Consider the following 57,671-nt stretch of genomic DNA (forward strand, 5'->3'; position numbering starts at 1 on the left):
TCCCAGAACTCGCTGCCGCCTAAACTAAACCAACTGACCCGCACGGTGTTGAGAAACTCCACCACTCAGCGGGACGTGACCCTCACGGAGCTCGGGTCACGGGAGGTCGCTTGCCTCCACGCGGAGCGCCACGTCGCATCCGCCAGGCCCCGGGTGGATGGGTACCCAGGCCGCAAATCGATGCCTCCCTCCGACATTGTCCATTTAGCGGTGGATCGGTCTTCCTGAGGGTGCGGACTCGATGGGAGGCGGGGAATGTCTTCGACGAACGTCCCGCGACCTGGATAGCTCAGGAGAAAGCCCTCCCCAACGAGTGTGTCGTAGGCAGTCACAACTGTCCCTCGCGCGATCTTCAAGGTGATGGCAAGTTCGCGTGATGACGGGAGAGCATCGCCCGCTCTGAGGAACTGGTCGACAACCGCAGACCGTATCTGACGCGCGAGTTGCTCGGAGAGTGGCGTGTCCGTGCCAGGGCAAAGAGGCTCGAGGAGGATCATGGCTCTATTTTCCTACTGGTCCAGTAGAAACCTATGAAACTGGTCTATTACATGGTCCGCTTCGTCAGTTTTGATGATGGAATGGAAACTAAAGCTGAAGGTGCCCTGCCCTTGACTGAACAGACACAGGTGCGTCGTCTGGCTCACTACCAAACCACTGAACGTTCCGCCTTGTATTCGGTGCTCGACGAGGGCTTGGCCGCGAACGTCGCGATTGTGCGTGATTCTTTGCCAGTAGCACTGCCGGTCGGGTTCGCACGCGACGGCGATTCAATTCTCCTCCACGGGTCGACGGGTAGCGACTTCTTCCGACGACTGGCCGCGGGTGTGCCGCTATGCATCACCGTGACTCATCTCGATGGGCTCGTCTATGCTCGCTCGCTCTTCGATAGCTCAATGCGGTATCGCGCGGCCGTTATTCACGGGGTTGCGACCGCCCTTCCGGACGCCGAGAAAGAAGCCGCACTCGTGATGCTGGCTGAACACCTGATGCCTGGTCGGGCAGGGGAAGTACGGCCAATTCTTCAGCGTGAGCTGGCCGCAACGATGGTCCTTCGGGTGCCGCTCACGACGGCAAGCGTGAAAGACAACAGTTCGTCATTAATTGAGGAGCCAGGAGATGGAGAGGATCGCTCTGTGTGGGCTGGCCTACTCCCTCTACGCATCGTGGCAGGGGAACCAGAACCCTCCGCTGAAACGGCAAATGCCCCAGTCGATTACTCTGTCCTCGCCACTCGCAACCACCTCAACCAACTCTAAAACCCACGATGGTTCGCCACCGTTCAACGGGAAAGTACCCACAACGAAGAGCGATCCAACATTCACGGTGACTCCGAGGGCATCCAAGAGTGACACGAACCGAGCCGGATGCGAATGCCACTGCGGGCGCCAGCACAGGCCCGTAAGCCGAACCTCTTGCGGGACGCTCTACGGTTGCTGGGATTCCCAGCGAGTTTCACCGTCCTTCTTCGATGAGGTCGCGTGTAGGGCTTGATTTTGCGCCACCTTCATGGAGGCCTGATGGTCGGGATGAATGTGCGCTGTGAGGCGATGGACTCCGTGTGATCGCAACCAGGCGACCATCGCTTGAGCTGCCTCAGAAGCGATCCCTTGCCCTTGCCAGTTCGGTGAGATCACCCAAGCGATGTCAGCCACGAGACTTACCCCGTCGTCTTCGACGGTTGCCTGTACGAATCCCACCGGTGTCCCTACGTCTCGTTTTGTGACAACCCAGTTCAACCACCACTGCGAACCATCATCAGAGTGCCCAACGGCCTGCGTGGCATATCGTTTTTCCAACACCGTCAGAGACGGTATTTCTCCGCCGGTGTAGTCATAGAGCGAAGGATCGGCCAAAACCTCGATCATCGCAGCGGCGTGCTCCACCGACAGCGGTTCCAACAAGAGTCGCAGAGAAATAATGGGTTCAGTTGTGGGCCAGTCCATTCTTTGACAATGGCAGAGTCCTGAGATCTTCTTAAGCCGAACCCTGTCCGGGACCGGATCGTCGGCGCTGCCGCCGCGACGGCGTTTGTAGCAATTGTTGAATGAATTGATCAAGACATTGATTTGCCAGCGCTCAGGCCGTGACCTCGGCTGGTCGCAGGGCGCGACCTGGCGCGACTTTTGGTCGGCAGTACGTGAACCGATGTCGCAGAGCGTTCCGCCCCGAATGGGGCGGCGCGGCCTAACGATTAACCACAGTAGTGTCCAAGCAGCCACACGAACACACTGGGGGAAACTGTGCGTCTTAGCTGGAAGCGGAACACTGCTGCGTTTGCAGTCATTGCAATGGCGCTGGGTGGCCAGGTGGCGGTGTCCACCGCTGAGGCATCTGGTGGAGCAGTGATCGACTCCATGGATTGTATGCAGCATGAGCTGACCGGTAACGACGACTCGTCCACTAACCAGGTTGCGTTGCCGTTCGGGGTCAACTTCTACGGAACCTCCTTTGAGCACTTGTGGGTGAACAATAACGGCAACGTGACCTTTGACAGGTCCTTGTCGACCTACACCCCCTTCGGCCTGGCCGGCACGAGCGCGCAGATCATCGCGCCATTCTTCGCTGACGTCGACACCAGAGCCGCTGGCTCGCAAACTGTTCGATACGGGTGGGGGAACACTACCTACGAGGGCCATCGAGCGTTTTGTGTGAACTGGGTCGACGTTGGCTACTACAGCGGACACACCGACAAACTGAACAGCTTCCAGTTGCTGTTGGTCAATCGTGAAGACTCCGCGTCCGCTGGCGATTTCGACATTGTTTTCAATTACGACAAGGTGCAATGGGAGTCTGGTGATGCCAGCGGCGGTTCGGCTGGGTTGGGTGGCAACTCCGCCGTTGCGGGGTTCTCCAACGGAAGTGGCCTCGATGGCACCTCCTACGAACTGCGCGGCTCCGCAGTCAACGGCGCATTCCTGGACTCAAATACTTCGGGCCTGACGGCTACCAGCACCGATAGCACCGTCAGTGGACGGCACGTCTTTCGCGTTCGCGACGGTAACGCACCGTTAACCCAGTACGTCGCGCTGGGAGACTCGTTCCAGTCTGGTGAAGGTGCCGGAGCCTACCTGCCGCTCACTGACGTCAACGGCAATAAATGCCACCGTTCGGCCTACGCATATCCGCGTCGGCTTGTCGATGCGGGCGTCGTCACTCTCAATTTGGACTTCGGGGCCTGCAGTGGCGCCGTCATCAACGATTTGGCCGTCAGTTACAACCCAAATCAGCCGCCGTACACTGATGGTATTGCGCAGCTGGACCGGCTTAGTAGCAGCACTAAGCTAGTCACCCTGGGCATCGGCGGCAACGACATGAAGTTCGCCGAAGTGCTCGAATCGTGCGTAAAGGGCACATCTATATGATGTTCTCAATCCATTCCACGAAGCCAGTTGCGAGGGGGACTTCGCTGCGGGGATCGACCAGAGTTATATCAACTTGGTTGAGGGTGGTCGACTGGAGAGCGTCTACAAGGAGGTTCGCAGACGGGCGCCGTTCGCTCGTATTGTCGTCCTGGGCTATCCCCGGTTCTACGTCGACGGGGGTGCGCACAACCGCTTCAGCGACGACTACTGCGGCGGTGTGCGCATCACAGACCAGCGATGGATCAACAGCGAGATCCGCCGCCTCAACAACGCCATCCGTGACAAGGCCCGCGGCCTGGGTCTACAGTTTGTCGACATCTACGACACGCCGAGCGGGCATGAGCTGTGCGGGCCGAGCGACCAACACTTCATGAACGGAATCAAGCTGCCGCGAGAAGAGTCGTATCATCCGAACGCGTTCGGACACGAATTGATTGCCGACGACGTGGCCGCGGCGCTGCAAAACTTTCTGTACAGCAATCTGTTCAACGTGCTTCCGTTCGAGACGACCCAGTACTCGTTCAACTCCACCGGTGGGCCACTCGACGTGTCCACACAATGGCCGGGCAGCGACGTTGTCCTGACCTTAACTTCACCATCAGGGCGCACGATCACCCGCAGTACGAGCGCTTCGGACGTGGAGCATGAGGTTGGGCCAACGTTCGAGAGCTACCACATCGCTGCTGCTGAGGCGGGCGAGTGGACGGCAAGCCTCTACGGTGCACAGGTAGCCGCCCAAGGAGAACAGACCAGCCTAGACATCTGGCAGGCTCCCACCCCTAACCAGGATCCGAAAGCGCAGATGTCTTTGGCCACCGTCGGGCGGACCATCACGGTCGATGGCGGCGCGAGCGCTGACGCCGACGGGACCGTGGTCGAATACCTCTGGGAATTCGGAGATGGCAGCATCGCTACCGGCAGTCGGGTGAGCCACACATACACGACCGCTGGCACATACCTGACGACCTTGGCAATCCGCGACGATCAGGGCGGCGAGGCATTTACGTCGGCAGACCACATCGTCGACATCCCGAAGTACCAGTTCGAGGGCTTTCTGGCACCCGTTGACGCAGCCCCTGTCGTCAACGCCATGACAGCAGGTCGTGCCGTACCGATGAAGTTCCGCCTCGGCGGCAACTTCGGCCTCGGAATTGTCTCGGCGGGCTCCCCAACGTCGGTTCGGGTTGACTGCACGACCGGCGCGAACGTTGATGAAGTCGAAACCACTACTACTGCCGGGGCCAGCAGCCTGTCATACGATCAAGTTACGGACACCTACAGCTATGTGTGGAAAACGGCGTCCGATTGGGCGGGAACCTGCCGAACATTCCACCTGAAACTCGACGACGGCAGCATTCATGAAGCGCAATTCAGCTTCCGCACCTGACGACTACCAAGATAAGTGGAGCTATGACAGTCAGGTGGGTACGTCTTTTACTCTGGGTTACCGCCCTGGTTGCATGGTCCGCACTCATTGTCGTCGGACTTCTCTTGTTCGGCACGGGTCTCGACAAAACATTCTTGTTCGAGCCGACCGGGGAGGCTCTTGAACGCGATCGTGTTGGGAAGATTCTCATCTTTCTTGGTTCGGTCGCCCTCTTCCTGGCTGCGGTCTGGGCTCGACTGATGCATACCCCGATCTGGGCATGCGCCCTCGTTGCAACCCCGGCAATCCTCGTCGGCGGCCTCACCCTATTTTTCGGAAGTTCTTTGCTCCCGCACCTCAGCGCTCTGGTGGCATTCCCAGTTGCCCTCGCTGGCCTAATTTGCGGTCTTGTCCTCGCCCGACCACTGCTGCGCCTTGGGTCAACGGGCCCTAGCGGGGCGGTTCAAGGTCAGGAATCGGACTGAGCTGCCGCCCGCCGGCGACGATTTCCCAGGACTATCAATCTGAAGACGGCAGCAGCATTGATCACAGCCACGAGGAAGAACCCCAGGTAATTCAGTGCCGCGCTCACGGCCAGCACCGCAACTGCAAATCCTCCTTGGCCCGACCCTTGCGAAGAACCCATTGAACCGAAGACAGAGTAAGCAGTTGACAGTGGCGACGTCAGAATGACGATGACAAGAACCAGCACTTCGGATGCTCCCGGCCCGCGCTTCATCTCAAAGGCGCGCATCACGGACACCGCAGCCACGAGCCCGGCGACTACCGCCACCTAGGCACCGATCGTTTCCAGTGCCCACGAGGGCAGGCGACTTTCCCCCGTTGGCGCTCCGCTCCCACCCATCATGTCCGGAAGCTACACGCGATACACCAACGGGCAGGGACAGCGGTCAAACGTGTCCTGCGTGGATCGAGTCGCCGGAGATCTTCACGAGTGCCCGTTAGCCGGACGACCACCGGGACACCCCGCGTGCAAGGAGTGCCGACGACGACCCACATGGTTCCGTGGGCGCCCGATTCCCGTAAGACCCGCCCGAGAAAATGCCCGGTCAACGGGTGCTAAACGCTACAGCTTAAACCATGACCGCAATGCTCATAGGCCACGACCGCGTCTGCACTAATGGACAAGACCTCACCGGACAAAAGACCGCACTAGCCAACAGACATATCCGTTATGCCCACCGGCTCACCGAAGGTGTCGAGACAACGGCGTAGGTCGCGCGCGCTTTCGGAATATCCCGCGCGCGCTTTCGGAATATCCCGCGCCGCCTTTTAGGGCCGGGCACGCTCCCTAGGGCTAACGCCAGACCGATCCGGTGTCGAGACGGGCGACGGCGCCAGCTAGCGATGGCAGAACGTGCGCACAGAATCAACGCAACCTTGCAAATTTCCTAGTTCGATCCGCTCGCGCGCGGGCTTGCCGACGCACAACTCCCCAGCCTGACAACGGAGTATAGGCGTCGCGTCAGGGGACAAGAATATGGCCAGCTGCTCATATCAGAAGACTAAAGCTGCGGCTTGTCCGAGCTAGGTGGCAGAAGTCCGAATTAGCGTGGCACGTGACACCGAGTATTGCGGGTAGTTTCCAAGCCCACCCGAAGCGCCGCGCATAGGGAAAGCGTATGGGTCTGAAACGATCAGAGCCTAAGAACAAAGGAGGTCCGCACACCAGTGCTGCGCCAGCTCGAGCACTATTCCGACAGGCTTACCACCGAGATTATGGTCGGTTTTGCTCAATTCGCTTTCGCGAACAGAGTCACCGTGGCTTGGCCGGACATCGAACTGATGCTGCTGCATCATGTCCCGCCACGCCCGATCGTGAAACTGATGGTCGACCACCTCGATGATCTGCCGGCCGCCGAGTTGCTGACTGTTCTCCAGAAGCTCGGCAATGAGTACGCCCGCGTGCCTGGCCGCCAACGTCAGGCGACCCTGCCCGCTGACGATGCACACGCGGCGTTGGTGCAGCGCCTACAAAACGTCAGACTGGTCGGCAGGTGTGTGCCGGACAAGCAACCCGGCTACGTCAGGGTGTTCATCAAGTATGGGGCGTAGGCCGCCCCACACCTCCTGGTCCCGACACGCTGAAACGCGGCTTCCGCGCCCATGGAGGGAGACAGTTTTCTCGGCCTAAGATGGTCCGCCTCTTCTCGTCCTCGCGGCTTCGCAGGAGACAGGGCGAAGTGCCCTACCGGGGGAGACACCCCTCGTTCCCGGTAGAAGCGGTAATCGCCCCATGCGCATCGTCTCTGGCCCCGCACCTGTCGGGGCCAGAGGCGTCTGTGCACGCAAGCGGCCGACGAACTGGCCAGCCGCGCTAGCTAACATGAGCCGCGCGGCAGCCGATGGTACACAATGACGCCTCCCTCGAGTCGTTCGAGACAGGATGAGCACATGATCGTACTTACGCGGCTGAATGACAGTCACTTTGCGATTAACCCGGATCTGATCGAACGCATCCACGCCAACCCGGACACCACCCTGGTCATGGTCGACGGCGCCAACTTCATCGTCACCGAATCCATGGAAGATGTGATCGAGAAAATCGCCCGCTACCGTGCCCACGTCATTGCGCTCGCCTACGACCCGAGCGCCGGGGACCTGCCACGAGGCCCCAGGAAGATCTAGTGGATCCCGCAACTCTGATCGGCCTGGTACTCGCCTTCGGTGCCCTCGTTGCCATGATCACCCTCGAACATTCTTCTGTCATGTCCATCCTGCTGCCAGCGCCCATGGTTTTGGTCTTCGGTGCGACCATCGCGGTCGGCCTTGCGGGCGGCACGATCAAGGACTTCACGTCTGCCTTCAAGGCAGTACCCGGAGCGTTCCTCGGCAAGACCACGCCGCCGCAGTCCGTTATCGACCAGGTCGTCGGACTCGCCGAAACCGCCCGCAGTTCCGGCCTGCTCGCACTCGATCAGGCGGCCGACGAGATCAAGGACCCGTTTCTGCGCGGCGCCCTGCAGAACATCGCCGACGGTACCGACGGAGATGAATTGAGGATGCTCCTCGAGGACGAGATCGCGACAGCGGCTCGATCGAATCGGAACGCCGCCAAATTCTTCACCGGTCTTGGCGGGTACGCCCCAACGGTTGGCATCATCGGTACGGTCGTATCGTTGACCCACGTTCTCGAAAACCTGGACACGCCCGCGACACTGGGACCGATGATCGCGGCCGCCTTCGTCGCAACTCTGTGGGGCCTGCTCTCGGCCAACTTCATCTGGCTGCCGCTCGGCTCGCGCCTGCGTCGCCTGGCCGACCTCGAGGCCGACCGCATGACTCTCGTCATGGAAGGCGCCCTGGCCGTGCAGGCTGGCAGTCAGCCACGCCTTCTCGGAGAACGCCTGCGCGCCATGGTGCCCGCTGAGCTGCTGCCGAAAGTCGGCGCCAAGGGCAAAGACGGCGCTGCGGATGCTGCTGGGGTAGCCGCCAAGACCAAGACGAAGACCAGAGGTAAGGGTAAGGATAAAGACCTTCCCGAAGCAGCATGAGTGTGCGGGCCAAGCGCCGCAAAATGGTTGAAGAGGAGGACGTCCACCCCGACGAACGGTGGATGGCCTCCTACATGGACATGGTCACCGTGTTGATGTGTATGTTCATCGTGCTATTCGCCATGTCGACCGTCGATCAAGACAAGTACGAGCAGCTGGCTAATTCCCTGGCCACCGGGTTCGGAGCGGTGGATGCGGGTATGGTCGACACCGCTGAGGGAGTCGTTGTTCCGGCTGACCTTGTCGACAACAAGGGCGAATCACCCACAGAAGTCACTCACTCCGCCGATGCTCTCGATCCGGCCGAGGCGACGGCCCAGGCACTGGCAAACGCCGAAGCCGCCAGACAGGAGGTCATGAAGCTTGATCAGCTCAAGATTGCCGTCACCGCTAACCTGACCAAAGCCGGGGTAGCCGACCTCGTGGAATTTCACATCACCGACCGTGGACTGACCCTGGGGCTGGTGGGGAGTGAAACATTCTTCGCACCGGACAGCGCTCAACTCACGGCAGCCGCGATCACGGTGCTCGATGCCGCAGCACCGGCCTTCGTAGCCACCGCGCAGAAAATTTCGGTTGAAGGGCACGCCGACAAACACGGCCAATCCGCCACCTTCGCCAGCGACTGGGAATTGTCGGCAAGCCGGGCTACCCAGGTGTTGCGTCGACTTGTGGAGCAGGGCGGCATCACCGGAGGGTTGATATCCGCCGTCGCCTTTGGATCGGCCCAGCCGGCGAACACCGGTTCCACACTCGCTGACATGGCACAGAACCGCCGGGTCGATATCGTGTTGCTCTCAGATCAGCCGGACAGCGTGCGGGCACTCATTCCCGGCGTGGCCGCCGAGGACTGATCATAAACCGGCGCGGCGCTTCGGCTAGCTGAGATTTCTTACCTTTCGACGGGGCCGGTCGATAGTCCCAACGTGACAGTCCAGGATCAGGTCGGCAACAGTGCGCTCGTCAAAGCGGCACGAAGCGTTGAGCTGTACGACTTTCGGCGGCCCACCACCCTGGCACGTGAACACGCCCGTGTTTTAGAACTGGCCTTTGAGACTTTTGCGCGGCAGTGGGGCACCCAGCTGACCGCCCGCGTGCGCGTGCTCTGCATGGTGACCTGCGAGCAAGTGCTCATGGCCACCTACGACGAGTACGCGGGTTCGCTACCGCCGAAAACCGCCATGGTGCTGTGCACGGTTGCGGGCCTGGAAGCCCGCGCGGTCATACAGTTTCCGACCACGTCGGCCCTCACCTGGGTGAACCATATGCTCGGCGGCAACAGCAGCAACCCAGTGCTCGCTGAACGCAACTTCACCCAGATCGAGCTGGCCCTGATTCGCAAGCTCATTTCGGAAAGCCTCGAAGACCTGCGTTATTCCTTTGGGCCGTTGATCGTCGACGAAATGGGGGTCGAGGCCATTCAGTACAACTCCCAGTTCGCGCAAGCGGCGGCAACCGGCGACCTCATGGTGGTCGCGACGTTCGCAATTCGAGTGGAAAAGGTCACGGCCACGGCAACGGTGGCGATTCCCGCCACGGCACTGATGCCGCAACTCGGCGAAGCGAACCCCACGAGCACCACATCGAACGCTGCCGAATTTCTGCAGGCACAGATCGCGGCCGTACCGGTTGACGTATCGCTTCGACTCGAGACCGCCCATGTGCTGCCCAGTCGCATTCTGTCGCTGGCGGTCGGCGATGTTCTACACATTCCGCATCCCCAGCATCGTCCGCTCAATCTGACCGTTGACGGCCAGTCGCTGGCCCGCGCCGCCGTCGGGGCCAACGGTTCACGGCTGGCCTGCATCGTCACTGATACCGAGGAAACTGCCCAATGATTTCTACCCGATCTATTCCCGAAGTCGCCGTCGACGCGCTCATACGTGTGTTGCCCACGACGGTACCGCTGCAGGCATTGCCACACGTCGTCAGCGCCGAATTGGCATCGCGCGTCGGTTCGGCCGTGGTGGCCTCGTTCGTGGGTACGACATCCGCTGACCTGGCCGTTGTGCTCACCGACTCTGCGTCACTCGACGCCGCTGCCGGAGCGGACTCACAGCTCGTTTCCAGCCGGGACGTTCTCCGTCCGGCCCTGGAGAGCGCGTCGGCAGTGCTCGGAATCGGCGTGCTCGGCGATTCCCGGGTCGAAGACGCCTCAGCACTGTTCGCCGCCACAGAGACCGAGGTTTTCGAACTGAGCGCGGGCGGGGTGGTGACCGGTTGGTTTGCCATTCGCGTTCGCCAGAACGGAGTTGTTGGCGGGCCAGGATCGGCGCCAGAGCGCACACCCCTGGGCAACCTGGGGCGTATCAGCAACGTTGAAATGTCGTTGACGGTTGAAATCGGGCGGACCCGCATGTCCGTGCGTGACGTCTTATCACTCACGCCGGGCGCCGTTATCGAGCTGGATCGCTCCGCGGGAGCGCCGGCCGATATTCTGCTCAATGGTCGCCTGATTGCCCACGGTGAAATCGTCGTCGTCGACCAAGACTACGCCGTGCGCATCACCCAGATTCTCGATGTAGCGGATGGCCTGTCGTAAGTGGACACCCTTATTGTTGCGGTGCGTGTCGCCCTGTCACTGGGCGTGGTTCTCGCACTGCTGTGGTACCTGCAGCGACGCCTGTCGCGCGGAGCGCGCGCGTTGGGTGTCGCCAACCCGGTGACCGTCGTTGGACGTCAGCCCATTGGGCAGAAGGCCTCCGTTGTCGTCGTCGAGGTCGACGGAACGCGCCTCGTTCTCGGCGTCACCGAGCAGGCCGTGACCGTGCTGCACGAGAAATACCTTGTGCCCGCAACCGTCTCGACCCTCGACGCCGCCATTTCAGTGCTGGGCGGGTCGCAATCGGCGCCAGCGACGGCGTTCGCCCGTTCCCTGGCCGCAGCTGAAGCGGATGATGCCGCTCGCGTAGCGCCGCCCGCCGCCTCCGCTCCGCTGGCCGGATCGATCCTGTCGCCGTCGACGTGGCGCCAAACCGCCGCACTACTTCGGCAGGGACGGTGAATACCGCCCCATCTCGAATCGGCTCCCGGGCCTTTTTCGCGCGCATGGGCCTGTTCATCATCCTCATCGTGGTGACCACGACGGCGCTGCTCTGGCTCGGAGCGACGGCGGGCCATGCCATGCCGATCGACCCGACGCCTCCGACCGACCCGACCGACCCGACTGACCCCGGTGGCGGCGGGCTCACCGTCGATATCAATGGTCCCAACGGCGCGCCCTCATCGGCGATCGTCACCCTGCTGGGCATTACCCTGCTGTCGGTCGCACCGGCACTGCTGCTGATGATGACGAGCTTCACCAAGATCTTCGTGGTGCTTGCTATGACCCGCAACGCCCTCGCGCTGCCGTCGATCCCGCCGAACCAGGTGCTCGCCGGACTAGCCCTTTTCCTGTCCCTGTTCATCATGGCGCCCGTGCTGACCGATATCAACAACATCGCACTGCAGCCCTACCTCGACGGTTCACTGAACTTCACCGATGCGCTGAATCTGGGTTCGGAACCCCTGCGGCAATTCATGCTCGCCAACACGCGCGGCGAAGACCTGGCGCTGATGACCCGGGCTGCCGATCAACCGAACCCGGACAGTCCCGATGACGTCACCCTGCTGACGCTCATTCCCGCGTTCATGATCTCGGAATTGCGTGCCGCGTTCATCATCGGATTTGTCATCTTCATCCCCTTCCTGGTGATCGACATCGTCGTCTCCGCGGCGCTGATGTCGATGGGCATGATGATGCTGCCACCGGTCATGATCTCGCTACCGTTCAAGATCCTTCTGTTCGTGCTCGTCGACGGCTGGGGGCTCATCATCACGAGCCTCATCGGCAGTTACCAGATGGCCGCATGAACACCAACGCCGTGCTCGACATCGGCCTGCAGGCCCTCATCCTCGCGGCCAAACTCTCGGCCCCCGTACTTATCACCGCCCTCGTAGTGGGCTTTGCCATCTCGCTGCTGCAGTCGATCACGCAGATTCAAGAAGTCACGCTGTCTTTCGTGCCCAAGGCCGTGGCCGTGGCACTGGTCCTGCTTATTTGCGGCCACTGGATGATCGCTGAGTCGATCACATTCACCAACCAGATGTTTGAAAAGATTCCCTCCCTGCTCGGCGGAGGCTGACGTGGAGTTCACCCTCAATTTCACCTGGATCGAAGCGGTCATGCTCGCGGGTGTGCGCATAATCGCCTTCTTGGTCATCGCGCCGCCGTTCTCCTATCGCGCATTCCCCGCACGCATCAAAGCCATGCTCGCCATCGGACTGGCCCTGGCCGTGTCGCCGCGGGTCACCGCCGACTACGTCTCCCAGGACACCGCCGGCTTCGTCGGCGCCCTGATTCTGGAGATTCTGGTCGGTGCCACCCTGGGCTTTTTGGTTTATCTGGTCTTTGCCGCCGTGCAGTCGGCCGGTGGTCTCATCGACATGTTCAGCGGATTCCAGATGGCGCAGGGCTTCGACCCCCAGTCCATGATCAACGGTGCCCAGTTCACCCGCTTGTTTCACATGACCGCCCTCGCGCTGATGTTCGCCTCGGGCGCCTACCAGCTCGTGCTCGGCGGCCTGTTTCGTAGCTACACCGCCATCCCGCTCGGCGCTGGCCTGAACCTGGCCGCGCCGGCGCAGGCCATTATCGCCGGTACGACCCAGATGTTCCTCGCTGCCGTGCAGATCGCCGGCCCCCTGCTCGTCGTACTGTTTCTAGCGGATGCCGGCCTCGGCCTCCTCACCCGGGTCGCCCCCGCGCTCAACGCATTCGCCCTCGGTTTTCCGCTGAAGATTCTCATCACGCTGATCCTCGCCGGAACGGTCTTCATGGCCCTGCCGCGCATCGTGTCCTCACTCACTGGGCAAGCCCTCGATGCCCTCATGGGGGTGAGGTAATTGTCCCAAACTGATTCCGGTGAAAAGTCTGAACCGGCCACCCAGAAACGCATGAAGAGGGTGCGCGAAAAAGGTGAGCTGTCCAAATCGCAGGATGTCACCGCCTGGCTCGGCGTTGGCGCCGCCGGCCTCATGCTGCCGGCCACTATCGCAGCGGCCAGCAATGCGGGTACCGACCAGATGTATCTCATTGGTACCCTCGCCAACAGTCCTGACCCGAGCGTGGCAGTGGAAGCCCTCGCCAACGGGTTGGCGTCGCTCGCCGATATTCTGACTCCGTTTTTTGTCGTGGTGCTCGTGGTCGTGCTGGGCGGTGCTGCGTTGCAGGGCGGCATCCACTTTAAAAAATTCACCGGAAAGTACGAGCAGTTCAACCTCGTCACCGGCATGAAACGCGTATTCGGCACCCAGGCACTGTGGGAGGGCGTCAAGGTGCTCGCCAAGACGGCCGCCGTCGGGATCGTACTGTGGTGGGTGATTCAGGGACTGATGCCCGTGTTGCTCACGGCGGGGGGGCTGCCGGTCTCGGAGTTGCTCAATGCCGCCAGCAGCGGCACGGTCGCACTGCTGCAGGCAGCCGTTGCGGCCGGCCTGGTGCTCGCCGTCGCCGACATCTTCGTCATCATGAAACGTAACCGCAAGAAAACCATGATGACGAAGAAGGAGGTCACAGACGAGAACAAGGCCGCAGAGGGTGACCCGCTGATCAAATCGCAGCGCCGCTCCCGCCAGCTGATGATGAGTCGCAATCGCATGATCGCTTCGGTCGCCGATGCCAACGTCGTGCTGGTCAACCCCACGCACGTGGCCGTGGCGCTCAAATACGAGCCGGGCAAATCCGCGCCGCGCGTGGTGGCCAAGGGAGTCGGGCACGTGGCCGCCCGTATCCGCGTGCAGGCCGAGACCGACCAGGTGCCCATTGTGCAGGATGTCCCGCTCGCGCGGGCGCTGCACGCGGCCTGCGAGATCGGCGACGAGATTCCCACGGAACTCTATAACGCCGTTGCCAGGGTGCTCGCCTTCGTCATGGCCCTGCAGAAACGGGGCAGTACGGCGGGAACCCACACCATGAGCGCGCTGGCGACCGCGCCATCATCAACACCCACATCAACACTGCAGACTGCCGGAGGCCGTTCGTGAATCGCAATCTCATCAAGCTCGCCGTTCCGGTCGGCGTAGTCGGCATCATCCTGCTGTTGGTCGTGCCCATTCCAGCGGGCCTGCTCGACGTTTTGATCATTCTGAACATCATGCTGGGTCTGGTCACCCTGCTCACCACGATGTTCGTGAAGAAACCGCTCGACTTCTCGGTTTTCCCATCACTGCTCCTGGTCGCGACCTTGTTTCGCCTCGGCCTCAATGTGGCCTCCACTCGCCTGGTACTCGGCGAAGGTTATGCCGGCCAGGTTATCGAGGCTTTCGGGCATGTCGCCGTTGGCGGCTCGATCATCATCGGGGCGGTCATCTTCATGATTCTCGTCGTCATTCAGTTCGTCGTCGTCACCAAGGGCGCCGAGCGTGTCGCCGAGGTCGGGGCCCGATTCACCCTCGACGCCATGCCGGGTAAGCAGATGGCCATCGACGCCGACCTCAACGCCGGCCTGATCACCGACGCTGAAGCCAAGGACCGTCGCGCCGAGGTATCGGCCGAAGCAGACTTCTATGGCGCCATGGACGGTGCGTCCAAGTTCGTCAAGGGTGACGCGATCGCCGGCCTGATCATCATCATCATCAACCTGGTCGGCGGCATCGCCATCGGCATGCTGCAGCGGGGCCTGGAGCTCGGCGAGGCGGTCAACACCTATGCGCTGCTGACAATCGGCGACGGCCTCGTCACCCAGATTCCGGCACTGCTCATGGCTGTCTCCACCGGAATGATCGTCACGCGCTCGAACGCGGAGACCGATATCGGTTCGACGGCATCCGCTCAGTTGACGCAGTCGCGCAATGCGCTGACTATCGCCGGCGCGGCCGCTGTGCTGATGGGGCTCATTCCGGGAATGCCGGTGCTGCCTTTCCTCATTGTCGGGATGGCGCTGATGCTGATCGCCCAACGTATCAAGGCCGGCGAGGTCACCAAACAGGCGAGTATCGCTGCCACCACTGCCGCGGAGAGGAGCGCTCCCAAGACCGACACGACCGAAGACCTGATCGAGCAGATGCGCGTGCATGCGCTGGAGATCATGCTCTCGCCCGACCTCGTCGACCTCGTCTCCGGTGCCTCTGACGATCTGCTGGCCCGGGTGCGCGGTCTCCGTCGCAAAATCGCCATGGATCTCGGCGTGGTCGTGCCGCCGGTGCGCACCCGCGACAGCGTCGATCTGCCACCAGCGACCTACGTCATCCGCATTGCCGGTGTCGAATACGGGCGTGGTCTGGCCCCCGCCGGCAAGGTGCTGGCCCTCGGCGACGCGCTCGATACCCTGCCAGGACAGGTCACGATCGAACCGGTGTTCGGACTGGCCGGAAAGTGGGTGCCGAGCGAAATGCGGCACAGCGCCGAAATGACCGGAGCCACCGTGATCGATCGGGTTTCGGTCGTGGTCACCCACCTCTCCTCGATCATCACCACCAACGCCGCCCGGCTGCTCACCCGGGAAGACGTGCGGGTGTTGACGGATGGCGTCAAACAGGTCAATCCTTCGGCCGTCGATGATCTCATTCCCGGCTTGCTCTCCCTCGCCGAGGTTCAGCGGGTGCTCCAGGGGCTGCTGGTCGAGCAGATCCCGATCAACGACCTGCCGCGCATCTACGAGGCACTCTCCTTGCGCGCTAAGGCTTCCAACGATGCCGAGGGCCTGGTCGAGGCCGCTCGCCAGGCCCTCGGTCCGGCACTGACAGCTCAATACCTCGATGGCACGCTGCTGCGTGTGATCATGATCGACCCCACGCTCGAGCAATCCATGCTCGAGGGCCTGCGCCCCTCTGATCAGGGAACGCAGATTCTGATGGATCCGGCGCGCCTGGAGAACGTACTCGCCTCGGTACGCACCTCGGTGGCCAGGGTCGAGGCGAGCGGTCAGACCGCGGTGCTGGTATGTGCACCGGCGCTTCGACCGGCTATCCGTCGCCTCATTTCGACGCAGACCGGTGGCCTGCCGGTATTGTCGTATCAGGAAGTAACATCGGCGAACGTGACCATTGAGACTGTGGGTGTGGTGCGTGGAGCCGAAACGATTTCTGCTTGAGGGTCCGACACTGCGGGAGCTGAAGGAGCGCGCCGTCGCCGAGCACGGTGCCAATGTCACCATCATCGCCGCTGAACGGGTCACCGTCGGCGGCATCCACGGATTCTTCGCACGCCAGCACTATGAAATCACGGTCGAGGTGACGGAACCGGCAGAGCGCAAGCGATCGGCGCACTCCGGCCTCGATATTTCGGCCCGGCTGGGCATAGCGGCGCTGCTCGACGACGCCGACGAGGCTGAATCAAGGCTGCACCGCACGCAGGCGTCACCGCAGCTATCGACGACGTCTGAGGGGTTCGCGAGGCTCATGGACGAACTCACCTTCGCCACCGGCCGCGGTGCTGTGGCGGGTTCGAATCCTGAGCCGGTCACGGGAGCACCAGCAGCTCCGAATCCGGCACCCGCTTCGGCACCCGTTGTTACCCCGGTTTTCCTACCAGCGCCGACGCTCGCTCGCCCGCCGGTACCGGCGCCGCTGACGAGGCCGGGGGACCTGGTCTTGATTGTCGGGCTGGAGGACGACCCCCTTACGATTGCGCTCCTGATGCTGCGCGTGGCCGGTGCTGGCGACCTTCGCACCTCAGGGACGCTGCGGCAGGACGGCACTGAGCGGGTCGACGACCGGCGCGGCGCCATGTTGGCCAGAGCCCAGGGCGTAGAAATCGGCCACAGCACGTTTATCGCGTACGGGCTCGAACCCGCCTCTGACGCGCTTGCGCGTGCGGCAGCGCTGACCGAGATCGGTGCGGACCAGGTCTGGGTGGTCGTTGACGCGAGTCGAAAGACAGAGGACACCATCCGCTGGGTCAACATGGTGACCAGCAGCATTCAGGTGCACGCGGTCGCTGCGCTCGGCCGGCAATTCACGACCTCACCGGCCACTGTCGACGACCTGGGCTTGCCGGTGGAGTGGATGGACGGACGGGTTGCCGCAGCGCCGACGGGACGTCGCGTGGCGACGCCGCTATCCCGACCGGGCGAGCGCGAACGGTAGGCTGGAAAGATGCTCGTTCTGACACGCAAACTGGGGGAAAAAATCCTCATCGGTGACGATATCGTCATCACCGTGCTCGACGCCCGCGGCGACAGCGTGCGCATCGGAATCGACGCACCACGGGGAGTGAAGATTCAGCGCGACGAGGTCGTGCGCGCGGTCAGTGAGGCCAACCTCGCGGCGACCCAGATCGATACTGCAGCGGAAGATCGAATCAAGAGGTCGCTCGACGTTCTCTCCGCGATGCAGTCAGCCCCGTCAAGCCAGCAGCCCCAGCCGGACACCGCGCCACCACCACTGCCGAACCCGCCTGCTGAAGCCTGAAGCCGTCTCAGCGACCGCTATTACAGCATCCGTCACTCGTTGACGTGCCCGCGCAGCTCATCAATCTCCCGACGTTCACGTTTGGTCGGCCGCCCGGCGCCGCGGTCGCGCATAGGTACCAGAGCGACCTCTTCGCGTGGCGGTCGCGGGGGAGTCTTATCCACGTAGCATTCGGCGGCCACAACGGCTCCCACCCGTTTCACCACGAGGCGTGACACGATCAATACCCGGTCGAAGCCATCGAAGCGCACACGCACCTCATCGCCGATATGCAGGGCCTGGGCGGCCTTGGCCTTGTCGCCGTTCACCCGCACATGTCCGGCGCGGCAGGCGGTCGTGGCCATCGAGCGGGTTTTGTACAGGCGCACTCCCCAGCTCCAACTGTCGACGCGGGCAGACGTTAGCTCCATCTGTTCACTGTAATAGAAAGAGGTCGAATCAAACGCTCAGGCACCCTGCCGCGTCCAGATGATCAGCAGCAGCGTTGAGAGAAAACCGGTGAAGAAATTGAGCCACAGAAAACGTTTCCAGCCCCGGTTCGCACGCTCCGACTCTTCGTCACTGACCGACCAGAACGGCAGCACTGCCAGAATGTAGGGAGCGGAGAGCGCCGCCGCGAGAGGCCCTGGCCAGGGTGTAGCGAGCATGAACAAGCCGGCCAGGGCCCAGAACGTGATGGCGAGCCGCACGGTCGGCGCGGCGCCGAGCGCGGTGGCGATCGACGCGATCCCGGCCTGGCGGTCGGGCTCGATGTCCTGCACCGCGCCGAAGGCGTGGCTGGCCATTCCCCAGAGAAAGAACGCCGCGAACAGGGCGATCAGGCCGAAGTTGACGGTGGCGCCGGCCACCGCGAGCCCGTACACGGCGGGGCTGACGAAGTGGGTGCTGGAGGTGATCGAGTCCAGAACGGGCCGTTCCTTGAACCGCAGCCCGGAAACCGAGTAGGCCACGACGGCGAACAAGCTCACGGTGATCACGACCCAGGAGAGCGGATGCGCCGCCCCCGCCAACACGACCATCGCCCCGCCCACAATCACCGACGAAACGATCCCCGCAGCAATGACCGTTCGGTGCAGCGTGGGGTGCAGCAGTGCGCCCTCGGCCCCGCCCTTTCGCGGATTGCGCAAATCCGACTCGTAGTCGAAGACATCGTTGATGCCGTACATGAGCAGGTTGTAGGGAATGAGAAAGAACAGCGTGCCCACAATCAGCATCGCGTCGATGCGCCCGGTGGTCACCACGTACGCGGCGGCGAACGGGAACGCCGTGTTGACCCAGCTGAGGGGTCGCGACGACAGCACAACCTGCCGGGTCTTCCCTCTTGCCATGCCGACCTGCTCAGTCATCCGTTCGTCCTAACCTGGTACCGCCCGAAATCACCCACAGGGCCGGAAGCAGAATCGCCGCGGCCAGTGGGTAGGCAAAATCTTCGATCGGGGCGAGACCGATCAACACGCCCGAAATATGCTCCGGGTCGTAGCTGAACAGCCCAGCCCCAATCATCAGGTTATCGAACACGGCCGTCAGCAGCAGGGTGAGCGTGAGCGCGCCAGCCACGGCTGAGACGAAACGGACCGAGATGAGCCGGCGTGTCACTGCCACGACGGCCACCAGCGCCGCAACGACGAGAAAGACCGCATTCAACAAGAGATACGTCATTACGCTGCCCGCCGCGCCAGTACGAGTCGGGTAGCCTGCACGAGGTTCATGGTGAGGTAGCAGAGAAAGGTCAGAAAGAAGAATTCCTCGAGCGGCAGTTCCGGCGCCAGCTGCACGCCGGTCATTAGCGTGGTCTCACCCCGGTAGAAGATGCCGAGGCCAATACCAGCGAGGTCCCAGAGCAGAAAGAACAGCACTCCGATGCCGAGCACGAGGGCGGCCCGGAGGGGCGAGCACCAGAAGAAGAGGCGGAAGCGCCAATCCAGCACTGTCATGCCTCCGAGCGAAACGAGCAGTACCAGCAGGTACAGAACGCTCACGACCGCCTGTGTGCGGACTCCGCTGGCGCCGCATCGGGGCCGAAGCGGCGCGCCGGCAGCGGTTCGGCGAGCGGTTCCGTCGTCGTGTCATGTCGAATTCGCTTGAGTAAGATTTCCGCGCTGATCAGGCACATCGGCAGGCCGATACCGGGGATGGTGGTGCCGCCGGCGTAGTACAGACCGGCAATCTTCTTGGACATGTTCGTTCCGCGCAGGAAAGCACTTTGACGCAGGGTGTGCGCTGGGCCCAGGGCGCCGCCCTTCCAGCTGTTCAGGTCGTCGGCGAAGTCGGCCGGGCCGACCGTGCGTCGCACCGTGACGCGGTCGGCGAGGTCGGGTATGCCGGCCCACTGGGCCACCTGCGCGATGGCGGCGTCCGCTATGAGCTCGATCGTGGCTGAACCAGCGCCGTTGATGCCTCCAGCACCGAGCGTCACATCGGCCGGTACGGGCACCAGCATGAACAGGTTGCTGTCGCCGGCAGGCGCGACCGAGGGGTCGGTCGCGCTCGGCATGCATACGTACAGCGATGCCGGGGACGGTACGGAGGTCTTCTTACCGAAGATCTGCCCGAAGTTCGTGCCCCAGTCGGTCGTGAAAAACAGGGAGTGGTGCTGCAGCTGGGGGAGTGCGCCGCTCACGCCGAGCATGACCAGCACGGCGCCGGGACCGGACATGCGTTTGTCCCACCAACGCTCCGGATAGGTCTGCAGCTCGGCGGGAACCAGTTCGGTCTCGGTATGGTGCAGGTCAGCGGACGACACCACGATGTCGGCGTCGAGGTTGTGCGGTTGTCCGGAGCCATCGATGTAGCTGACCCCGTGCACCGTCTTGTCGGCACTGACCCGAATGGCGCTCACTCGCGCTTCGGTGATGATTCGTACGCCTTCGGCACGAGCGATCGCGGCGATGCTCTCAATCAGCGTGCTGAAGCCGCCCTGCGGGTAGAGCACCCCGTCGGCGAGGTCCAGATGGCTCATCAAGTGGTACATCGACGGTGTCAGGTTCGGCGCTGACCCCAGGAAAACGGCCGGGTACCCGAGAATCTGACGCAGTCGCGGATCCCGCACATACCCGGCGATGAACTTGTCGAGTGGCTGCAGCAGCAGTCGCCCCAATCGCACCAGGCGCCGCAGCACGTCGGGTACCAGAAACGGTTGGAACGACTCGAAGCTCGAATACAGAAACCGTTTCACGGCCATGTCGTAGGTTTCGCTGGCTGAGTCGAGATAGCGATCGAGCGCCTGGCCGGCCCCCGGTTGCACCGACTCGAACAAGCGGATGTTCGCGGCGCGGTCGCTGCGAATATCAACCGGCTGGGCATCGCCCTCAAAGAGCACCCGGTAGCCAGGATCCAGTTTCACGAGGTCGAGCTGCTCCGCCGCGCTCGTGCCGAACAGGCGGTAGAAGTGCTCGAAAACCTCGGGCATCAGGTACCACGACGGGCCGGTGTCGAAGCGGAATCCTTCGGACTCCCATAGTCCGGCCCGCCCACCGAGTTCTGCCCGGGATTCCAGCAGCGTGACGTCGTGGCCTTCGCGAGCCAGCAGGGCAGCGCTGGCCAGACCGGCGATACCGCCGCCGATCACAATGGTGCGTGTCATCGCTTCCACGCGCCGGGGCCGATGCTCGAAGTCAGTGCGATCATGAGTTTCTCTCCATCTGGCACCCGCACGCGGGAGCGCAATAACTGATCGGCCGGCGTCGACCGCAACCGTCTGGACAATCGAGTGAACAGCCCCTGCGCCGCGGCCACGGCCCGCCGGCAACCGGGCGGCAACAACGGCAGAACGGCGCTGGCAATGGCCAAATCAGCGTCGATGTCGTCGAGGATCACGGTCTTCTGCTCGTCGTTGAGGTTCAGCGGATCGATTCCCGGAAAGTAGTTGCGGCCGAGCGTCTCGCGATCACACGACAGGTCACGCAGAAAGTTGATCTTCTGAAAGGCAGCGCCGAGGTGGCGTGCGCCATCTTCAAGCACGCCAAGTTCGGTGGCCTTACGGGGGGACCAGTGCACGAAACAGCGCAGGCACATGAGCCCGATCACTTCCGCGGAGCCGTAAATGTATTCGGCGACGCCTTCCGCGCTAAACGGGGTCGGATCAAGATCGCGGCGCATGGATGCGAAGAAGGGCGCGATCAGGGTGGAATCGATGCCGCACTGCCGGGCCGTCTCTGCGAAAGCGTGCACCACGAGATTGGTGCTGTAGCCGCGAACGATAGCGCGCTCGGTCTCGAGCTCGAGCTCGTCGAGCAGTTGCCGCTGTTCAGCAACCGACACGCCGGCCTCGGCGGCGGCTCCGTCGACGATCTCGTCGGCAATGCGGACCAGGGCATAGATCGTGCGTACCGGTGTGCGCACCTGGGCCGTCAGCAGCCGAGCGGCGAGTCCGAACGACGTGGAGTAATGTCCGATCACCGTCGTCGAGCTGGCCTGCGCCGTCTGGGCGTACTTGTTCAGATTCGTGTCCGAGCGCGTTCGCGTGGGCACGGCTGGCTGGTGGCTCATGCGCTGGCTCACTAGCGGGCCCGATTCACGGCGGCCTCGGCCAGCTCGATCAGGGTCGCTCGCAGGTTTGCCGGAATGACTGCCGGGCTGAGCGTTTCGACTGCAAGGCGGGAGTGGTCATAGGCGAGCCCCTCGGCGGCGGCTTTCGCTCCGCACGCACGCAGGTGCTCCCGCGCCCGTTCGGCATCCTCTTCGCTGAGATCGACCTTGCCGAGATAGGGCGCGATCAGCGACCAGCTTTCGGTACCGCCGGCGTGGGCGATCAGTGCGGTCTGTTTGCCTTCGCGCAGGTCGGCGGTGACACTCTTACCGGTCTTGACGGGGTCGCCGAACACCCCGAGCAGATCGTCGGTGAGCTGAAACGCCACCCCGACGAGGCGTCCATATTGCCCGAGCAGGCGAATCGCCTCGGCCGACGCGCCGGCCAGCACGGCCCCGGCCTGTAGTGGCGCTTCGAAGGAGTACACCGCGGTCTTGTTCTCCAGCGTGGCGATGACCTCGGCCATGGTGAGAGGATGCCGCGCAGAGCTGTTGGTGACGTCGGCCAACTCCCCGGCGGCCGAGACGAAGACCGCTCGGTCGAGCAGGTCAACCAGTCGCAGCCTGGTGGGCACGTCGAGCGGCAGTTTGGCCAGCGCGCGATGCGCTTCACTCAACGCGAGGTCGCCGGCGAGAATGGCCGCAGCGGCCGCCCAGACACCGGCCTGATCAGCGGAGGCTCCGTGCGCCAGAGCCCGGTCAGTGAAGCGTCCGGCGATGTTGGCGACTCCGCGCCGGGCCAGGTCGTGGTCGATCACGTCGTCATGAATCAGGAACGCCGTGTGCAGCAATTCAAAGCTCACCGCGACCGGTGACACGAGGGTCTGATCGCGCCCACCGAAACCGGCATAGGCGGCGAGCACGAGGGCGGGCCGTACTCGTTTACCGCCGCTACTGGCCTGCTCCAGAGAATCCCACAGGGCGACATAGTGTTCACCGTAGTCACTCGCACGCAGTCGTGCCGCTGCGAAAAAACGGGCTAATTCGGTCTCGACGCCCGCCGCGACGGTGTCAAGCACGAAAATTGTCCAGCTGCTGCATTTGGAGCACCATCCACGGACTGAACGCCCACGGGGCATCCGTAACCGCACGGTACAGATCCGCTGGTCGGGTCCAGGCGTACTCGGCGACCTCGTCAGGGTTCGGCGTTGGCTCCTGCTGGGTTGTGGCGAGGTAGACCGGGCAGATTTCATTTTCGACTATGCCGCCACTGTCGGTGGCACGGTATCGGAACGAGGGGAGGGCGACGTCGATATTGTCGAGCTCGAGCCCGAGTTCATAGTCGGCCCGGCGGGTGACAGCGTGCGTCGGTGGCTCAGCGGGCAGCGGGTGCCCACAGACCGAGTTGGTCCACACTCCCGGCCACGCCTTCTTCGTCAGCGCGCGGCGGGTGACCAGCACCTCGCCGAGCGGGTTGAGGACGTAGCAGGAGAACGCCAGATGAAGCGCGGTGTCTAATCCGTGCACGCTGTACTTCGGCGCGGTGCCGATGTGACGCCCCTTCTCATCGAGGAGGATTACGTGTTCATCAAGAGCGTTTGCGGACTCCACGTTGGCTCCCCTTCTCGGTTCAACTGGCCATGATTGGAATAACTAACCAGGTTAGCAACTTCCCACGTTACCATGAGTACATGTTCCACAAAGAGAGTATCCCTCTAGAACCAGAGATGTACTGGTACGACCCCAAGAATGCTGGAGTTTCTTCGGCAATGGATGTTTTACGCGCCGTGCGCCGATTTCGAGTTGCTGACGCCGCGATGCGTCGTCGCGCTCAGAATGACATGCGCATCAACGAAACCGACCTGATGGCCATTCGTCATCTCATCGCCTGCGAACGCCAGAACCAGGTTGCCAGCCCGAAGCATTTGAGCGAATTCTTGAATATCTCCTCTGCCGCCACGGCGAAACTCCTCTCCAGGCTCACGGCCTCCGGCCACATTCGCCGCGAGGTGAATCCAGACGACGGTCGTGCCCAACGGCTGTACGCCACGCAGGCATCGCACATCCAGATCCGACGCGCGCTGTCGGGCACCCACAAGCAGCTGATGAAGGTCGCGCTCGATCTCACGGCCGACCAGCAGGCAGCCGTAGTGCATTTTCTCGAAGCAATGAGCGCCATCGCCGTCATGCCACGTTCTGAAGCGATCACCGTCGAGCAGTCTGCCGAGTTCTGACGGCCGTTCTGCCACTGACACCAGTGCCGCTTAAGATGAATCAGTGACTCATCTCTCTGCACCCGACGCTTCGCCGTCATTGGCCGCCGCCCACGTCGAGGCTCTGCTGGCCTCCTATCCCGACTTTCCGCAGCCGAACATTCTGTTCCGCGACCTCAACCCGGTTTTTGCCGATGCCGTCGCTTTCCGCGCGATTATCGATGACCTCGCCGATCAGCACCGCGGGCAGTTCGACGCTGTGGCCGGTATCGAAGCACGCGGCTTTCTCCTGGCGGCCGCCGTCGGCTATGCGGCCAATGCGGCCGTGCTGGCCGTGCGCAAAGGCGGCAAATTGCCCGGCACTGTCTTGATCGAAGAATACGACCTGGAGTACGGCTCGGCTCGGCTTGAACTCGAAGTCGGGCAGCTTTCGGCCGGTACTCGCGTACTCATCCTGGACGATGTGCTCGCCACCGGCGGCACCATTGCAGCCACGAGCCGCCTCATCGAGCGGGCCGGCTATACCCTCACCGGAGTCGGTGTCGTGCTCGAGCTCACCGACTTGCACGGCCGTGAACGGCTCGGCACTGCGCCGGTGCACGCGATCATGTCGATCTAGGACACCGGACAATGTTTCGCATGCATCTCGGGCGTGTGTGGGGCATGCTTGGAGCATGACTGACAGTTCGGGTGTCGATGCAAGCAGCGTGCACGGGGCTGCGATCCCCCCAGCCAGCCCCAACCGGGACAGCGGTGACGCGTGGGTGCACGCTCCCGACGGCCGCAAATTCTGGGGCCGGTTCGGTGCCGCCGGACTACTCGTGCACCACCCCCGCTTGGGTGTGTTGCTGCAGCATCGTGCGCTGTGGAGCCATTTCGGCGACACCTGGGGGCTGCCCGGTGGTGCCCGCCACGAAAACGAAACCGCGGTCAACGCCGCCCTGCGCGAAGCTCGGGAGGAAGCCGGCGTGCCAGCCCATTTGGTGGAGGTTAAATTCACGTCTCTGCTCGACCTGGGATTCTGGTCGTACACCACCGTTGTAGTGGAGGCGACTGAGGAATTTGTACCTGTCATCAGCGATCAGGAGAGCATCGCCCTGCGCTGGGTATCGGCCGATACCGTTGACCTCCTCGCCCTCCATCCTGGTTTTGCCGACAGCTGGCCCGCACTGCGGGGGCGGCTCGGCTGAATCTAGCCCATTCGATAGACTCGAACCGTGACGGGGGGAGCGAACGAGATGGTGAGCGACCGGGTGCTGACCTTACCCAATGTGCTGAGCCTTCTGCGGCTGGTACTGGTGCCGGTTTTTCTCGTGCTCCTCGTTCAGGGAGAAGATGCCTGGGCCTTGGTCGTGCTCAGCATCTCCAGTGTCACCGACTGGCTCGACGGTTTTCTCGCACGGCGCTGGAACCAGATCACTCGCCTCGGGCAGCTGCTGGATCCGGCCGCCGATCGCCTCTATATCTTTGCCGCTTTGATCGGGCTTGCCTGGCGTGATCTGGTTCCGTGGTGGATTGTGCTGGTCGTAGTTGGTCGCGACATCTTTCTGCTGGCTTTGGGGATCATCCTCGCCAATTTTGGGTTTGGCCCGCTGCCAGTTCACCACCTGGGCAAGATTGCTACCTTCTGCTTGTTCTACGCACTGCCGATGATCATGCTCGGGCAGGCCTTTCCTCAACTGGAGTGGTGGTCGCAGCCGGTGGGGTGGGCGTTTGGCCTGTGGGGCGCTTTTCTGTACTGGTGGGCTGGCATCGTCTACGCCGGTGAAACGATGCGGGTGATTCGATTGCCGAGGGGCGCCCCGGGTGTATCTTCCGATACGCTGGATTGATAGGAGGTGCATGATGGTCGAGCTATCCGGAAAAAATAATTCCAAGGAGCAGAACGAGCCCGTGCCCGCAGATCAGCCCGAAAACCCGACGACAGGCGAAGCAATGCCCAGCAAGGCGCAGTCCACCCCAGCATCCTCCACTTCTGGCGCGACCCGGGACGAGACGACCGGCGAATCGACGACGGTTCACGACATGCTCAGCACCGACACCACCATGAACTTCAACCAAGAGTTCGCCACCCAGATCGCGTTCATCGATTCCAATGTGACCGTGGAAGAGCAGGAGTCCATCGCGGCTTTGCCTTCGGGGTCGGCGCTCATGGTCGTGCGCCGCGGGCCCAATGCCGGCGCCCGCTTTCTGCTCGACGCCGACCTCACGAGCGTGGGACGCCACCCCAATGCTGATATTTTTCTCGACGACGTCACGGTGTCGCGTCGACACGCCGAGTTTTTGCGCAACGGCACATCGTTCACGGTGAAAGACCTCGGCTCGCTCAACGGCACCTACTTCGACGGGGAACGGATCGAAACGGCTGCTCTGACCGATGGCGCCGAGGTGCAGGTTGGTAAGTTCCGCCTCACCTTCTACGCTTCGCGCCTCGACCTCGCCCGCGCGACGAGCGAGTAGTGGCGGCAAACTCTGCCCAGGCTCGGTCCGTGTCTGTGTCTTCGTCGGCAGCTCACGGGCAAGCTGCGGGATCAGCGACGCTGCTGAGTATCGGCCAGGTGCTCGCCCGACTTACCCCGGAATTCACCGATCTGACCCCGTCGAAACTGCGCTTCCTCGAGGAACAGGGCCTCGTCGCGCCGGCTCGCACGGAATCCGGCTATCGCAAATTTTGCGCGAGCGACGTCGATCGCCTGAGACTGATCCTGTCGATGCAGCGCGATCATTACCTGCCGTTGAAAGTCATCCGCTCCTATCTTGCTGATCTGGATGCCGGACTGGCACCAGTGCTGCCGGGCGGAACCACTCCCGGGCCGTCCATGCTGGGCACGCTGCGACGTTTGACCCGCGACGACTTGCTGCGCGAGGCCGGAGCCTCCGCCACTTTGCTCCATGACGCCGTATCCGCATCAATCATTCTGCCCGCCGAACATTACGGCGACGGCGTGCTGCACGTCTTGCGCGCCCTCGTCGAACTGCAACGCAGTGGGATCGAGCCACGGCATCTTCGGGGCTTTCGCGGGGCGGCTGAACGCGAACTCGGCCTCATCGAAAGCGCGCTGGTACCGCTCTCCCGCCGCAAAGACGCCTCCAGCCGGGCGAAGGCGGCTGAAATGGCCGTCGAGATCGCCGGGCAGCTCGAGATTATTCGCGGCAGCTTGATTCGGTCAGCACTGGGCCGACTGACCCAGTAGGTCGTAGACTGGCGCAGGCGCACAGCTGGACTGCCGCCGGTATAGTGCACTCGCTCGTCTACGCGTCTGCCTGCACTCGATCGACACGCCAAAACCATTACGCGAATGTCAGCGCGCACGGTCTTCGCCTCGGTACCGTAGAGAGTGAGAAGCACAGCAGATTTTTTTCGCATCACCAGCTGTACCGCATGAGTCCAATTCAGCACCACAGTCAATTCAGCACCACAGTTAATTCAGCACCACAGTTAATTCAGCACCACAGTGATCCAGGCTTGCTTCACTGCAGCTACAGTCACGGCACCACGTAACCCCCGAAAGGCAACCCCTATGAGTGAGCTCAAGCCTGACGCTGACGCTACGCGTTACTCGTTAGGACTGCTGTTCACCGATGGCATGCCCGAGCTTGATGAGAACTGCGGCTACCGCGGTGCTGTCGCTGCGCGCGCGGCCGGCATCAGCTACCGTCAGCTCGACTACTGGGCCCGCACGGGCCTGGTAGAGCCCACAGTGCGCGGAGCGGCTGGTTCCGGCTCACAGCGCCTGTACGGCTTCCGTGACATTCTCGTACTCAAGCTCGTCAAGCGGCTGCTCGACACGGGCATCTCCCTTCAGCAGATTCGCACGGCGGTCAACCAACTGCGCGAATCAGGCGTCAGCGACCTCGCGCAGACCACGCTGATGAGCGACGGCGCGAGTGTCTACCTGTGCACCTCGAATGACGAGGTCATTGACCTCGTCAGCCGTGGCCAGGGCGTCTTCGGCATTGCCGTGGGCAAAGTGCTTCGCGAGGTGGAGACAAGCCTGGTCGAACTCGACGTGCAGGCCGTTGACTCCGCCGACGAGCTCGCCGCCCGACGGAGCACCCGCAAAATCTCCTAGCGCCACCGCTCTCGCTTGGGCGCATCACGGAGCGCGACTGCAACCTGTCATTCGCTCCTCAGCTCAGCGCTTGGCACGCCGCGTTCATCACGCCGCGTTTGCTCCTTCAGGCAACGGTTCCTGTGCTCCGTTGAGAAACACTGTTGGGCCAGGCCGCGAGGCGGCCGTGCAATCGTCATGGGACGCGAAGAAAATATCTCCACGTCGAATCGCACCAGAAATCTGCACCGACCAAAACGCGATTCACCGGCCCCGAAGAGCCGAAGAAGAAACCGGTCAGACCGCTGGAGCCTCGGCGTACTCACCGATGCGCGCTGTACGCAGCACCCGGTCGAGCAGCTGGTCGAAGTAGCCGGCCATTTCGAGTGCACTGTCCCCTGGCCAGATGTGCAGGGGCTTTGCGGCGCCCTGCGCCTGCTGTAGGGACGTGCGCTCCGGTAGCTGCGGGCTCAGCACGAGCGGCCCGAACATGTCGCGCAATTCTTTGATGCGGAACTGGTGTTCGAGCGAAGCCGAACGGGCCCGGTTCACGATAATACCGAGCGGCTGAAGACGGGGGCTCAGGCCACGACGAATCTCTTCGATCGCACGCAGCGCACGGTCGGCAGCAGCGACCGAGAACAGGCCGGGTTCGGTGACGACGGCGACACGGTCGCTCGCAGCCCAGGCGGTGCGCGTGAGGGCGTTCAGAGAGGGAGCGCAGTCGATGAGCACGAGCTCATAGTCCTTCTCAATCGTCGAAAGCGCTTCTTCGAGTTTCCAGATATCGCGAATGCTCGGGTGCGGTCCGTCAAAATTGATCGCCGACGGGCTGCCGATCATGACGTCGATGGTGCCTGGGCGGTTGCGGGTCCATCCGCTCGGGGCGATCGCCGCGCGAACCGTCTTTTCTTTGGGAGAACCGAGGACATCGGCAACATTGAGGTGACCGGCGACCTGGATATCCATACCGGTGGACACATCGGATTGCGGATCGAGATCCACGACGAGTGTTCGCACGCCACGGGCGAAGGCAGCGGAAGCCAGACCAAGGGTCACAGTGGTCTTGCCGACACCACCCTTAAGGGAACTTACGCTGAGTACGTGCATGAGTAACAACGTTACCTTCACTAGTGTTAGAGAACCTAACCGTTAGCTGTGCGCTGAGTACGCCCTCGAAAGGCTTGCATGTTTGAAAAAATCCTTGTTGCCAACCGCGGCGAGATCGCGATCCGTGCCATGCGCGCGGCTTACGAGCTCGGAGCAAAGACCGTGGCGGTGTTTCCGTTCGAGGATCGCAATTCATTGCACCGCCTGAAGGCGGATGAGGCGTACCAGATTGGTGAGGTGGGGCATCCGGTTCGGGCCTATCTCGACGTGAGTGAAATCATTCGCGTTGCCCAGGAATGTGGCGCCGACGCCATCTACCCCGGCTACGGCTTTCTGTCGGAGAACCCGGAGCTAGCCGATGCAGCCGCCGCTGCCGGCATCACGTTCATCGGCCCGGGCGCTGACGTACTCGAAATGGCCGGCAACAAGGTCACCGCAAAGGAACACGCCATCGCGGCCGGCGTACCGGTATTGAAGTCGACGCAGCCGTCGACCGATGTCGAACTCTTGATCAGCCAGGCCGATGAGATCGGCTTTCCCATTTTTGCCAAGGCCGTCGCCGGCGGTGGCGGGCGTGGCATGCGCCGGGTGGCGAAGAAAAGCGAGTTGCGGGGAGCGCTTGAAGAGGCCATGCGTGAGGCCACCAGTGCCTTTGGCGACCCGACGATGTTCCTGGAGGCTGCGGTGCTGCGGCCCCGGCACATCGAGGTGCAGATTCTGGCGGACGCTTCCGGCGAGACCGTGCACCTGTTCGAGCGCGACTGTTCGGTGCAGCGTCGGCACCAGAAAGTGATTGAAATCGCTCCGGCGCCGAACCTGAGCGATGAAATTCGGGTTCAGCTCTACGCTGACGCCATCAAGTTCGCCCGGTCGATCGGCTACGTCAACGCCGGGACCGTCGAGTTTCTGCTCGATACCGTTGGGGAACGCGCCGGGCAGCACGTCTTCATCGAAATGAACCCCCGCATCCAAGTGGAGCACACCGTGACTGAAGAGGTCACCGATGTCGACCTCGTGCAGGCGCAGATGCGCATCGCGGCGGGGGAGACCCTCGAACAGATCGGTCTGACCCAGGGGGAGATCCGCCTGCGCGGCGCGGCCCTGCAGTGCCGCATCACAACTGAAGACCCCGCGGCCGGGTTCCGCCCCGACACCGGTAAAATCACCACCTATCGTTCACCCGGCGGCGCCGGCATCCGCCTGGATGGTGGAACCATCAACACGGGCGCGCAGATCAGCCCGCACTTCGACTCGATGCTCGCCAAACTCACCTGCCGAGGCCGCGACTATGCGGCCGCCGTCGTGCGGTCCAAGCGCGCGCTGGCCGAGTTCCGAATCCGCGGCGTCTCCACCAATATTTCGTTCCTGCAGGCCGTGCTCGACGACGCGGACTTCGCAGCTGGCGACCTCAGTACCTCGTTCATCGACGAGCGCCCGGAGCTGCTGCGCGGTCGGGAGTCCAAGGACCGTGGCACCAAGATTCTCAACTGGCTGGCCGAGGTCACCGTCAACCAGCCCAACGGCGCGCCGCCGACCACGGCGCACCCGCGTGACAAGCTGCCACAGCTTGACATCACCCAGCCAGCCCCCGACGGTTCCCGACAGAAGCTGCAACTGCTCGGACCGACCCGGTTCGCCGCTGATCTGCGCGCGCAGACCGCGTTGGCCGTGACCGACACCACCTTCCGGGATGCCCACCAGTCGCTGCTGGCGACACGGGTACGCACCAAGGACCTCGTGGCCGTGGCGCCCTATGTCGCCCGGCTGACGCCGCAGTTGCTCTCGGTCGAAGCGTGGGGCGGCGCAACCTACGACGTGGCGCTGCGTTTTCTTGGCGAAGACCCCTGGGAACGCCTTGCGAGCCTGCGCGAGGCCCTGCCGAACATCAACCTGCAGATGCTGCTGCGCGGCCGTAACACTGTGGGTTACACCCCGTACCCGACCGAGGTCACCGACGCGTTTGTGCGCGAGGCGACCGCCACGGGTGTGGACATCTTCCGCATCTTCGATGCCCTGAACGACGTGTCGCAGATGCGGCCGGCTATCGATGCCGTGCTTGCTACCGGTTCCGCGCTGGCCGAGGTGGCCGTCTGTTACACCGGCGATTTGCTCGACCCGGCCGAAAAGCTCTACACCCTTGACTACTACCTGCGCCTGGCCGATCAGATCGTCGAAAGCGGCGCTCACGTGATCGGCATCAAGGACATGGCCGGGTTGCTCCGGCCGAGCGCCGCTGAGAAGCTCGTGGCGGCGTTCCGGGAACGCTTCGACCTGCCCGTTCACGTGCACACCCACGACACTCCGGGTGGCCAGCTCGCGACGCTGCTGGCCGCAGCCCGGGCCGGCGCCGACGCTGTCGATGTGGCATCCGCTCCCATGGCCGGCACGACCAGCCAGCCGTCTGCATCCTCCCTCGTAGCCGCTCTCGCCCACACCGAACGCGACACGGGTATTTCGCTCCGGGCCACAACTGACCTCGAGCCCTACTGGGAAGCCGTGCGCACCCTCTACGCTCCGTTCGAATCGGGCCTGTCGGCACCGACCGGCCGGGTGTACTCGCATGAGATTCCAGGCGGCCAGCTGTCGAACCTGCGCACCCAGGCCGTCGCGCTCGGGCTCGCCGACCACTTCGAACTCATCGAAGACATGTATACCGCCGCGAACGGCATCCTCGGCCGGGTGCCCAAGGTCACTCCCTCGTCGAAGGTGGTCGGTGACTTGGCCCTGTACCTGGCCGCGGTGAAGGCCGATCCGGCCGATTTCGAGCAAAACCCGGGCAACTACGATGTCCCCGACTCGGTCATCGGCTTCATGGCGGGCGAGCTCGGGGACCTGCCCGGCGGCTGGCCCGAGCCGTTTCGTTCCAAGGTACTCGCGGGACGTGAAGTGCGCGTCGGCATCACCGAGATCACCGCGGGGGAGCGCGCCGCGCTCGGCGCCTCGAGCCTCGAACGTCGCGCGATGCTCAACCAGTTGTTGTTCCCCGCGCCGACCCGCCAATTCCAACAAGTCAGGGAGAGCTACGGCGACCTCTCGGTTGTCGATACCGTCGACTACCTCTACGGCCTTCAGCAGGGCCAGGAGCACGCCGTCGAAATCGCCAAGGGTGTGCGGCTCTACGTGGGCCTTGAAGCGATCGGTGAAGCCGACGACAAGGGCATGCGCACCGTTATGACCATTCTCAACGGCCAGCTGCGCCCGGTGTTCGTGCGTGACACCAGCATCACCGTGCAGACCAAGGCCGCCGAGAAAGCTGATGCCAACCAGCCCGGCCAGATCGCCGCACCCTTCTCCGGCGTGGTCACCCTGCAGGTCGAGGAGGGCGCGCACGTCGAAGCTGGCCAAAGCGTCGCTTCGATCGAAGCCATGAAGATGGAAGCGGCGATTACCTCGCCCATCGCCGGGACCATCGAACGCGTCGCCATCCCGCTCACCCAGCAGGTCGATGCGGGCGATCTGCTCGTGACGGTGCGTCCACGCTAAGATTAATGCCGATATCGACCAGTTGAGGATGTACCGTGCCAGACAAACGTACTGACGACCAGAGCGCGCCCGCCCGCCCGGTGTCTGCCGCAAAGCGAACCCGCGACGAGCGCGATAATTTCGACACGCAGGGTGACGACTACCACAGTGAGCTACCGCCGCACACGATCGACAACCTCGCCGCGTCATTGCCCGAGAGCCTGAGCGTTCCGATCGAGGTGACGTTCGGGCCCCGACGCTCGGTGGCTGCAGCCGTTCGGCCGTCTTTTGTAGCGGGCAACGGAATCGAGACAACGCGTATCGTGTCGGCCCCATCCACGCACACCGTCGAAATCTCAACGCCAGCGCCGACCCGAGCAGCCGGCGCCAGTTTTGCCATCGAATCACTTTCACGAGCGGATGCTGCCTCTTCTGTCCGGCGCGACCGCATCCGCACCGAAAACAGCACAGCCCCCGAGTCCGCGTCCATGCTCACGTCTGATCGCCTGCTCGCGGTCAACCGCAAGACCCGCAAAGCGCCGCAGGGCGTCTGGCCTGAATTTGTCTACGCGCTGACGCTGCACCTGGTCAACCTCGGTGACTCCGCCAAGGTGCGGGCGTATAAAGAAATGGATGAGCGCATTCGTCGCCAGTTTGACGGCGGTACGCGGTTTGTGCCGATCCTCACCCGCAAGGGTGGCGTGGGCAAGACCACCGTCACGACCCTGCTCGGCATGGCCCTGGCCGACGCCCGCGACGACCGCATTATTGCCATCGACGCCAACCCCGACCGCGGCACGCTGTCCGAACGCGTCAGCAAGCAGACACGCTCGACTGTTCGCGACGTCGTCTCGAAGGCCGCGTCGATCGGCAACTTCACTGACTTTTCCTCTCTGGTCTCCCGCGACGAGACCCGCCTCGACATTCTTGCCTCCGATACTGACCCGTTGCTCTCGGAAGCATTCGATGAGAACGACTACAACGTCGTCGCCGATCTGGCCGCCCGGTACTACTCGATCGCGCTCACCGACTGCGGCACCGGCATCGTGCATTCGGTCATGCGGGCTACGCTGCAGCGCGCCGACTCCATCGTGATCGTCTCCGGCGGCAGCGTCGACGAGGCACGTTTGGCCTCTGAGACGCTCACCTGGCTCGAAGCAAACGGATACGGCGAGCTGGTGCGTAACGCGATCGTCGCGATCAACACGGCCACCCAGGGCACTAATCTGGTTCGGCTTGAAGAGATCGAGGCGCACTTTCGCTCCCGCGTGCGCGAAATCGTGCGGATTCCCTACGACCCGCAACTCGCCGCCGGCAGCGTCGTGTCGTACAAGGACCTGAAGCCGATCACTCGGCTGGCCGCACGCACCCTCGCCGAGCTCGTCGTTGAGGGCCTCCCCGCCGACCGCAACCTTTAGCCGGCCGCCGACTCACTCGCCGTTCACCAGCCGCCCTACCGAGGAGCTTCCCCGTGCCCGAACGCCAGATCCGTCTCTTCGGAGATCCGGTGCTGAAGACCGTCTCCGATCCCATCAACAGGATCGACGACCGGGTACGCGGTCTCGTACAGGACTTGATCGACAGCGTGCGACTGCCCGGTCGGGCCGGCGTTGCAGCGTCGCAGATCGGAACCAACCTGCGCGCCTTCAGCTACAACGTCGACGGTGTCATCGGCTACATTCTCAACCCCACGGTCGTCGAACTCTCCGGCGAACCCGAACTCGTCGACGAGGGCTGCCTCTCCGTTCCCGGCCTCTGGTACCCCACCAAGCGCTACCCGTTCGCCCGAGTCACCGGCATCGACCTCGACAACAATCCGGTCGAACTCTCCGGCACCGGCATCATGGCGCAAGCCCTGCAACACGAAACCGATCACCTCGACGGCTTTCTCTACATCGACCGCCTCGACAAAACCAACCGCAAGGCCGCGATGAAGGAAATCCGGGAGTCCACCTGGTTTTAGCCCCGCAACCACAGGTGGACCGAGCGAAGTCTTGAGTGCCTGTGAAATGAGGGCGGAGCCCAGCGGCCACGCTACTCGCGCAGCGAGATGCCCTCGGTCACCGGCGCCCCCGAATACATCGCGTCGATCTCGCCGCCGAAATCACGCAGAATAACGTTGCGTTTGATGCTCATTTTCGGCGTCAGGTGCCCGCTGTCCTCGGTGAGCTCAAGAGCGAGCACCGTGAATTTGCGAATCGACTCCGCCCGCGACACACCCTCGTTGGCATGGTCGACTGCGCGCTGGACTTCGGCGAGCACGGCTTTGTTGACGGATGCCTGCGCGAGCGACATGCCGGCATCCTCGCGGTTGTTGTTGAGCCAGACCGGCAGCATGTCGGGGTCGAGGGTGATGAGCGCGCCGATGAACGGCTTTTGGTCGCCCACAACGATGACCTGGCTGATGAGCGGATTCGCGCGAATGGGGTCTTCCAGCGCGGCCGGTGCCACGTTCTTGCCACCGGCTGTGACGATGATCTCTTTCTTACGCCCGGTGATGGTGAGATAGCCGTCGGAATCGAAGTCGCCGATGTCGCCGGTCTTCAACCAGCCGTCGTTAAAAGTGTCTGCGGTGGCTTGTGGGTTATTCCAGTACTCCTTGAAAACGTTGACGCCCTTGACCTCGATCTCGCCGTCGTCCATGACGCGTACCGAGACGCCCGGCAGTGGGGGTCCGACGGTGCCGATCTTGGCCCGCGTAGCCAGGCCCACATTGGCGGGGGCAGTCGTTTCGGTCAGGCCGTAGCCCTCCAGAATGACGATGCCGAGGCTCTTGAAGAAGTGGCCGAGGTGGGCGCCGAGCGGGGCGGAGCCGGAGACCGCCCAGACGACCTTGCCGCCCATGGCGGCACGCAATTTGCTGTAAACCAGCTTGTCGAACAGCGCGAATTTGATCTTCATCCCGAGCGGAATCGATGTTCCCGCCTGCACCAGCTGGGAATGCTCGACCGCCACATGCGCGGCAGCATCGAAGATTTTGCCCTTACCGCCGGCGATGGCCTTCTGCTGGGCCGAGTTGTAGACCTTTTCGAAGACCCGAGGTACCGCTAGTAAAAAGGTCGGTTGAAAGCTGCCCAGCGCGGCCAGGAGCGTCTTGGTGTCGCCCTGGTGGCCGACCCGCACCCCCGCGTGCACGCACAAGACCGAGATGAAACGCGCGAAGACGTGGGCGGTGGTGATGAACAAGAGGGTCGAGGCGCCTTCGGGGTGAACCAGTACCTCCTTGAGCGCGACCGCGGCATTGCGGCTGGTCTCGAGAAAGTTCGCGTGGGTGAGCACGCAGCCCTTGGGCTTGCCGGTCGAACCGGAAGTGTAGATGAGGGTCGCCATATCATCGCCCACGGCGAGATTACGGCGGCGTTCGATTTCCGTATCCGTCACGACGACGCCCCCGGCGACGAGCTTGTCGAGGTCGCCCAGATCGATCTGCCAGACCGAGCGGATGTCGGGCAGCTCCGGATGCACCTCATCAAAGCGGGTGAAGTGATCGGCGGTTTCGACGATGACCGCCATGGCGCCGGAGTCGCTCAGGTTCCACTGCACCTGTTTGGGTGAACTGGTCTCGTAGACCGGCACCAGAATTGCTCCGGCGAACCATACCGCGAAGTCGATCAAGGTCCACTCGTAGCGGGTCTTGCAGATGAGCCCGATCTTGTCGCCGGGCTCAATGCCGGCGGCAACGAAGCCTTTGGCCAACGCCACGACCTGCGCATGAAACTCCCGAGTGGTGACGGGTTGCCATTGGCCGCCACGTGGCAGTGAGAACAGTGCCAGATCGGGAGTCGCGGTAAGACGATCCATCAGAAGATCGGTGATGTTGGCGCCAGGATCGGCGGGAACGACGGCGGGCATATCAAACTGTTTCACGGCAACTCCTTTGGTACCGGCTGAACGTACCCACCGCGCAGTCGCGAGAGAATCCTTCGGTGAGCGGGTGTTTCGTCCAGCGGCAAACTGGTTTAGTACACTCTAGACGGTGTCCTGCGTGGCGGTCCGGCCCACGGACGCAGCTTTCCTCAGGCCGAGAAAGAAAGGTGGCCCGTGCGCGCCATAGGTATCGATATCGGGGGCACCAAAATTGCCGGAGCACTGGTCGACGAGGCGGGCACCATCATCCGGTCTGACCGGCAGCCGACCACGCCGGGCAACCCGGATGAGATCGAAGATGCCGTCGTGGCGATGGTGCTGGCGCTGTCCGAGGGCGAAGACGTTGTTGCTGCCGGGGTCGCTGCCGCCGGTTTCATCGACTCCGCCCAGTCGACCGTGTACTACGCACCGAATATCAACTGGCGCAATGAGCCGTTCCGCGACAAGCTCGAGGCTCGACTCGACCTGCCCATCATTATCGAAAACGATGCCAACGCGGCCGGCTGGGCGGAGTTTCGCTTCGGTGCCGGTCGCGCGTACACCGACATGGTCACCCTGACCGTCGGAACAGGCGTGGGCGGCGCGATCGTGACGGGCAACGCCCTGTTCCGCGGAGGTTTCGGCGCGGGCGCCGAACTGGGTCACCTCCGGGTCGTTCCGGACGGGCTTCCCTGTGGTTGCGGAGCCCATGGCTGCCTGGAGCAGTACGGCTCAGGTCGGGCGCTGCTGCGGATCGCCAACGAATTCGCCGATGCCGGCGGTATCGGCCTGGGCCTGGCCGCAGTCCGTGAACGACGCGGCAAACTCACCGGCAAAGAGGTGGGGCGGCTGATTCAGGACGGCGACGGCGGCGCTCTCGCGGCACTGCGTCAGCTGGGCGGTGCCCTCGGGCAAGCCTGCGCCAGCCTCGGCGCCGTGCTCGATCCGCAGGTGTTCGTGTTCGGCGGGGGAGTAGCCGCGGCTGGCGACCTGTTGCTCGAGCCGATTCGCGCGGCCTACCTCGATTTTCTCCCCGCCCGTGGCTACCATCCGGAAGCGGAGTTCGCCATTGCCCAGCTCGTCAATGACGCCGGTGTGGTCGGCGCGGCCGACCTCGCCCGAATACACGCGGTGCGCTGAACGGATGCCGTGGGCGGGGCCGGGCGCGGCATCTACTTTGCTGTGGCAGGCGGACTAAGCTTTCGAGGTCGGATAAAGGAGTGCGAATGTTCTATTGGGTCATGAAGAACATCGTCATCGGCCCGTTATTGCTCTCGCTGTTTCGCCCGTGGATCATCGGCCTGGAGAACATTCCGAGGACCGGCCCGGTGATCTTAGCCAGCAACCACCTGTCGTTCATCGACTCGGTGTTTCTGCCGCTCGTCGTGCCGCGCCGTGTTGCGTTTCTCGCCAAGAGCGACTATTTCACCGGCACGGGTCTCAAAGGCTGGGCCACGCGGCAGTTTCTCACCGCGGCGGGGCAGCTCCCCATCGATCGCTCCGGCGGTAAGGCCTCGGAGGATTCGCTGAACACCGGCCTGCGAGTGCTCGGCGAGGGCCGTATCCTCGGCATCTATCCCGAGGGCACCCGCAGCCCCGACGCTCGCCTCTATCGCGGACGCACCGGTGTGGCCCGAATGGTACTGGAATCGGGCGTGACGGTCATTCCGGTGGCCATGATCGATACCGAGAAGGCGATGCCGACCGGCACGCGCGTTCCCCGGGTGCGTCGCATCGGCATTGTGATCGGCAAACCGCTCGACTTCACCCGGTTCGCGGGCATGGCGGGGGACCGATTCGTCCTGCGCAGCGTCACCGACGAGCTCATGTATGAGTTGCAGCGCTTGAGCACGCAGGAGTACGTCGACGTCTACGCTTCCTCGGTCAAGGAGAAGCGGGCCAGCCTTTCGCGATAGGCTGCCTGAAGTGCTGTCCGCGCTTGTAGCGGTGCAGCACCTCATCCATTTCGGGTCGGTACACGTTGTACGGCCCAGCAGAGAAAACAGGAACTATCCCGTGGTAGACCCCACCGAGCCCATCGTTGCCGCAGAAGCCTCTGTCATCACGGGACTCGACCACTGGCGCACGCTGCCGATCAAGCAGCAGCCCACCTGGCCCGACGCGGCCAAGGTGGCGGCGGCATCCGCCGAGCTGGAGACCCAGCCGCCGCTGGTTTTCGCCGGTGAGGTCGACATTCTGCGCGACCGGCTCGCTCAGGCCGCGGGCGGGCAGGGCTTTCTGCTGCAGGGCGGCGACTGCGCCGAGACCTTCAGCGGCGCCACGGCCGATCAGATCCGCAATCGCGTGAAAACCGTGCTGCAGATGGCCGTTGTGCTCACCTATGGTGCCTCGATGCCGGTGATCAAGATGGGGCGCATGGCCGGACAGTTCGCCAAGCCTCGCTCGAGCGACTTTGAGACGCGCGGCGACGTGACGCTTCCGGCGTACCGCGGCGACATCGTCAACGGGTACCCGTTCACGCCTGAGTCGCGCGAGGCCGACCCAGACCGGCTGGTCAAGGCGTACCACACGTCAGCTTCGACCCTCAATCTCATTCGCGCGTTCACGCAGGGTGGCTTTGCTGACCTGCGCCAGGTGCACAGCTGGAATCAGGGTTTTGCCGCTAACCCGGCCAACCAGCAGTACGAAAAAGTTGCCAAGGAGATCGACCGCGCGATCAAGTTCATGATCGCCTGTGGTGCTGACTTCGAGGCCATGCGTCGCACCGAGTTCTACACCAGCCACGAAGGCCTGCTGATGGACTACGAACGGCCGATGACCCGCATCGACTCGCGCACCGGAACGCCGTACAACACCTCGGCCCACTTCATCTGGATCGGCGAGCGCACCCGCGACCTCGACGGCGCACACGTGGACTTTTTGTCACGCGTACGCAACCCGATCGGCGTCAAGCTCGGCCCGACCACCTCGACGGACGACATGTTGCGACTCGTTGACAAGCTCGACCCGAACCGCGAACCCGGCCGCCTGACCTTCATCACCCGCATGGGCGCCGGCAAGGTGCGCGACGCCCTGCCGCCGCTGCTCGAGGCCATCAAGGCCAGCGAAGCGACGCCGCTGTGGGTCAGCGACCCGATGCACGGCAACGGCGTCACCACGCCGACCGGTTACAAGACGCGTCGTTTCGACGACGTCGTCGACGAGGTCAAGGGCTTCTTCGAAGCACACCGTGCCGTTGGAACTCACCCCGGTGGAATCCATGTCGAGCTCACCGGCGACGACGTCACGGAGTGCCTCGGCGGTTCCGAGCACATCGACGAGGCTGCCCTGGCGACCCGGTACGAGTCGCTCTGCGACCCGCGCCTCAACCACATGCAGTCCCTCGAGCTCGCCTTCCTGGTGGCCGAGGAACTCGCCGCCCGCTAGCTCCTCTTCGGACGGGGCCCGGGCCCCGTCCGTGGGCCCAGTTTATAAACTGGGCCCACGGCCGTAAGGTGGGCCCGGGATCAGTCGAACGGGATCAGCCGAACGGGTTCGTCGGCTTGAGCGATATCGTGCTGCCCTTAGGCAATGACGTACCGGCTGCTGGATCTGTCGATGCTACTTGAATGAGCGAGGAGTAGATCGGTGCATCCGCGCCCGGATTGTAGGCAAGTTTGAAGCCGAGCGCGGTCAGGGCGTTCTTGCCGTCGGTCCAGGACATGCCGACGACATTGGGCACTGTGACCGGCTCTGGGCCGCGGGAGATGACCAGGGTGAGGGTAGCGCCCGCGCGAATGGTGCCATCGGGCACCTGCGCGCCGATGACGTCGCCCTCCGCGATCGTGTCGCTGTACGTCTGCTCACCCGAGACCACGAGCAGGTTCTTGCCGACCAGAATGTCGGTGGCCTCGGCCACGGTCTTGCCGTCGACGTTGGGAATGGAGCCGAGCGACACGACGAGATTCACGGTCAGGCCTTCGAAGTACTCGCCGCCGGCCGATAGGTCGGCGCCATCAGATTCCTTGCTCGCCGAAATGAGTGATCCCTCGGCCACATCGCCGTTGAAGACCGGATCGACGCTGCCCACCACGGCTTTCAGATCGGTGATGGCAGCGGATGCCGCCTCCTGCGTCAAACCGGCCAGGGCGGGCAGCGTGATGGGCTGCAGGCCCTGGGAGACAATGATCGTGACCGTGCTGTCTTGCGGAACCCGGCTGCCGGTATCCGGATCGGTGCCGATGACGAGCCCCTCGGCGATCGTGGCGCTGAATGCGCCGCCGAGCTTCGGGATCAGACCGAGTTCGGTCAACTGCGTCGACGCTGCCTCGGGGGAGGCCGACACGAAGTTCGGGACGGACACGTCTGACCCCGGGCCCGAACCGAAATACCAACCGGTACCGCCAAGGGCAACGGCGATGAGAATAACGAGGGCGAAAAGCCAGAACCCGCGGCGCTTGCGCTTGTGTGCTTTCTGCGTCAGCAGGTCGCCGCTGTCGGGCGGATCGACCGGACCGGTGCCGACCGGGTGAATACCGAGCAAGGTCGCGGCGGGAGGTCTGGTGGAAGCGAGCTTGGCGCCGAGAACCTGCGTTTCGGCATCCGCAACCGCGTTCGCGCCGGTGCGCAGGCTGGCGGGCAGCACCATGGTCGACTGCAAAGCCAATTCCTGAGTACCGTCGCGTACCAGCGCGCTCACGTCATGCAGTTGATCGAGCATGACTCTGGCATCTCGGGGACGATCTTCTGGGTCGCGCGCAGTAGCCCAGAGCACGAGTTCGTCGAGTTCGCGGGGAACGGAGGCGACCTTGCTGCTCGGCATCGGCACGGTGTCGTTGGCGTGCTGGTACGCAATCTGCATCGGTGCCTCGCCCACATAGGGTTGCTCACCGGTGAGCATTTCGAAGGTCATGATGCCGAGGGCATAGATATCGCTGCGTGCATCCGCGATACCGCGGGTGACGAGCTCGGGAGAAAGATAGGCGATGGTTCCGAGCAGGGCCTGGCCGGTCGCGGTGTTGTTGTTGACCGCGCGCGCCAGGCCGAAATCGCTGATCTTGATGCGGCCGTCATCGGCGAGCAGCACGTTCTCGGGCTTGACATCGCGGTGCACGATACCCGCCTTGTGGGCGGCGGCCAGCCCGCTGAGCACGGCTTCGAGAATATCGAGCGTCTGCTCGGGGGTGAGGCGACCGTAATCCTTCAGCAGGTCCCGAAGGGTGATTCCGGGAAGGTACTCCATCACGAGATAGGCCATGTCCGCGTCCTGACCCTGGTCGAAGACGTTCACGACGTTGGGGTGGGCGAGCCGGGCGGCCGACCGGGCCTCCTGAATGAAGCGGACCTTGAACGCGCTGTCGTCGGCGAGATGGCCATGCATGATCTTGATCGCGACCCGGCGTTCGAGGCGCAGGTCGGTGGCCAGGTAGACCGTGGCCATGCCGCCGCGCGCGATACGCGAGCGCACTTGATACCGGCCGTCAATAAGACGGCCTATCATCGGGTCGGTCGCAGGAACGCTCACTCCTAGATTCTACGGAAATCGGCGGCGGCCAAGGCGCGCGGCGCGCAGAAGGGCGCCAGCCAAGTCGGGGGCCACAGGGTCAACTGCCAAGCTAGCCGATTTGGGACAGCCATGCCTGCGCTGACGTTTCCCACTTGGCGTAATAGTCCGGGTAGGCCGATATTTGCACGGCCTGGGCAGCTTGGGTCACAGTCATCGACTCCCAACCCGCGATGTCGAGCAGACCGCGGGTCACGTCCGGGTTCGGGTTGCTTGCCCCGCCGAAAAAGGCGAGGCTGGCCCGCACGGGATCCATCACCTGCTCCGGCGTACCCCAGCCGGCACTCGGGCGTTGTTGGAACAGGCCGAGGGAATCCCGATCGCCGTAGTCCACATTCCGCAGCCCGGATTCCTGGGCGGCCGCGGCCAGTGCGACGACGAGACCGGCATCGCTCACACCGGCTCCCCGCCCAACGGCCACGATCGTCTGGGCGTTCTGCCGCATCTCCTCTGACATCGGAGTCACGAGACCCGCCGTTGCCACGGGAATTAGTGCAGCTGCTGAGACGGATGCCGGTGCCGGCGTGACCGGCAGAGTCAAGACCTGTCCCGGATAGATGATGCTCGACCAGCCCAGGCCATTAGCGTCGAGCACCGCCTGCACGCTCACCCCGGCCGCGTCAGCCACTGCGGTGATGGTGTCGCCCATGGCGATGGTATGGGTGGCTGCTGCGGCGATCTCGGTGACCGGCACGACATACGCCGCCGACTCCAGCGCTGGAGACGCCGCGAGGAGGATGAGCTGTCCGGGGTAGATGACGCTGCGCCCGTTCAGTCCGTTGGCGCTGAGAATGTCGGCGGTCTTCAGCGAATGGGCGGCAGCGATGCCGCTGATGGTGTCGCCGCTTCGCACCGAGTACGAAGCGGATGCTGCCGGCGCGGCCACGACGGTGGCTGGCGCCGCCGCCGGGGCCAGGGTCAAAACCTGGCCCGGAAAGATCAGGGCCCGGGAATCGAGACCGTTCAGTGCCAGCACGACCGCCGTCGACAAGCCGAACCGGGCGGCGATGCCGCTCACGGTGTCGCCATCCACGACCGAGTACCGGTCAGGGGCAACCTGGACGGCAGCGGCCACCGCGGCCACCATCCCTATGGGGCTGGTCTCGACGAGCTTGGACTTGAGCGGCTTCTTCGCCAAGGCCTGTGCCTGGGCTGGGGCGGCCAGGTTGAGGCTGATCGCGAGGGTGCTGACCAGCACGATGGGCACGGTCAGCGATGCCGAGAGGGAACGCAGGTCACTGGGCTTCTTCGCACGCCGCTTTGCCGCGGCGTCGATACCGACGAAGCTGCGACCGGAGACGGCGACGCTGCCTGCGTCGTCAACGGCCGCACTTCGAGCGGCGGATGCCGCGGCATTCGCCGTATTCGTGTTCACCTTGGTCGACATGGTGCTCCGTTCATTGTGCGCACGCGCGTGATCCAGACAGCGGGTACAGCTTCGGGTCGAATGCAGCATTCCCCATAGCGAGGTTTTCACAATTATGAGAGGGAGTCAATTGACCAGGCGACCTGAGATGGCCCGTTCACGACTAAATAGTGCCGTGAAGTTTTGCCGCGGCCCCAAATCGTGGGAAGCTAAACGGGTGAGTGATGTGTCTTCAGAGCCCGAGTGGCTTACTATTCCTGCCCTAGTCAACCTGCTCGGAATGAGCCAGAGCCGCGTGCGGCACCTGATCGATGACAAATACCTCCTGGCCATCCGGCGCGACAACGTCGTGTCGGTTCCGGCACTGTTCCTGCGAGACGGCGCTCCCGTACCCGAGCTTCGCGGCACGCTGTTCGTGCTGGCCGACGACGGATTCACGGACATGCAGGCCATGACCTGGCTACTCGAGGTCGATGACAGCCTGGGGGTGCCGCCGATCGAAGCCCTCCGGGCCGGCCGCAAGGCCGAAGTGCGTCGGGTCGCCCAAGCCCTGGCTTAGACAGCGGTTCGATTCACCAGGCCGGCGTACTGCCGCTGCCGATCAAAACGCTCGACGCGTCACCCGATCGGTCAACTCCAGCAACTTCTGCCGAGCACGGGTGCCGATGGGCGCGCTGTGCAGAGCAGCCAGGGCCTCGGTAACCTGGGATTCGATGAGCGCCTCGACCCGGTCGACGGCGCCACTGGCTGTGATGAGCTGCTGCAGGGAACGAATCTGTGTGGCATCGAGCGTTGGGTCACCGAGCTGGGAATCGAGCGATGCTCGGTCGGTGGCAGTCAGGCGTTCCCGTGCCAGTGCGATCAACACCGTGCGCTTGCCCTCTGTCAGGTCGTCGCCGCTTGGCTTGCCGGTCACGGCGGCGTCGCCGAACACACCGAGCAGGTCGTCGCGCAGCTGGTACGCCATGCCCAGCGGCAGGCCGAATGCGCGCAGCGAGTTCAACTGAACGGTCGAGGCGCCCGCGAGCGCTGCACCGATCACGAGCGGTGCTTGAACGCTGTACTTCGCCGACTTGTAGACGATCACGCGCAGGGCCCGATCGAGGAGTTCCGCCTCCGGCTGGGCCAGCCAGGCGCGTTCCTCGAGAATGTCGAGGTATTGACCGGCCGTGACCTCGGTGCGCATGAAGTTGAACTCGAGCCTGGCACGCCGGGCGGAGGCCCGATCGGCGAGCTCCTCGAGCCCCTCGTCGAGGAGCTCATCGCTCCAGCCCAGCAGCAGGTCGCCGAGCAGAATGGCCGACGCCCGGCCATATGAGGCGGGGTCACCGGCCCAGCCCTCATGCTCGTGCAAGCGTTCGAATAATTTGTGGGCGCTCGGCGCACCTCGACGGGTATCGGAATTGTCGATGATGTCGTCGTGCACGAGCGCTGCCGCGTGAAAAATTTCGAGGGCACTGGCGGCTGACACGATTGCGCCCAACCCGGCCGGGGCTGTCAAGCCCGCTGTTGGCCTGACCTGTTCCGGGCCGGAATCAGGCGGTAAAACGCTCTGCGCCCCCCAGTAACAGAACTGCGCTCGGAACCGTTTTCCACCGCTGAGAAACTGCCGTGAGTAGTCGACGAGTGCAGTCAAATCGGAGCTGATCAGAGTCACAATTGGCTCGCGGGACATGAGGTACGCGTCGATGCGAGATTGAACCAAGTCGACCAGGCGTTTGCTTTCAGGCACACGTGTAGCCTAGCCATCCCGGCGGGGCTAGAATTAGGCTAGTCGAGCTTGCCCGGTGCGAATTTGTCAAACCACCCGCTCGATCCCGTAACTGGAGGGAATGAGATGCCGCTTTCGGAACAGGAGCAGCGACTCCTTGAAGAGATGGAGCGCAGCCTTTATCACAACGATGCCGACTTTGTCGCCAGCGTCGGAGTGTCCAGGCTTCGCCCGAACTATCGTTCTATCGCGCTCGGTGTGCTGCTCGCCGTAGCTGGCATCGTCGCCCTCATCGCCGGCGTCGCCATTGCGCAGCTCTGGCTCGGCATCCTCGGCTTCGTCATCATGTTCGGCGGCGTTCTCATCGCCGTGACTCCCGGCCGGGCCATTCGTTCGGTGCCCGGACCGTCGTCACCCGGTCGTCGCCCGGCCCAAGCCAAGTCCAACCAGGGCTTCATGGATCGGTTGAATGACCGTTGGGACCGACGGCAAGACGGGCAGTAATCTCAACCGACTCCAGCCCTCCACCGCGCTCCGAAAGTTCAAGAACTCGCAGTTGGGAAGGGCCGATCATCTGATCGGCCCTTTTTTTGTGCCCAAAAAGGCCCTGTCAGCATGCGTTCCTGACCATGCTGCTCCATTTTCCTCCACCGTTACTCGTCAACGATTTGCTGTGCACGGGACGCTTTTTTGAGAAAAGATCTCAAAAAAACTTAGGTCAGTGGATGAAGGTGGAGTAAAGTGGAGTCACACCTGAATCTGGCCGGAAGAAAGGGGTGCGCGTGTTTCTTGGCACCTACGCCCCCCGGCTCGACGAAAAAGGTCGCATCATTCTTCCCGCGAAGTTTCGGGATGAACTCTCCACCGGTGTGGTGATGACGCGGGGACAGGAACACTGCATCTACGTGTTCAGCACCCGCGAATTCGAAACGCTGCATGACAAAATCCGCCAGGCACCCGTCACGAGCAAGCAGGCTCGGGACTACCTCCGGGTGTTTTTGTCGGGCGCGAGCTCGGAAACACCGGATAAACAAAACCGCGTCACCATCCCCGGCAACCTCCGCAGTTATGCGGGACTCGACCGGGAATTGACCGTCATCGGTGCTGGCAGCCGAGTCGAGATTTGGGACAGCGAAGCGTGGGCCACGTACCTCGCCGAGCAGGAAACCTCGTACGCCAACACGACGGAGGAGGTGATTCCGGGACTCTTCTAGCCCCTGGCGCCTGACTCCCCGCCGTTTTTGCCCTGACACACTTCCCCCGTGCCAGGTCGAAATGGAGGGGAATCAGGCTTCACGGACTAGCCCGGCATTATGGCTAGCAACGAAATTCACACCCCGGTACTGCTCGAACGCTGTGTTGCGCTGCTTGCCCCGGCGCTCACAAAACCCGGCGCCGTTCTCGTCGACGCAACACTCGGCATGGGGGGCCACGCCGAGGCGATCCTGGCGCGTTTCCCTGAACTGACCCTGGTTGGACTAGACCGCGACACCGAAGCCCTCGCCATCGCCGAGGAACGCCTCAAGGCCTTCGCCGGCCGGGTGCACCTGGTGCACACCGTCTATGACGGTATCGGCGAAGCCCTCGATAGCCTCGGCATCAGTGAGGTTGCAGGCGTGCTCTTCGACCTTGGTGTCTCCAGCTTGCAGATCGATCGCGTCGAACGTGGTTTCTCCTATTCAAAAGATGCCCCGCTCGACATGCGCATGGACGGCACAGCTGGCCTGACCGCTGAGAGCATCCTCGCCGATTACAGCGAACGCGATCTCAAACGTATCTTCCAGGACTACGGCGAAGAGAAACTTTCCGCCCGCTACGCCAAGGCCATCGTCGAAGCCCGCGAAACGACTCCCTTCGTTCGGTCAGCGCAACTGGTCGACGTCATCACCAAGGCCACCCCGGTCGCCGTCCAGCGCCTCGGTCACCCCGCCAAGCGTGTGTTCCAGGCGCTGCGCATCGAGGTCAACTCGGAACTGGCCGTACTGGAACGGGCCATTCCGGCCGCGCTCGACCGCGTGCAAGTCGGCGGCCGCATCGTTGTCATGGCCTACCAGTCGCTCGAGGACCGCATCGTCAAGCGGGCCTTCGCCGCGGCATCCGGCTCGACAGCGCCCGCCGGTCTTCCCGTGGAACTGCCCGAACACAAACCACTCTTCACCCTTTTGCTGCGTGGCGCTGAACTGGCCTCCGACGAAGAAAAAGCATTCAACCCCCGCGCGACGCCGGTTCGACTGCGCGCCGCTGAACGATTGAGAAGGGCCGCCGCATGAGCGACAACCTGGCACGCGTGTCATTTTCAATCGAACGCGAACCCTACGCGGCGCCGGCACGGCGTGGGTTTCGTCTGGTCTCAGCGGCTCCGAATCGCCGCACGCGCCCGCGCATCTTCTATGCTCTCACCGCGGTGGCCGGCATGGCAGCCATCATCGTGGCCCAGCTGTTGCTCAGTGTCGGCATCTCCCAGGGTGCCTATGAAATCTCCAGCCTGCAGTCGAGCCAGTCCGAGCTCGGCCGCACGGCCGCCAGTGTGAGTGAAGACCTCGTACGGGTCTCCTCCCCGCAGAGCCTTGCTGCCAATGCCGAGGGCCTGGGTATGGTCAGCAATTCCAACCCCGTCTACCTCCGTTTGTCCGACGGGGCCGTTTTGGGCGCTCCCGCCTCAGCGTCGGGCTCGCAGGCCGGAGCGGCCAGTCTTGTTCCCAACTCCCTGTTGGCTGGCAGTACCCCGCTCTCTGCGCTTCCGGAGGACACGACGGGGACGGGCGAAACCCTGGCGATCACGAGCGCACCGGTAGTTCCGGCGGGACTCGCGGCGCCCACTACCCGATAGTTTCCCCGAGTCGACAATGATGGGCAGATGAGCGTGCGCAACAGCAGTGCCCGACAGACCGGAGCCCGAACCAACCCGACCAATTCCCGGTCCAGCCGTCGACGCACTTTCTTCACCCTCGTCGTGCTGTTCGCCGTGATCGGCGTGTTCCTGGTGCGGCTCGTCGATATCCAGGTGGTGCAGGCTGATTCGCTCACCGCCGACTCCGTGGGAAACCGCTCGGTGGGCCAGGTCGTCTATGGCTCGCGGGGTGAGATCGTCGACGCCAACGGCGTCGTGCTGGCGGGGACGGTCATGCGCTACAACATCACCATGTCCCCGGTGAACGCAACGCCTTTCAAACGTACCGTCGACGGCAAGAAGGTTGTCATCTCGGTGGCTGAGGCCGCCGCCGAAATCGGCGCGGCAACCGGTCAAACCGGTGACGCCATCCTGCTGACCATTGGGGCCGCCCTCGAAGCCAACGCCAAGGCGAATTTCGCCTATATCGCCCAGAAAGTCGATGTCGACGTGCTGCGGGCCGTACAGGAACTGCACATTCCCTGGACCTATTCGGAGAACAGCCCGAGCCGGGTGTACCCGAACGGGGCCGTCGCCGGCAACATGCTCGGTTACCTGTCGGGGGAGGGCGTGCCGCAGGCCGGCCTCGAATCCGGACAGAACACCTGCCTGGCCTCGACCAACGGCTCAGAAACCTACGAGAAGGGTGCCGATGGCGTGCGCATCCCCGGCAGCAGCGTCACGAGTACCGAGGCCGTCGATGGCGGCGACGTCATCACCACCATCGACTCCGATCTCAACTGGTTCGTGCAGCAGACCCTCGCCGCGCGGGCGCAGGAGACCGGGGCAGCGTGGGCGACCGCGGTCGTGCAGGATGTCAAGACCGGCAAGCTCCTTGCCGTGGCCGACTATCCCTCGGTCGACCCGAACAACGTCGGCGGAACCAAGAACCCGGAAGATCGCGGCTCCCGCGCCTTCACCCAGTCCTTCGAACCGGGCTCGACCTTCAAGGCGCTCACTATGGCATCCGTTCTCGACGCCGGGGCGGCCACCCTCGAGACCGGGATCGTCGCGCCCTACCGGTACCTGCCGGCCAACGGTGCCAACATCAACGACAGCCACGCGCACCCGGATCAGCACATGACCCTCACCGGCGTGCTGATTGACTCAAGCAACACCGGCATGTCCAAGTTCGGTGAGAAACTCACCGACCAGCAACGGTACGACTACATGACAGCGTTCGGCGTTGGCACGCCCACCGAGACCGGCTTTCCCCGAGAAGATGGCGGCATTCTGCATCCGGTCGCCGAGTGGGACAACCAGACCAGCTATGCCACGATGTTCGGGCAGGGCCTCACGACGACCGCGCTGCAGGTCGCGAGCATCTATCAAACCATCGCCAACGACGGCGTGCGCATGCCGGTGCAGCTGGTCGAGGGCTGCCGGCAGGCCGACGGCACCATGGCCAACGTGCCAGACCAGGTCGGCACGCGGGTGCTGTCGGAGAAGGCAGCCCAGGACACCAGCGACGTGCTCGAAATGGTGTATCAGAAAAGTTGGGTGCAGAGTAAGTGGAACATTCCCGGCTATCGGGTCGCCGCCAAGACCGGAACCGCGCAGATGCCGGATGGCCAGGGTGGGTACTCCAACGGGTATCTGGTATCGGTGTCGGGCTATGCTCCGGCCGACGATCCGCAGTATGTCGTCTCGGTCAGCATCGCCGACCCTGTTAAACTGAATACATCTGCCGCACCGGCTCCGGTCTTCCAGGAGATCATGAGTCAGGTGTTGAAAAAGTACCGGGCGGTTCCCTCAGGCGCGACTGCGCCTGACCTCCCTTCCACCTGGTAAGAAAGCGAGCCCTGCGTGTCTGAACCGGCGCCGTCGGCTCTCCGTCCCGAGCATCCCGTTCCGCGGTCGTTGTCGGGATTGGTTGCCGAATTTGATCTAGAACTGCGTGGAGACATCGATGGTCTCGAAGTCACCGGAGTGAGCTTGAGCTCGAGCTCGGTGCAACCCGGCGACCTCTATGTCGGCGTTCCCGGCGCGCACCTGCACGGCGCGACCTTCGCTGCTGCGGCCGCCGAGGCGGGGGCGGTGGCCATTTTGACCGACGAGGCCGGAGGGGTGCTCGCTGCAGCCAGCGGTCTGCCGGTTTTGGTCACACCGGATGCCCGCGCCGCGCTGGGCGCCGTCGCGGCCTGGATTTATCGCACCGATGACAATCCGGCGACCCTGTTCGCGGTCACCGGCACCAACGGCAAGACCAGCGTCGTCTACCTGTTGTTCGGCATTCTGAACCAACTTGGCGTCGTCTCCGGGCTCACCTCGACTGCCGAACGCCGTATCGGCGATCTAGCCGTCACGAGTTCCCTGACCACGCCCGAGGCCAGCGAACTGCACGCCTTACTAGCCCGTATGAACGAGGCCGAGGTACGTGCCGTCGGCATCGAGGTTTCGGCGCAAGCCCTCAGTCGCTACCGGGTAGACGGTCTCGTCTTCGATATCGCTGCGTTCACCAACCTCAGCCACGACCACCTCGACGACTACCCGGCGATGGATGACTACTTCCAGGCGAAGCTGGAGCTGTTCCAGCCCGACCGGTCGCACCGAGGTGTCGTCACCGTCGACACCGAGTGGGGGCGGCGCCTCGCCGACGAATGTCGCATCCCGGTGACGACCATCAGCAACCTGGCCGACGTCGACGCCGACTGGCACATGAGCGTTGTGGGGGAGTCCGCCACGCATACCGACTTCGTGCTCGAGGGCCGGGGCGGCCGTCGCCTGCAGACCCGGGTACCGCTGCTCGGCTGGTACATGGCCGCCAACGCTGCGCTGGCCATCGTCATGCTCGTGGAAAGCGGATTCGACCTCGGCGCCATCCAGCACACACTGAACCGCGACGGTGGCATTGTCGCGTTCATCCCCGGCCGCGCGGAGCGCATCTCCGGTGATCGCGGGCCGCTGGTCTATATCGATTATGGGCACAGCCCCGATGCCTTCCTCAATACGCTCGCGGCCTTGCGCAAATTCACGCCGGGTAAACTCATTATGCTGTTCGGCGCCGACGGCGACCGCGACACCACCAAACGCGCCGATATGGGCCGGATCGCCGCCGAGGGCAGCGATATCGTGGTGGTGACCGACTTTCATCCGCGGTTTGAAGATGCCGCGAGCATCCGTGCTGTTTTGTTGAAAGCAGCGCGCGAAGCCGTGCCAGACGGCGAGTTCTACGAAGTGGCCAACCCACGTGCGGCATTCCGCACGGCGCTGTCACTCGCACACGAAGGAGACACCATTCTGTACGCCGGCCCAGGCCACGAGGACTACCACGAGGTACAAGGCGTGAAACTGCCGTATTCGGCCCGGGATGACTCCCGCCAGGCGCTGCGCGATGCGGGGTGGCTGTAAATGATCGCCCTCTCCCTGGCCGATATCAGCCAGGTCGTCAACGGTGCGCTGCACCTCGCCGGCGCCTCCTCGGCCACTGACCTCGTTGACGGTTCGGTGCAGACCGACTCCCGGCTGGTCGAACCCGGCTCCATCTTCATCAGCAAGCCCGGCGCGGTCACCGACGGACACCTGTTCGCGCCCGCCGCCGCAGCCTCGGGGGCCGCGCTGCTCATCGTGGAACGGCTGCTCGACCTGCCGGTCACTCAGATCGTCGTGGCCGACGCCGTTGCAGCGCTCGGCGCCCTGGCCTCCGCCGTTGTCGCCAGGGTGCGCTCCGCCGGGAACCTCAAGATCGTTGCCGTCACCGGTTCCAACGGCAAAACCACCACCAAGAACCTGCTGCGCAGCATGTTCGAGCGGGTCGGCGTCACCGTCGCCCCGCAGGGCTCTTTCAACAACCAGGTCGGGGCACCGATGACGATGCTCGAGGTCACCGACGACACCCGTTTTCTGGTGATCGAGATGGGCGCCAGTAGCGAGGGCGCCATCGCGAACCTTGTGCGCCTGGTACGACCCGATGTGGGCATCGTGCTCACCATCGGTCTCGCCCACGCCGGTGAATTCGGCGATCTTGACGCCACCGTGCGGGCCAAGTCCGCGATGGTCACCGACCTGCTTCCAACGGATGTCGCGGTGCTGAACGCCGACGACCCGCGCGTCGCGCAGATGGCCGCGATCACCCCGGCGCGCATCGTGCGATTCGGCGAGTATGGCCAGGTCGACGTGCGTGCAAGCGACCTGCACTCCGGTCGCACGGGAACGACGTTCACCCTGCACCTCGCCGACGGGCAGAGCGCCCCGGTCGTGTTCCCGGTGCTCGGTGAGCACCACGTCATGAATGCCCTCGCTGCGGCGGCCGCCGCCGAGGTACTCGGGGTGTCGCTTGGTGATATCGTCGCCGCGCTGCAAGCCACCACACGGGCCGAACGCTGGCGCATGGAGGTGCTCGGCGGTAAGGACAACGTCACGATCATCAATGACGCCTATAACGCGAGCCCCGACTCGATGAGCGCAGCGCTCAAGACGCTTGCCCAGATCGCTACTCCCGGCTGCCGAACCATCGCGGTGCTCGGCGAGATGGCCGAACTCGGCGAACTGGCCGGTGAAGAGCACGATCGCATCGGGCTACTCGCTGTGCGACTGAACATCTCCCAGATGATAGTGGTGGGCCAGCGAGCCCGCCGAATGCATATCAGCACGATCAACGAGGGTTCGTGGGACGGCGAGTCGGTCTATGTCGACACGCCGGACGAAGCCTTCGAACTGGTGCGCAGCAACGTGAATCCGGGGGACACCGTGCTCGTGAAGTCATCCAACTCAGCGGGTCTGCGATTTCTCGGTGATCGACTGGGAGACTTGTTCTCGTGAGAGTTCTGCTGCTGTCCGGAGCGTTTTCGCTAGCGTTCACGCTGTTTCTGACGCCGCTGTTCATTCGATTGTTCAAGAAGCTCGGCTGGGGCCAGTTCATTCGAGACGACGGCCCCAAGAGTCACCACGCCAAGCGCGGTACCGCCACCATGGGTGGAATCATCATCATTCTGGGCGTACTGATCAGCTATTTCACGGCCATGCTGATCGAGCAACGACCATTCACCCCGTCACCGTTGCTCGTCTTGTTCATGATGGTGGGCCTCGGGCTGGTTGGTTTTCTCGACGACTTTCTGAAGACCCGCCACCAGCGCAGCCTGGGGCTCGGTGGCTGGTCCAAGGTTCTCGGGCAGGTCATCGTCGCCGGGGCTTTCGGCGTTCTGTCGCTGCAATTCGTCGACCGCAACGGCCAGACACCCGCTTCGACGAGCATTTCATTCATTCGTGACCTACCCCTCGACTTCATGAAACTGGGCACGTTCATCGGCATCGCCGTGTTCCTGCTCTGGATCTGCCTGATCGTGGCCGCGACCTCGAACGGCGTCAACGTCGCTGACGGCCTCGATGGCCTCGCTACGGGGGCATCCACTTTCGCCATTGGGTCCTTTGTGGTGATCGGCTTCTGGCAGTCCAACCAGAGCTGCTTCGGAGGATCAGATGCCGCTGACCAATACAAGTGCTATCTCGGTCCCGATTCCTTTGACCTGGCCATCGTCGCGGCGACTATCGTCGGTGGCCTGATCGGTTTTCTCTGGTGGAATACCTCGCCGGCCAAGATCTTTCTGGGCGATACCGGTTCGCTCGCCCTCGGCGGGGCGCTGGCCGCCCTCGCGATTCTCAGCCGCACCGAATTGCTCCTCGTACTCATCGGCGGCCTGTTCGTGATGGAAGCCGGATCGGTGATCGTGCAGCGTGCCTACTTTAAAATCACCCACGGTAAACGCATCTTCCTGATGAGTCCGATCCATCACCACTTCGAGCTCAAGGGTTGGGCCGAAGTCACGGTCGTCGTGCGATTCTGGATCATCGGTGGCCTGCTCGTCGCGGCCGGTGTCGGCTCGTTCTACCTCGAGTGGTTGTCGCGCTAATGGGTGATGTCAATCTGTTTAGAAACAACCGACTCGACGAACTCACCAGCTGGCACGCTGACTGGAACGGGCTGCGCGTGGCCGTACTCGGACTCGGCGTGACCGGTTTTGCCGCCGCTGACACCCTCGCTGAACTCGGCGCCGACGTGCTCGTGCTGGCGTCAACCGGGCCCGACGAACGATTCGACCTGCTCACGGTGCTCGGAGTGCCGTACGTGCAGGCTGACCTGCGGGAGGTGCCTGCTGAACTGACAGCACAGAGGCCGGACGTGATCATCGTGTCGCCCGGCTTCCATCCCGATCACCCGCTGCTCATCTGGGCGGCGGAGAACCAGGTTCCCGTCTGGGGTGACATCGAACTCGCCTGGCGGCTGCGCGACAAGGTCGGCGTTCCCGCCGAGTGGATACTCGTCACCGGCACCAACGGCAAGACCACCACCGTGCAGCTCACCGCCACCATGCTCGCCGCCCACGGCAGCCGCGTCGCCCCCTGCGGCAACATCGGCGTGCCCGTGCTCGATGCCATTCGCGATCCCGCCGGCTGGGATGTGCTCGTCGTCGAACTGTCCAGCTACCAGTTGCACCACCTGCCGCAGAGCGGTCCGGGCGCCCTGGCCCCCTGGGCAAGTCTCTGCCTCAATGTCGCTGACGACCACCTGGACTGGCATGGTTCGGCGGCCGCATACCGCGCGGCAAAAGCCAAGGTGTACCTGAACACCGCGGCTGCCTGCGTCTACAACACAGCGGATGCTGCCACCCGGCAAATGGTTCAGGAAGCCGACGTGCAAGATGGTGCCCGGGCGATCGGTTTCGGCCTGGGCGTGCCGGGGCCGAGCGAATTGGGCATCGTCGACGGCATCGTCTGCGACCGGGCCTTCCTTCCGGACCGGTTCGAACGTGCCCTTGAACTGACCACCGTTCCCGACCTCGTCGCGGCCGGCCTCGGCGCCCCGCACGTGATCATGGACGTGCTCGCCGCGAGCGCGCTGGCCCGGTCGTACGGCGTACTGCCGGCCACCATCCACACGGCACTGGAGACCTTCCATCTCGACGCGCACCGCATCGAGACCGTGGCCATTGGGGACGGCGTGGAATGGGTCGACGATTCCAAGGCGACTAATCCGCACGCCGCCGATGCCTCCCTGGCCGCTTATGAGTCGGTCGTCTGGCTCGTCGGCGGGCTGCTCAAGGGGGTCGACATCGATCAGCTCGTGCACAAGCACGTGGGTCGCCTGCGCGGCGCGATCATCATCGGCGTCGATCGCCTGGCATTACGCCAGGCATTCGCGCGACACGCCCCTGACCTGACCGTGTTCGAGATCGACCCGGACGACACTGTATCGAACGGGAACGAACAGGTGATGACGGTGGCGGTGCGGCTCGCTGCCGGGATCGCCAGGACCGGAGACACGGTGCTGCTTGCACCGGCTGCCGCGTCGATGGACCAGTTCGAGAGTTATGTCGAACGCGGCCGGCTTTTCAATCAGGCAGTACACGATCTTCTAGGCAGGTGACGCGGATGGTTCAGGTGCCGCGTAACCCCGCATCACGCACCACGTCACGCCCGGCCGTCCACACCGTGCCTGCTTCCGGGCGCCAGACGCTGGCATCCGCCCAACCGACAAAGCCGGAAACGCCGGGAGGACCCCAAGTTCGCATCAACCTCGGTCGGGTGTTCAAAGCTGAGGGTGGCAACTACTTTCTACTGCTGGGCACCACGCTGTTTCTGGTCATCTTCGGCCTCATCATGGTGCTGTCGTCGTCGTCGGTCGACTCCTTCCTGGCTGACATGGGTTTCTTCGGCGGGCTGCTGCGTCAGGGGATGTTCGCGCTGATCGGCATTCCACTCATGCTCGTCGTCAGCCGGCTGCCGCTCGCGTTCTGGCGGCGCGTGGCCTGGCCGTCGCTGTTGATCACCTGTTTCTTTCAATTTCTGGTGGTGGCCACCGGACTCGGCCGCGGCACCGGAGGCAACACCAACTGGCTGAACATCTTCGGTATCCAGTTTCAGCCGTCTGAGGGTATCAAGGTGGCACTGGTCATCTGGCTCGGCATGATCCTGTCGAAAAAACAACACCAACTCGACGACTGGAAGCACGTGTTCATTCCCGTGTTCGGGGTCGGCGGCGGGGCAGTGCTGCTCGTCATGATGGGCGGTGACCTCGGAACCGCCATGATCATGGCCGGCATACTTTTCGGCGCACTGTTCTTCGCTGGCGTCAAACTGCGGCTGCTCGCCGTGCCGCTTTTGATCGGTGTCGGTGGCGCTATCGTGCTGGCCATTGTGAGCCCCAACCGCATGACCCGCATCACGAGCTTTCTCAACGAGAGTTGTACGCAACTGAGTGGGGAGATCTCCAACAGCTGCTGGCAGCCGCTGCACGGCACCTGGGCGCTGGCCAACGGTGGAATCCTCGGCGTAGGCCTCGGCAACTCCAAGGCCAAATGGTCGTGGCTGCCGGCGGCCGACAACGACTATATCTTCGCCATCATCGGCGAAGAGCTGGGCCTGATCGGTTGCATCGTCGTGCTGGGCATGTTCATTCTGTTGGCCTTCGCCTTCCTCCGCATCATGCGTTCGGTCACGACCGTGCAGGCCAAGGTTTCCGTCGCCGCCACCATGGTCTGGATCATCGGCCAGGCCTTCGTCAATATCGGCGTGGTGCTCGGGGTGTTTCCCGTGTTGGGCGTACCGCTGCCGCTCATCTCGGCCGGTGGCACGGCCCTGCTCACGACCCTCGTAGCGATCGGTATTGTGCTCTCTTTCGCGCGTGGCGACCGCTCGAGCGAAGCACAGAACGATTTCCACGACACCGACTTCATCGAGGCGCACCGGGCATGACCACGTACCTTCTGGCGGGCGGCGGAACCGCCGGCCACGTCAACCCCCTACTCGCCGTCGCCGACCGCATCCGCGCCACTGAAGCGGATGCCACGGTGCTGGTTCTCGGCACCGCTGAAGGCCTCGAATCCCGCCTGGTCCCGGCCCGCGGCTACGAACTCATCGTCGTTGCCCGGGTGCCGTTTCCGCGCCGCCCGAATCGAGCCGCCATGCGTTTTCTACCGCGGTTCAATGCGGCCGTGCGAACGGTGACCGACGTGATCCGTTCGCGCCGGGTCGACGTGGTCGTCGGCTTCGGGGGTTACGTTTCGACACCGGCATACCTCGCGGCCCGCCGTGCCGGCGTGCCGATCGTTATTCACGAGGCCAACGCCAGGCCGGGGCTGGCCAACAAGCTCGGGGCGCGCTTGACCCGGCACGTCGGCGTCGCGTTCGCCGGTACCCCGATTCGGCACGCCCGGTTCGTGGGCATGCCGCTGAGACCGGAGATCGAACGACTCGACCGGACGAAGGCCCGGCCCGACGCTCTCGCGTTCTTCGGTCTCGTCCAAGAACGCCCCGTGCTGCTCGTCACCGGCGGGTCACTCGGTGCCCGCAAGCTCAACGCCACCATGGTCGCTGCAGCGCGGGACCTCGTCGCGGCGGGCTGGCAAGTACTGCACATTACCGGGTCGAAGGCCGAGGTCACCGACCCACAGCTGCCGAACTACCACTTGCTCGAATACTG

General features: G+C 63.4%; 59 protein-coding genes (1 of these 59 running past the window's edge). 43 read left to right on the plus strand and 16 right to left on the minus strand.

From position 1 onward, the window contains the following. Positions 1–65: 65 nt before the first annotated feature. Entirely contained in the window at positions 66–497 is a 432-nt protein-coding gene (locus CXY83_RS18530; protein WP_104196155.1) for a GntR family transcriptional regulator, read from the minus strand. A gap of 33 nt (positions 498–530) precedes the next feature. Between CXY83_RS18530 and CXY83_RS04225 the strand changes: the two genes are divergently transcribed. Further along, positions 531–1,256: a pyridoxamine 5'-phosphate oxidase family protein gene (locus CXY83_RS04225; RefSeq protein ID WP_199184884.1), complete on the plus strand. Its 726-nt coding sequence runs from the start codon at positions 531–533 to the stop codon at positions 1,254–1,256. A gap of 168 nt (positions 1,257–1,424) precedes the next feature. Here CXY83_RS04225 and CXY83_RS04230 read toward each other — a convergent pair whose 3' ends face one another. Then, positions 1,425–2,057 carry a GNAT family N-acetyltransferase gene (locus CXY83_RS04230; RefSeq protein ID WP_233200577.1) on the minus strand — a complete coding sequence of 211 codons (633 nt, stop codon included), beginning with the start codon at positions 2,055–2,057 and terminating at the stop codon, positions 1,425–1,427. A 249-nt stretch (positions 2,058–2,306) separates the two neighbouring features. Here CXY83_RS04230 and CXY83_RS18315 point away from each other — a divergent pair, with 249 nt between their 5' ends. The 3 genes from CXY83_RS18315 to CXY83_RS04245 all read left to right on the plus strand — a co-directional run bounded on the left by CXY83_RS18315 (position 2,307) and on the right by CXY83_RS04245 (position 5,213). Next, positions 2,307–3,362, plus strand: a complete 1,056-nt coding sequence (locus tag CXY83_RS18315) for a nidogen-like domain-containing protein (protein ID WP_199184885.1) — start codon at positions 2,307–2,309, stop codon at positions 3,360–3,362. Between the two features lie 73 nt (positions 3,363–3,435). Next, positions 3,436–4,749, plus strand: coding sequence for a PxKF domain-containing protein (locus CXY83_RS18320; protein WP_104196158.1), 1,314 nt, complete (start codon positions 3,436–3,438; stop codon positions 4,747–4,749). Positions 4,750–4,772: 23 nt separating this feature from the next. Continuing rightward, positions 4,773–5,213: a hypothetical protein gene (locus tag CXY83_RS04245; RefSeq protein WP_104196159.1), complete on the plus strand. Its 441-nt coding sequence runs from the start codon at positions 4,773–4,775 to the stop codon at positions 5,211–5,213. Here the strand turns inward: CXY83_RS04245 and CXY83_RS04250 are convergent. Then, on the minus strand, positions 5,198–5,521 hold the full coding sequence (locus CXY83_RS04250) for a hypothetical protein (protein WP_104196160.1): 324 nt from the start codon (positions 5,519–5,521) through the stop codon (positions 5,198–5,200). The genes CXY83_RS04245 and CXY83_RS04250 overlap by 16 nt on opposite strands. Positions 5,522–6,420: 899 nt before the next feature. Here CXY83_RS04250 and CXY83_RS04255 point away from each other — a divergent pair. From CXY83_RS04255 to csrA, 14 genes are all read left to right on the plus strand, one after another. After that, positions 6,421–6,804, plus strand: coding sequence for a hypothetical protein (locus CXY83_RS04255; protein ID WP_104196161.1), 384 nt, complete (start codon positions 6,421–6,423; stop codon positions 6,802–6,804). Between the two features lie 339 nt (positions 6,805–7,143). Beyond that, positions 7,144–7,377, plus strand: a complete 234-nt coding sequence (locus CXY83_RS04260) for a flagellar FlbD family protein (RefSeq protein ID WP_104196162.1) — start codon at positions 7,144–7,146, stop codon at positions 7,375–7,377. Next, positions 7,377–8,243 carry a motility protein A gene (locus CXY83_RS04265; protein ID WP_104196163.1) on the plus strand — a complete coding sequence of 289 codons (867 nt, stop codon included), beginning with the start codon at positions 7,377–7,379 and terminating at the stop codon, positions 8,241–8,243. The genes CXY83_RS04260 and CXY83_RS04265 overlap by 1 nt, the downstream gene beginning before the upstream one ends. A gap of 23 nt (positions 8,244–8,266) precedes the next feature. Then, on the plus strand, positions 8,267–9,097 hold the full coding sequence (locus CXY83_RS04270; protein WP_233200579.1) for a flagellar motor protein MotB: 831 nt from the start codon (positions 8,267–8,269) through the stop codon (positions 9,095–9,097). A 72-nt stretch (positions 9,098–9,169) separates the two neighbouring features. Next, positions 9,170–10,081, plus strand: coding sequence for a flagellar motor switch protein FliM (locus CXY83_RS04275; protein ID WP_174722224.1), 912 nt, complete (start codon positions 9,170–9,172; stop codon positions 10,079–10,081). Then, positions 10,078–10,785 carry a flagellar motor switch protein FliN gene (gene fliN, locus CXY83_RS04280; protein ID WP_104196164.1) on the plus strand — a complete coding sequence of 236 codons (708 nt, stop codon included), beginning with the start codon at positions 10,078–10,080 and terminating at the stop codon, positions 10,783–10,785. The genes CXY83_RS04275 and fliN overlap by 4 nt, the downstream gene beginning before the upstream one ends. Continuing rightward, positions 10,786–11,247, plus strand: a complete 462-nt coding sequence (fliO, locus tag CXY83_RS04285; protein WP_104196165.1) for a flagellar biosynthetic protein FliO — start codon at positions 10,786–10,788, stop codon at positions 11,245–11,247. 44 nt (positions 11,248–11,291) lie between these two features. Next, positions 11,292–12,095, plus strand: a complete 804-nt coding sequence (gene fliP / locus CXY83_RS04290) for a flagellar type III secretion system pore protein FliP (protein WP_104196166.1) — start codon at positions 11,292–11,294, stop codon at positions 12,093–12,095. Then, positions 12,092–12,367: a flagellar biosynthesis protein FliQ gene (fliQ, locus tag CXY83_RS04295; protein ID WP_104128455.1), complete on the plus strand. Its 276-nt coding sequence runs from the start codon at positions 12,092–12,094 to the stop codon at positions 12,365–12,367. Before fliP ends, fliQ begins: the two co-directional genes overlap by 4 nt. Before the next feature lies 1 nt (position 12,368). Continuing rightward, the gene (locus tag CXY83_RS04300) at positions 12,369–13,127 is read left to right on the plus strand and encodes a flagellar biosynthetic protein FliR (protein ID WP_174722225.1); all 759 of its coding nucleotides are present in this window, start codon (positions 12,369–12,371) and stop codon (positions 13,125–13,127) included. Next, positions 13,128–14,267, plus strand: a complete 1,140-nt coding sequence (locus tag CXY83_RS04305; RefSeq protein ID WP_104196167.1) for a flagellar biosynthesis protein FlhB — start codon at positions 13,128–13,130, stop codon at positions 14,265–14,267. Then, positions 14,264–16,315, plus strand: a complete 2,052-nt coding sequence (locus tag CXY83_RS04310; protein ID WP_104196168.1) for a flagellar biosynthesis protein FlhA — start codon at positions 14,264–14,266, stop codon at positions 16,313–16,315. Before CXY83_RS04305 ends, CXY83_RS04310 begins: the two co-directional genes overlap by 4 nt. Then, positions 16,290–17,309, plus strand: coding sequence for a hypothetical protein (locus tag CXY83_RS04315; protein WP_104196169.1), 1,020 nt, complete (start codon positions 16,290–16,292; stop codon positions 17,307–17,309). The genes CXY83_RS04310 and CXY83_RS04315 overlap by 26 nt, the downstream gene beginning before the upstream one ends. Positions 17,310–17,318: 9 nt before the next feature. Then, positions 17,319–17,633: a carbon storage regulator CsrA gene (csrA, locus tag CXY83_RS04320; protein ID WP_104196170.1), complete on the plus strand. Its 315-nt coding sequence runs from the start codon at positions 17,319–17,321 to the stop codon at positions 17,631–17,633. Between the two features lie 32 nt (positions 17,634–17,665). Here the strand turns inward: csrA and CXY83_RS04325 are convergent, their stop codons facing one another. Genes CXY83_RS04325 through idi form a run of 8 tightly spaced genes read right to left on the minus strand, consistent with a single transcriptional unit; the run spans position 17,666 to position 23,711 of the window. Continuing rightward, entirely contained in the window at positions 17,666–18,043 is a 378-nt protein-coding gene (locus tag CXY83_RS04325) for an RNA-binding S4 domain-containing protein (RefSeq protein ID WP_104196171.1), read from the minus strand. 36 nt (positions 18,044–18,079) lie between these two features. After that, positions 18,080–18,979 carry a prenyltransferase gene (locus tag CXY83_RS04330; RefSeq protein ID WP_233200580.1) on the minus strand — a complete coding sequence of 300 codons (900 nt, stop codon included), beginning with the start codon at positions 18,977–18,979 and terminating at the stop codon, positions 18,080–18,082. Beyond that, complete coding sequence (locus CXY83_RS04335; RefSeq protein ID WP_104196172.1) at positions 18,972–19,292, minus strand: lycopene cyclase domain-containing protein; 321 nt, start codon at positions 19,290–19,292, stop codon at positions 18,972–18,974. Before CXY83_RS04335 ends, CXY83_RS04330 begins: the two co-directional genes overlap by 8 nt. Beyond that, positions 19,292–19,612 carry a lycopene cyclase domain-containing protein gene (locus CXY83_RS04340; protein ID WP_104196173.1) on the minus strand — a complete coding sequence of 107 codons (321 nt, stop codon included), beginning with the start codon at positions 19,610–19,612 and terminating at the stop codon, positions 19,292–19,294. The genes CXY83_RS04335 and CXY83_RS04340 overlap by 1 nt, the downstream gene beginning before the upstream one ends. After that, positions 19,609–21,216 (minus strand): phytoene desaturase family protein, encoded by a 1,608-nt coding sequence (crtI, locus tag CXY83_RS04345; RefSeq protein WP_104196174.1) that lies wholly within the window; start codon positions 21,214–21,216, stop codon positions 19,609–19,611. Before crtI ends, CXY83_RS04340 begins: the two co-directional genes overlap by 4 nt. After that, positions 21,213–22,121 carry a squalene/phytoene synthase family protein gene (locus CXY83_RS04350; RefSeq protein WP_104196272.1) on the minus strand — a complete coding sequence of 303 codons (909 nt, stop codon included), beginning with the start codon at positions 22,119–22,121 and terminating at the stop codon, positions 21,213–21,215. The genes crtI and CXY83_RS04350 overlap by 4 nt, the downstream gene beginning before the upstream one ends. A gap of 11 nt (positions 22,122–22,132) precedes the next feature. Next, positions 22,133–23,179 (minus strand): polyprenyl synthetase family protein, encoded by a 1,047-nt coding sequence (locus tag CXY83_RS04355; protein WP_158251828.1) that lies wholly within the window; start codon positions 23,177–23,179, stop codon positions 22,133–22,135. After that, entirely contained in the window at positions 23,172–23,711 is a 540-nt protein-coding gene (gene idi, locus CXY83_RS04360; protein ID WP_104196176.1) for an isopentenyl-diphosphate Delta-isomerase, read from the minus strand. The genes CXY83_RS04355 and idi overlap by 8 nt, the downstream gene beginning before the upstream one ends. A gap of 80 nt (positions 23,712–23,791) precedes the next feature. On the opposite strand from idi, the gene CXY83_RS04365 reads away from it, so the two are divergent. The 7 genes from CXY83_RS04365 (at position 23,792) to CXY83_RS04395 (ending at position 28,386) form a co-directional block, all read left to right on the plus strand. Next, a complete protein-coding gene (locus tag CXY83_RS04365) occupies positions 23,792–24,334 on the plus strand; it encodes a MarR family winged helix-turn-helix transcriptional regulator (protein WP_233200581.1) in 543 nt (180 codons plus the stop codon). A 43-nt stretch (positions 24,335–24,377) separates the two neighbouring features. Beyond that, entirely contained in the window at positions 24,378–24,932 is a 555-nt protein-coding gene (locus tag CXY83_RS04370; RefSeq protein ID WP_134545692.1) for an adenine phosphoribosyltransferase, read from the plus strand. Between the two features lie 55 nt (positions 24,933–24,987). After that, the gene (locus CXY83_RS04375) at positions 24,988–25,503 is read left to right on the plus strand and encodes an NUDIX domain-containing protein (protein WP_104196178.1); all 516 of its coding nucleotides are present in this window, start codon (positions 24,988–24,990) and stop codon (positions 25,501–25,503) included. 48 nt (positions 25,504–25,551) lie between these two features. Then, entirely contained in the window at positions 25,552–26,145 is a 594-nt protein-coding gene (locus CXY83_RS04380) for a CDP-alcohol phosphatidyltransferase family protein (protein WP_104196179.1), read from the plus strand. 193 nt (positions 26,146–26,338) lie between these two features. After that, entirely contained in the window at positions 26,339–26,773 is a 435-nt protein-coding gene (locus tag CXY83_RS04385; RefSeq protein WP_104196274.1) for an FHA domain-containing protein, read from the plus strand. A 35-nt stretch (positions 26,774–26,808) separates the two neighbouring features. Next, on the plus strand, positions 26,809–27,507 hold the full coding sequence (locus CXY83_RS04390) for a MerR family transcriptional regulator (protein WP_104196275.1): 699 nt from the start codon (positions 26,809–26,811) through the stop codon (positions 27,505–27,507). 327 nt (positions 27,508–27,834) lie between these two features. Continuing rightward, complete coding sequence (locus CXY83_RS04395; RefSeq protein ID WP_104196180.1) at positions 27,835–28,386, plus strand: MerR family transcriptional regulator; 552 nt, start codon at positions 27,835–27,837, stop codon at positions 28,384–28,386. A gap of 276 nt (positions 28,387–28,662) precedes the next feature. On the opposite strand, the gene CXY83_RS04400 is transcribed toward CXY83_RS04395, so the two are convergent. After that, the gene (locus CXY83_RS04400; RefSeq protein WP_104196181.1) at positions 28,663–29,475 is read right to left on the minus strand and encodes a ParA family protein; all 813 of its coding nucleotides are present in this window, start codon (positions 29,473–29,475) and stop codon (positions 28,663–28,665) included. A gap of 78 nt (positions 29,476–29,553) precedes the next feature. Here CXY83_RS04400 and CXY83_RS04405 point away from each other — a divergent pair, with 78 nt between their 5' ends. The 3 genes from CXY83_RS04405 to def are packed head-to-tail and all read left to right on the plus strand — an operon-like array spanning position 29,554 to position 34,900. Beyond that, positions 29,554–32,958, plus strand: coding sequence for a pyruvate carboxylase (locus CXY83_RS04405; protein WP_104196182.1), 3,405 nt, complete (start codon positions 29,554–29,556; stop codon positions 32,956–32,958). A gap of 35 nt (positions 32,959–32,993) precedes the next feature. Beyond that, on the plus strand, positions 32,994–34,355 hold the full coding sequence (locus CXY83_RS04410; RefSeq protein WP_233200583.1) for a MinD/ParA family protein: 1,362 nt from the start codon (positions 32,994–32,996) through the stop codon (positions 34,353–34,355). A 53-nt stretch (positions 34,356–34,408) separates the two neighbouring features. After that, on the plus strand, positions 34,409–34,900 hold the full coding sequence (def, locus tag CXY83_RS04415; protein ID WP_104196183.1) for a peptide deformylase: 492 nt from the start codon (positions 34,409–34,411) through the stop codon (positions 34,898–34,900). Between the two features lie 71 nt (positions 34,901–34,971). Here the strand turns inward: def and CXY83_RS04420 are convergent, their stop codons facing one another. Further along, the gene (locus CXY83_RS04420; protein WP_104196184.1) at positions 34,972–36,804 is read right to left on the minus strand and encodes a long-chain fatty acid--CoA ligase; all 1,833 of its coding nucleotides are present in this window, start codon (positions 36,802–36,804) and stop codon (positions 34,972–34,974) included. A 174-nt stretch (positions 36,805–36,978) separates the two neighbouring features. Between CXY83_RS04420 and CXY83_RS04425 the strand changes: the two genes are divergently transcribed. The 3 genes from CXY83_RS04425 (at position 36,979) to CXY83_RS04435 (ending at position 40,170) form a co-directional block, all read left to right on the plus strand. Beyond that, entirely contained in the window at positions 36,979–37,923 is a 945-nt protein-coding gene (locus tag CXY83_RS04425) for an ROK family glucokinase (protein ID WP_104196185.1), read from the plus strand. A gap of 86 nt (positions 37,924–38,009) precedes the next feature. Further along, on the plus strand, positions 38,010–38,699 hold the full coding sequence (locus CXY83_RS04430; protein ID WP_104196186.1) for a 1-acyl-sn-glycerol-3-phosphate acyltransferase: 690 nt from the start codon (positions 38,010–38,012) through the stop codon (positions 38,697–38,699). A gap of 100 nt (positions 38,700–38,799) precedes the next feature. After that, a complete protein-coding gene (locus CXY83_RS04435; protein WP_104196187.1) occupies positions 38,800–40,170 on the plus strand; it encodes a class II 3-deoxy-7-phosphoheptulonate synthase in 1,371 nt (456 codons plus the stop codon). Positions 40,171–40,264: 94 nt separating this feature from the next. Here the strand turns inward: CXY83_RS04435 and pknB are convergent, their stop codons facing one another. Further along, positions 40,265–42,247 carry a Stk1 family PASTA domain-containing Ser/Thr kinase gene (gene pknB, locus CXY83_RS04440; protein WP_104196188.1) on the minus strand — a complete coding sequence of 661 codons (1,983 nt, stop codon included), beginning with the start codon at positions 42,245–42,247 and terminating at the stop codon, positions 40,265–40,267. Positions 42,248–42,338: 91 nt separating this feature from the next. Continuing rightward, on the minus strand, positions 42,339–43,673 hold the full coding sequence (locus tag CXY83_RS04445) for a LysM peptidoglycan-binding domain-containing protein (RefSeq protein WP_104196189.1): 1,335 nt from the start codon (positions 43,671–43,673) through the stop codon (positions 42,339–42,341). Between the two features lie 205 nt (positions 43,674–43,878). Between CXY83_RS04445 and CXY83_RS04450 the strand changes: the two genes are divergently transcribed. Beyond that, a complete protein-coding gene (locus CXY83_RS04450; protein ID WP_369831124.1) occupies positions 43,879–44,211 on the plus strand; it encodes an Rv2175c family DNA-binding protein in 333 nt (110 codons plus the stop codon). Between the two features lie 42 nt (positions 44,212–44,253). On the opposite strand, the gene CXY83_RS04455 is transcribed toward CXY83_RS04450, so the two are convergent. Further along, entirely contained in the window at positions 44,254–45,384 is a 1,131-nt protein-coding gene (locus CXY83_RS04455; RefSeq protein ID WP_104196190.1) for a polyprenyl synthetase family protein, read from the minus strand. Between the two features lie 105 nt (positions 45,385–45,489). Here CXY83_RS04455 and CXY83_RS04460 point away from each other — a divergent pair, with 105 nt between their 5' ends. The 11 genes from CXY83_RS04460 to CXY83_RS04510 form a co-directional block, all read left to right on the plus strand. Beyond that, a complete protein-coding gene (locus CXY83_RS04460) occupies positions 45,490–45,867 on the plus strand; it encodes a DUF3040 domain-containing protein (protein WP_104128429.1) in 378 nt (125 codons plus the stop codon). 278 nt (positions 45,868–46,145) lie between these two features. Next, a complete protein-coding gene (mraZ, locus tag CXY83_RS04465; protein WP_092110083.1) occupies positions 46,146–46,577 on the plus strand; it encodes a division/cell wall cluster transcriptional repressor MraZ in 432 nt (143 codons plus the stop codon). Between the two features lie 99 nt (positions 46,578–46,676). Continuing rightward, positions 46,677–47,633, plus strand: a complete 957-nt coding sequence (rsmH, locus tag CXY83_RS04470; protein WP_104196191.1) for a 16S rRNA (cytosine(1402)-N(4))-methyltransferase RsmH — start codon at positions 46,677–46,679, stop codon at positions 47,631–47,633. Continuing rightward, complete coding sequence (locus CXY83_RS04475) at positions 47,630–48,193, plus strand: hypothetical protein (protein WP_104196192.1); 564 nt, start codon at positions 47,630–47,632, stop codon at positions 48,191–48,193. The genes rsmH and CXY83_RS04475 overlap by 4 nt, the downstream gene beginning before the upstream one ends. Positions 48,194–48,220: 27 nt before the next feature. Next, positions 48,221–50,044 carry a penicillin-binding protein 2 gene (locus tag CXY83_RS04480; protein WP_104196193.1) on the plus strand — a complete coding sequence of 608 codons (1,824 nt, stop codon included), beginning with the start codon at positions 48,221–48,223 and terminating at the stop codon, positions 50,042–50,044. Between the two features lie 15 nt (positions 50,045–50,059). After that, positions 50,060–51,604 (plus strand): Mur ligase family protein, encoded by a 1,545-nt coding sequence (locus CXY83_RS04485; RefSeq protein WP_104196194.1) that lies wholly within the window; start codon positions 50,060–50,062, stop codon positions 51,602–51,604. Continuing rightward, positions 51,605–53,014 carry a UDP-N-acetylmuramoyl-tripeptide--D-alanyl-D-alanine ligase gene (gene murF, locus CXY83_RS04490; protein WP_104196195.1) on the plus strand — a complete coding sequence of 470 codons (1,410 nt, stop codon included), beginning with the start codon at positions 51,605–51,607 and terminating at the stop codon, positions 53,012–53,014. It begins immediately after the preceding gene. After that, positions 53,011–54,102: a phospho-N-acetylmuramoyl-pentapeptide-transferase gene (gene mraY, locus CXY83_RS04495; protein ID WP_104196196.1), complete on the plus strand. Its 1,092-nt coding sequence runs from the start codon at positions 53,011–53,013 to the stop codon at positions 54,100–54,102. Before murF ends, mraY begins: the two co-directional genes overlap by 4 nt. Further along, positions 54,102–55,616 (plus strand): UDP-N-acetylmuramoyl-L-alanine--D-glutamate ligase, encoded by a 1,515-nt coding sequence (gene murD / locus CXY83_RS04500; protein ID WP_104196197.1) that lies wholly within the window; start codon positions 54,102–54,104, stop codon positions 55,614–55,616. The genes mraY and murD overlap by 1 nt, the downstream gene beginning before the upstream one ends. A 5-nt stretch (positions 55,617–55,621) precedes the next feature. Beyond that, on the plus strand, positions 55,622–56,944 hold the full coding sequence (gene ftsW, locus CXY83_RS04505) for a putative lipid II flippase FtsW (protein WP_104196198.1): 1,323 nt from the start codon (positions 55,622–55,624) through the stop codon (positions 56,942–56,944). Then, positions 56,941–57,671, plus strand: the 5' portion of a protein-coding gene (locus CXY83_RS04510; RefSeq protein ID WP_104196199.1) for a glycosyltransferase. 343 nt of this gene lie beyond the right edge of the window; 731 of the gene's 1,074 nt are visible here — the first part of the coding sequence; it begins with the start codon at positions 56,941–56,943; the stop codon falls past the right edge of the window. The genes ftsW and CXY83_RS04510 overlap by 4 nt, the downstream gene beginning before the upstream one ends.

The organism is Cryobacterium sp. M15 (assembly GCF_002929675.1).
Classification (GTDB): Bacteria; Actinomycetota; Actinomycetes; order Actinomycetales; family Microbacteriaceae; genus Cryobacterium; species Cryobacterium lyxosi.

Excerpts from the sequence above, each read along its gene's own strand:
- CXY83_RS18530 (WP_104196155.1), bottom strand. The coding sequence starts at position 497 with ATGATCCTCCTCGAGCCTCTTTGCCCTGGCACGGACACGCCACTCTCC.
- CXY83_RS04225 (WP_199184884.1), top strand. The coding sequence starts at position 531 with ATGAAACTGGTCTATTACATGGTCCGCTTCGTCAGTTTTGATGATGGA.
- CXY83_RS04245 (WP_104196159.1), top strand. The coding sequence starts at position 4,773 with ATGACAGTCAGGTGGGTACGTCTTTTACTCTGGGTTACCGCCCTGGTT.
- CXY83_RS04260 (WP_104196162.1), top strand. The coding sequence starts at position 7,144 with ATGATCGTACTTACGCGGCTGAATGACAGTCACTTTGCGATTAACCCG.
- CXY83_RS04270 (WP_233200579.1), top strand. The coding sequence starts at position 8,267 with ATGGTTGAAGAGGAGGACGTCCACCCCGACGAACGGTGGATGGCCTCC.
- fliN (WP_104196164.1), top strand. The coding sequence starts at position 10,078 with ATGATTTCTACCCGATCTATTCCCGAAGTCGCCGTCGACGCGCTCATA.
- fliP (WP_104196166.1), top strand. The coding sequence starts at position 11,292 with ATGGGCCTGTTCATCATCCTCATCGTGGTGACCACGACGGCGCTGCTC.
- fliQ (WP_104128455.1), top strand. The coding sequence starts at position 12,092 with ATGAACACCAACGCCGTGCTCGACATCGGCCTGCAGGCCCTCATCCTC.
- csrA (WP_104196170.1), top strand. The coding sequence starts at position 17,319 with ATGCTCGTTCTGACACGCAAACTGGGGGAAAAAATCCTCATCGGTGAC.
- CXY83_RS04325 (WP_104196171.1), bottom strand. The coding sequence starts at position 18,043 with ATGGAGCTAACGTCTGCCCGCGTCGACAGTTGGAGCTGGGGAGTGCGC.
- CXY83_RS04330 (WP_233200580.1), bottom strand. The coding sequence starts at position 18,979 with ATGACTGAGCAGGTCGGCATGGCAAGAGGGAAGACCCGGCAGGTTGTG.
- CXY83_RS04335 (WP_104196172.1), bottom strand. The coding sequence starts at position 19,292 with ATGACGTATCTCTTGTTGAATGCGGTCTTTCTCGTCGTTGCGGCGCTG.
- crtI (WP_104196174.1), bottom strand. The coding sequence starts at position 21,216 with ATGACACGCACCATTGTGATCGGCGGCGGTATCGCCGGTCTGGCCAGC.
- CXY83_RS04350 (WP_104196272.1), bottom strand. The coding sequence starts at position 22,121 with ATGAGCCACCAGCCAGCCGTGCCCACGCGAACGCGCTCGGACACGAAT.
- CXY83_RS04365 (WP_233200581.1), top strand. The coding sequence starts at position 23,792 with ATGTTCCACAAAGAGAGTATCCCTCTAGAACCAGAGATGTACTGGTAC.
- CXY83_RS04375 (WP_104196178.1), top strand. The coding sequence starts at position 24,988 with ATGACTGACAGTTCGGGTGTCGATGCAAGCAGCGTGCACGGGGCTGCG.
- CXY83_RS04380 (WP_104196179.1), top strand. The coding sequence starts at position 25,552 with ATGGTGAGCGACCGGGTGCTGACCTTACCCAATGTGCTGAGCCTTCTG.
- CXY83_RS04385 (WP_104196274.1), top strand. The coding sequence starts at position 26,339 with ATGCTCAGCACCGACACCACCATGAACTTCAACCAAGAGTTCGCCACC.
- CXY83_RS04395 (WP_104196180.1), top strand. The coding sequence starts at position 27,835 with ATGAGTGAGCTCAAGCCTGACGCTGACGCTACGCGTTACTCGTTAGGA.
- CXY83_RS04400 (WP_104196181.1), bottom strand. The coding sequence starts at position 29,475 with ATGCACGTACTCAGCGTAAGTTCCCTTAAGGGTGGTGTCGGCAAGACC.
- CXY83_RS04405 (WP_104196182.1), top strand. The coding sequence starts at position 29,554 with ATGTTTGAAAAAATCCTTGTTGCCAACCGCGGCGAGATCGCGATCCGT.
- CXY83_RS04430 (WP_104196186.1), top strand. The coding sequence starts at position 38,010 with ATGTTCTATTGGGTCATGAAGAACATCGTCATCGGCCCGTTATTGCTC.
- CXY83_RS04445 (WP_104196189.1), bottom strand. The coding sequence starts at position 43,673 with ATGTCGACCAAGGTGAACACGAATACGGCGAATGCCGCGGCATCCGCC.
- CXY83_RS04460 (WP_104128429.1), top strand. The coding sequence starts at position 45,490 with ATGCCGCTTTCGGAACAGGAGCAGCGACTCCTTGAAGAGATGGAGCGC.
- rsmH (WP_104196191.1), top strand. The coding sequence starts at position 46,677 with ATGGCTAGCAACGAAATTCACACCCCGGTACTGCTCGAACGCTGTGTT.
- CXY83_RS04475 (WP_104196192.1), top strand. The coding sequence starts at position 47,630 with ATGAGCGACAACCTGGCACGCGTGTCATTTTCAATCGAACGCGAACCC.
- CXY83_RS04480 (WP_104196193.1), top strand. The coding sequence starts at position 48,221 with ATGAGCGTGCGCAACAGCAGTGCCCGACAGACCGGAGCCCGAACCAAC.
- murF (WP_104196195.1), top strand. The coding sequence starts at position 51,605 with ATGATCGCCCTCTCCCTGGCCGATATCAGCCAGGTCGTCAACGGTGCG.
- murD (WP_104196197.1), top strand. The coding sequence starts at position 54,102 with ATGGGTGATGTCAATCTGTTTAGAAACAACCGACTCGACGAACTCACC.
- ftsW (WP_104196198.1), top strand. The coding sequence starts at position 55,622 with ATGGTTCAGGTGCCGCGTAACCCCGCATCACGCACCACGTCACGCCCG.